At 72.6% G+C, this 57,214-nt stretch carries 49 protein-coding genes and 1 riboswitch (1 of these 50 running past the window's edge); of the genes, 30 read left to right on the forward strand and 19 right to left on the reverse strand.

Going from position 1 to position 57,214, the window contains the following annotated elements; genetic code table 11:
* Positions 1-374 precede the first annotated feature (374 nt).
* Positions 375-1,802 carry an oxygenase MpaB family protein gene (locus ACIRPT_RS19445; protein WP_403828482.1) on the reverse strand — a complete coding sequence of 476 codons (1,428 nt, stop codon included), beginning with the start codon at positions 1,800-1,802 and terminating at the stop codon, positions 375-377.
* Between the two features lie 255 nt (positions 1,803-2,057).
* Between ACIRPT_RS19445 and ACIRPT_RS19450 the strand changes: the two genes are divergently transcribed.
* Both ACIRPT_RS19450 and ACIRPT_RS19455 read left to right on the forward strand, forming a co-directional pair.
* Positions 2,058-3,104, forward strand: a complete 1,047-nt coding sequence (locus tag ACIRPT_RS19450) for an NADP-dependent oxidoreductase (protein WP_403828484.1) — start codon at positions 2,058-2,060, stop codon at positions 3,102-3,104.
* A gap of 38 nt (positions 3,105-3,142) precedes the next feature.
* Positions 3,143-3,544 carry a MerR family transcriptional regulator gene (locus tag ACIRPT_RS19455; protein ID WP_403828486.1) on the forward strand — a complete coding sequence of 134 codons (402 nt, stop codon included), beginning with the start codon at positions 3,143-3,145 and terminating at the stop codon, positions 3,542-3,544.
* An 86-nt stretch (positions 3,545-3,630) separates the two neighbouring features.
* Here the strand turns inward: ACIRPT_RS19455 and ACIRPT_RS19460 are convergent, their stop codons facing one another.
* From ACIRPT_RS19460 to glgX, 3 genes are all read right to left on the reverse strand, one after another.
* The gene (locus tag ACIRPT_RS19460; protein ID WP_403828488.1) at positions 3,631-5,544 is read right to left on the reverse strand and encodes an ABC transporter ATP-binding protein; all 1,914 of its coding nucleotides are present in this window, start codon (positions 5,542-5,544) and stop codon (positions 3,631-3,633) included.
* Positions 5,541-7,472: an ABC transporter ATP-binding protein gene (locus ACIRPT_RS19465; protein WP_403828490.1), complete on the reverse strand. Its 1,932-nt coding sequence runs from the start codon at positions 7,470-7,472 to the stop codon at positions 5,541-5,543. Before ACIRPT_RS19465 ends, ACIRPT_RS19460 begins: the two co-directional genes overlap by 4 nt.
* 146 nt (positions 7,473-7,618) lie before the next feature.
* Entirely contained in the window at positions 7,619-9,889 is a 2,271-nt protein-coding gene (glgX, locus tag ACIRPT_RS19470) for a glycogen debranching protein GlgX (protein WP_403828492.1), read from the reverse strand.
* Positions 9,890-10,316: 427 nt separating this feature from the next.
* Here glgX and ACIRPT_RS19475 point away from each other — a divergent pair, with 427 nt between their 5' ends.
* From ACIRPT_RS19475 to ACIRPT_RS19505, 7 genes are all read left to right on the forward strand, one after another.
* Positions 10,317-11,468, forward strand: coding sequence for an Ig-like domain-containing protein (locus ACIRPT_RS19475; protein ID WP_403828647.1), 1,152 nt, complete (start codon positions 10,317-10,319; stop codon positions 11,466-11,468).
* A gap of 218 nt (positions 11,469-11,686) precedes the next feature.
* Positions 11,687-12,925 (forward strand): Ig-like domain-containing protein, encoded by a 1,239-nt coding sequence (locus ACIRPT_RS19480; protein ID WP_403828494.1) that lies wholly within the window; start codon positions 11,687-11,689, stop codon positions 12,923-12,925.
* Positions 12,926-13,018: 93 nt separating this feature from the next.
* Positions 13,019-13,786 carry an enoyl-CoA hydratase/isomerase family protein gene (locus ACIRPT_RS19485; protein WP_403828496.1) on the forward strand — a complete coding sequence of 256 codons (768 nt, stop codon included), beginning with the start codon at positions 13,019-13,021 and terminating at the stop codon, positions 13,784-13,786.
* Positions 13,787-14,059: 273 nt separating this feature from the next.
* Complete coding sequence (locus ACIRPT_RS19490; protein ID WP_403501828.1) at positions 14,060-14,587, forward strand: ATP-binding protein; 528 nt, start codon at positions 14,060-14,062, stop codon at positions 14,585-14,587.
* A gap of 94 nt (positions 14,588-14,681) precedes the next feature.
* Positions 14,682-15,113: a hypothetical protein gene (locus ACIRPT_RS19495; protein ID WP_403828498.1), complete on the forward strand. Its 432-nt coding sequence runs from the start codon at positions 14,682-14,684 to the stop codon at positions 15,111-15,113.
* 61 nt (positions 15,114-15,174) lie between these two features.
* The gene (locus ACIRPT_RS19500; protein WP_403828500.1) at positions 15,175-15,978 is read left to right on the forward strand and encodes a DsbA family protein; all 804 of its coding nucleotides are present in this window, start codon (positions 15,175-15,177) and stop codon (positions 15,976-15,978) included.
* The gene (locus ACIRPT_RS19505; RefSeq protein WP_403828502.1) at positions 15,975-16,817 is read left to right on the forward strand and encodes a cytochrome c biogenesis CcdA family protein; all 843 of its coding nucleotides are present in this window, start codon (positions 15,975-15,977) and stop codon (positions 16,815-16,817) included. Before ACIRPT_RS19500 ends, ACIRPT_RS19505 begins: the two co-directional genes overlap by 4 nt.
* 133 nt (positions 16,818-16,950) lie before the next feature.
* Here the strand turns inward: ACIRPT_RS19505 and ACIRPT_RS19510 are convergent, their stop codons facing one another.
* The 4 genes from ACIRPT_RS19510 to ACIRPT_RS19525 all read right to left on the reverse strand — a co-directional run bounded on the left by ACIRPT_RS19510 (position 16,951) and on the right by ACIRPT_RS19525 (position 20,518).
* On the reverse strand, positions 16,951-17,313 hold the full coding sequence (locus ACIRPT_RS19510) for a hypothetical protein (protein WP_403501838.1): 363 nt from the start codon (positions 17,311-17,313) through the stop codon (positions 16,951-16,953).
* 154 nt (positions 17,314-17,467) lie between these two features.
* Positions 17,468-18,298, reverse strand: a complete 831-nt coding sequence (gene nadE / locus ACIRPT_RS19515; RefSeq protein ID WP_403828504.1) for an ammonia-dependent NAD(+) synthetase — start codon at positions 18,296-18,298, stop codon at positions 17,468-17,470.
* Between the two features lie 178 nt (positions 18,299-18,476).
* Positions 18,477-19,031, reverse strand: coding sequence for a GH25 family lysozyme (locus ACIRPT_RS19520; RefSeq protein ID WP_403501841.1), 555 nt, complete (start codon positions 19,029-19,031; stop codon positions 18,477-18,479).
* Positions 19,032-19,282: 251 nt separating this feature from the next.
* Positions 19,283-20,518 (reverse strand): glycosyltransferase family 4 protein, encoded by a 1,236-nt coding sequence (locus ACIRPT_RS19525; RefSeq protein ID WP_403828507.1) that lies wholly within the window; start codon positions 20,516-20,518, stop codon positions 19,283-19,285.
* A 205-nt stretch (positions 20,519-20,723) separates the two neighbouring features.
* Between ACIRPT_RS19525 and ACIRPT_RS19530 the strand changes: the two genes are divergently transcribed.
* Positions 20,724-21,467 carry a response regulator transcription factor gene (locus ACIRPT_RS19530; protein WP_403501847.1) on the forward strand — a complete coding sequence of 248 codons (744 nt, stop codon included), beginning with the start codon at positions 20,724-20,726 and terminating at the stop codon, positions 21,465-21,467.
* Between the two features lies 1 nt (position 21,468).
* Positions 21,469-22,983 (forward strand): ATP-binding protein, encoded by a 1,515-nt coding sequence (locus ACIRPT_RS19535; RefSeq protein ID WP_403828509.1) that lies wholly within the window; start codon positions 21,469-21,471, stop codon positions 22,981-22,983.
* 7 nt (positions 22,984-22,990) lie between these two features.
* On the opposite strand, the gene ACIRPT_RS19540 is transcribed toward ACIRPT_RS19535, so the two are convergent.
* Positions 22,991-23,950, reverse strand: coding sequence for a M56 family metallopeptidase (locus tag ACIRPT_RS19540; RefSeq protein WP_403828511.1), 960 nt, complete (start codon positions 23,948-23,950; stop codon positions 22,991-22,993).
* Positions 23,947-24,375, reverse strand: a complete 429-nt coding sequence (locus tag ACIRPT_RS19545) for a BlaI/MecI/CopY family transcriptional regulator (protein WP_403828513.1) — start codon at positions 24,373-24,375, stop codon at positions 23,947-23,949. Before ACIRPT_RS19545 ends, ACIRPT_RS19540 begins: the two co-directional genes overlap by 4 nt.
* A gap of 172 nt (positions 24,376-24,547) precedes the next feature.
* Between ACIRPT_RS19545 and ACIRPT_RS19550 the strand changes: the two genes are divergently transcribed.
* From ACIRPT_RS19550 to ACIRPT_RS19560, 3 genes are all read left to right on the forward strand, one after another.
* Positions 24,548-25,153: a phosphatase PAP2 family protein gene (locus ACIRPT_RS19550; RefSeq protein ID WP_403501856.1), complete on the forward strand. Its 606-nt coding sequence runs from the start codon at positions 24,548-24,550 to the stop codon at positions 25,151-25,153.
* Positions 25,150-25,842 (forward strand): phosphatase PAP2 family protein, encoded by a 693-nt coding sequence (locus ACIRPT_RS19555; protein WP_403501859.1) that lies wholly within the window; start codon positions 25,150-25,152, stop codon positions 25,840-25,842. Before ACIRPT_RS19550 ends, ACIRPT_RS19555 begins: the two co-directional genes overlap by 4 nt.
* Positions 25,843-25,962: 120 nt before the next feature.
* The gene (locus ACIRPT_RS19560) at positions 25,963-26,262 is read left to right on the forward strand and encodes a hypothetical protein (RefSeq protein ID WP_403501861.1); all 300 of its coding nucleotides are present in this window, start codon (positions 25,963-25,965) and stop codon (positions 26,260-26,262) included.
* Positions 26,263-26,316: 54 nt separating this feature from the next.
* On the opposite strand, the gene ACIRPT_RS19565 is transcribed toward ACIRPT_RS19560, so the two are convergent.
* The 4 genes from ACIRPT_RS19565 to gcvT form a co-directional block, all read right to left on the reverse strand.
* Entirely contained in the window at positions 26,317-27,699 is a 1,383-nt protein-coding gene (locus ACIRPT_RS19565; RefSeq protein WP_403828516.1) for an L-serine ammonia-lyase, read from the reverse strand.
* 323 nt (positions 27,700-28,022) lie between these two features.
* A complete protein-coding gene (glyA, locus tag ACIRPT_RS19570; protein ID WP_403501867.1) occupies positions 28,023-29,282 on the reverse strand; it encodes a serine hydroxymethyltransferase in 1,260 nt (419 codons plus the stop codon).
* Positions 29,283-29,377: 95 nt separating this feature from the next.
* A complete protein-coding gene (gene gcvH, locus ACIRPT_RS19575) occupies positions 29,378-29,755 on the reverse strand; it encodes a glycine cleavage system protein GcvH (RefSeq protein ID WP_403501870.1) in 378 nt (125 codons plus the stop codon).
* A gap of 108 nt (positions 29,756-29,863) precedes the next feature.
* Positions 29,864-30,991 carry a glycine cleavage system aminomethyltransferase GcvT gene (gene gcvT / locus ACIRPT_RS19580; protein ID WP_403828518.1) on the reverse strand — a complete coding sequence of 376 codons (1,128 nt, stop codon included), beginning with the start codon at positions 30,989-30,991 and terminating at the stop codon, positions 29,864-29,866.
* A 151-nt stretch (positions 30,992-31,142) separates the two neighbouring features.
* Positions 31,143-31,238: riboswitch (glycine riboswitch) on the reverse strand.
* 227 nt (positions 31,239-31,465) lie between these two features.
* On the opposite strand from gcvT, the gene ACIRPT_RS19585 reads away from it, so the two are divergent.
* From ACIRPT_RS19585 to ACIRPT_RS19625, 9 genes are all read left to right on the forward strand, one after another.
* Positions 31,466-32,197: an AAA family ATPase gene (locus ACIRPT_RS19585; protein WP_403828649.1), complete on the forward strand. Its 732-nt coding sequence runs from the start codon at positions 31,466-31,468 to the stop codon at positions 32,195-32,197.
* Positions 32,198-32,312: 115 nt separating this feature from the next.
* Positions 32,313-33,185 (forward strand): enhanced serine sensitivity protein SseB, encoded by an 873-nt coding sequence (locus ACIRPT_RS19590; protein WP_403502304.1) that lies wholly within the window; start codon positions 32,313-32,315, stop codon positions 33,183-33,185.
* Between the two features lie 62 nt (positions 33,186-33,247).
* The gene (locus tag ACIRPT_RS19595) at positions 33,248-34,039 is read left to right on the forward strand and encodes an enhanced serine sensitivity protein SseB C-terminal domain-containing protein (protein WP_403828520.1); all 792 of its coding nucleotides are present in this window, start codon (positions 33,248-33,250) and stop codon (positions 34,037-34,039) included.
* Positions 34,040-34,457: 418 nt separating this feature from the next.
* Complete coding sequence (locus ACIRPT_RS19600; RefSeq protein ID WP_403828522.1) at positions 34,458-35,456, forward strand: ABC transporter permease; 999 nt, start codon at positions 34,458-34,460, stop codon at positions 35,454-35,456.
* Between the two features lie 82 nt (positions 35,457-35,538).
* The gene (locus ACIRPT_RS19605; protein WP_403501882.1) at positions 35,539-37,293 is read left to right on the forward strand and encodes an ABC transporter substrate-binding protein; all 1,755 of its coding nucleotides are present in this window, start codon (positions 35,539-35,541) and stop codon (positions 37,291-37,293) included.
* Positions 37,294-37,371: 78 nt separating this feature from the next.
* On the forward strand, positions 37,372-38,382 hold the full coding sequence (locus tag ACIRPT_RS19610) for an ABC transporter permease (RefSeq protein ID WP_403501885.1): 1,011 nt from the start codon (positions 37,372-37,374) through the stop codon (positions 38,380-38,382).
* Between the two features lie 275 nt (positions 38,383-38,657).
* A complete protein-coding gene (locus ACIRPT_RS19615) occupies positions 38,658-39,770 on the forward strand; it encodes an ABC transporter ATP-binding protein (protein WP_403828651.1) in 1,113 nt (370 codons plus the stop codon).
* Entirely contained in the window at positions 39,767-40,849 is a 1,083-nt protein-coding gene (locus ACIRPT_RS19620) for an ABC transporter ATP-binding protein (protein WP_403828524.1), read from the forward strand. Before ACIRPT_RS19615 ends, ACIRPT_RS19620 begins: the two co-directional genes overlap by 4 nt.
* Before the next feature lie 124 nt (positions 40,850-40,973).
* A complete protein-coding gene (locus ACIRPT_RS19625) occupies positions 40,974-42,401 on the forward strand; it encodes a M1 family metallopeptidase (RefSeq protein WP_403828526.1) in 1,428 nt (475 codons plus the stop codon).
* A 25-nt stretch (positions 42,402-42,426) separates the two neighbouring features.
* On the opposite strand, the gene ACIRPT_RS19630 is transcribed toward ACIRPT_RS19625, so the two are convergent.
* Positions 42,427-43,056: a trimeric intracellular cation channel family protein gene (locus tag ACIRPT_RS19630; protein ID WP_403828528.1), complete on the reverse strand. Its 630-nt coding sequence runs from the start codon at positions 43,054-43,056 to the stop codon at positions 42,427-42,429.
* Positions 43,057-43,184: 128 nt separating this feature from the next.
* Here ACIRPT_RS19630 and ACIRPT_RS19635 point away from each other — a divergent pair, with 128 nt between their 5' ends.
* From ACIRPT_RS19635 to ACIRPT_RS19655, 5 genes are all read left to right on the forward strand, one after another.
* Entirely contained in the window at positions 43,185-44,033 is an 849-nt protein-coding gene (locus ACIRPT_RS19635; RefSeq protein ID WP_403501894.1) for a thioesterase family protein, read from the forward strand.
* Between the two features lie 107 nt (positions 44,034-44,140).
* Positions 44,141-44,572 (forward strand): CU044_2847 family protein, encoded by a 432-nt coding sequence (locus tag ACIRPT_RS19640; protein WP_403501896.1) that lies wholly within the window; start codon positions 44,141-44,143, stop codon positions 44,570-44,572.
* Positions 44,569-46,746: a trypsin-like peptidase domain-containing protein gene (locus ACIRPT_RS19645; RefSeq protein WP_403828530.1), complete on the forward strand. Its 2,178-nt coding sequence runs from the start codon at positions 44,569-44,571 to the stop codon at positions 46,744-46,746. The genes ACIRPT_RS19640 and ACIRPT_RS19645 overlap by 4 nt, the downstream gene beginning before the upstream one ends.
* Positions 46,747-46,813: 67 nt before the next feature.
* Entirely contained in the window at positions 46,814-47,827 is a 1,014-nt protein-coding gene (locus tag ACIRPT_RS19650; protein WP_403828532.1) for an AAA family ATPase, read from the forward strand.
* On the forward strand, positions 47,824-52,380 hold the full coding sequence (locus ACIRPT_RS19655) for an SAV_2336 N-terminal domain-related protein (RefSeq protein WP_403828534.1): 4,557 nt from the start codon (positions 47,824-47,826) through the stop codon (positions 52,378-52,380). The genes ACIRPT_RS19650 and ACIRPT_RS19655 overlap by 4 nt, the downstream gene beginning before the upstream one ends.
* 5 nt (positions 52,381-52,385) lie before the next feature.
* Here ACIRPT_RS19655 and ACIRPT_RS19660 read toward each other — a convergent pair whose 3' ends face one another.
* Entirely contained in the window at positions 52,386-53,246 is an 861-nt protein-coding gene (locus tag ACIRPT_RS19660; protein WP_403828536.1) for an alpha/beta fold hydrolase, read from the reverse strand.
* A gap of 247 nt (positions 53,247-53,493) precedes the next feature.
* Between ACIRPT_RS19660 and ACIRPT_RS19665 the strand changes: the two genes are divergently transcribed.
* Entirely contained in the window at positions 53,494-54,663 is a 1,170-nt protein-coding gene (locus ACIRPT_RS19665) for a cysteine desulfurase family protein (RefSeq protein ID WP_403828538.1), read from the forward strand.
* 49 nt (positions 54,664-54,712) lie between these two features.
* Here ACIRPT_RS19665 and ACIRPT_RS19670 read toward each other — a convergent pair whose 3' ends face one another.
* Positions 54,713-55,423 carry an N-acetylmuramoyl-L-alanine amidase gene (locus tag ACIRPT_RS19670; RefSeq protein WP_403828540.1) on the reverse strand — a complete coding sequence of 237 codons (711 nt, stop codon included), beginning with the start codon at positions 55,421-55,423 and terminating at the stop codon, positions 54,713-54,715.
* A 45-nt stretch (positions 55,424-55,468) separates the two neighbouring features.
* On the opposite strand from ACIRPT_RS19670, the gene mnmA reads away from it, so the two are divergent.
* Positions 55,469-56,599: a tRNA 2-thiouridine(34) synthase MnmA gene (mnmA, locus tag ACIRPT_RS19675; RefSeq protein ID WP_403828542.1), complete on the forward strand. Its 1,131-nt coding sequence runs from the start codon at positions 55,469-55,471 to the stop codon at positions 56,597-56,599.
* Between the two features lie 22 nt (positions 56,600-56,621).
* On the opposite strand, the gene ACIRPT_RS19680 is transcribed toward mnmA, so the two are convergent.
* The gene (locus ACIRPT_RS19680; RefSeq protein ID WP_403501918.1) at positions 56,622-56,885 is read right to left on the reverse strand and encodes a hypothetical protein; all 264 of its coding nucleotides are present in this window, start codon (positions 56,883-56,885) and stop codon (positions 56,622-56,624) included.
* A protein-coding gene (locus tag ACIRPT_RS19685; RefSeq protein ID WP_403501920.1) for a hypothetical protein crosses the window boundary here: on the reverse strand, positions 56,882-57,214 show its 3' portion. 33 nt of this gene lie beyond the right edge of the window; 333 of the gene's 366 nt are visible here — the last part of the coding sequence; its start codon lies beyond the right edge, outside the window — the gene reads right to left on this strand; it ends in the stop codon at positions 56,882-56,884. The genes ACIRPT_RS19680 and ACIRPT_RS19685 overlap by 4 nt, the downstream gene beginning before the upstream one ends.

The raw sequence follows: 57,214 nt of genomic DNA on the forward strand, positions 1-57,214 counted from the left end.
GTGTGGGGGGCGGGCCCCCGGGGGGTGGGGGGCCCGCCCGGGGGGGGGGGGGGGGGGGGGGCCGGGCGGGGGGGGGGGGGGGGGGCGCCCCCCCCCCCCCCCGCCCCGCCCCCCCCCCCCCCCCGCCGGACCGGCCGTGGCGCTCCGGGGGCGGCGCGATGGCGCCGGGGCCAAGGTCGCGAAGGTCCACGCACGACCCTGAAGGCCGCGACGCGCGATCACCGGCAACTGCCCGGCGCAGGCGGGGCCCGTCGGACCCGGCGCACGTACCTCACCTTCGTGAGCACCGGCTCCTGCGGCGCACTCGCCGGAATCCGGGCGCGGTGCGCAGCGGCGGTGCCTGCGGCCGGCGGGCTATCCGCACCGGCAGCGGGTCAGGGCCGTCCGAGCAGTCGGCTGCCTGCGGCGATGTCGGTTCGGGCGGTGAAGTATTCCGTGAAGCCGCGGACGAATTCCTCCTCGGTGATCCGGCCGTCGCCGTCGGTGTCGAGCTGCCGGAAGCCGTGGTTGAGCTCGGCGGGGTGGACGCGGGAGCCGCCGAAGACGGCGCGGTACTCGTCGGGGCTCAGATGGCCGTCGCCGTCGCTGTCGGCAGCGCGGAAGAGGGCACGCACCGCGATGTGCAGGCCCTTGTCGAGGTAGTCCGGGTCGCGGTCGACGCCCGCCGTCACGGCCTGTACGAACTCGGTGCGGTCGATGTGTCCGTCGTCGTCGGTGTCCATGGTGGCGCGCATGTGCTGCCACCAGGTCTCGAAGGCGTCGTACACCTCGGCCTCCCGCTCGGGCGTGAGTTCCAGCTGCCAGCAGACGTTGTGGGCCATGGCTTGCAGGTCGGCGGCGTCGATGCGCCCGTCACCGGTCTGGTCGAGGACCTGCCGGAAGAACGCGTCCACCCGCGCCGGGCGCGCGTCGGGGCGACGCGGGCGGCGGGGCCGCGGCACCCGCCCAGTGGCCGGGGCGACGCCGCCCCCGGCGGGCGGCGCGGACGCTGCGGTGCCGGTGGGCGGAATGCGGTAGCGCAGCCGCTCCGGCAGACGGGGCATCACCTGGCGCATGCCGTGGTGCAGGACCCAGGACAGCGCGGCGGCATGGCGGGTGCGGGGCAGCGCGAACTTTTCCCGGAAGGCGGGCGGCAGGTCGGCGAGGGTGAGCGCGCGAAGCGTGTGCGCGGCGAGCGTGCGCAGCAGCGGCCAGGCCGGCCGCAACGGCCCGAGCCGACCGGGCGCGGGCGCCTCGTGCAGCATCTCGTACAGCAGGTAGCGCACCGCCGTGCTGTACTCCAGCTCTTCGCGGATGGTGCGCTCGACATACGCGGGAACGTCGGCGGCGGTCGGTGGAAAGAGGGCATCGGGCAGTCCGAAGTCCGCGCACACGGACCGGAACTCGCCGTACAGCCGGTCGAGTTCGTCGGGGGAATAGGGGTCGCCGCACAGCTCACGCATGGCCGTGACCGACTCGTACAACGTCACCAGCACCCAGACGCGCACCTCGGGGTCCTCCGCCGAGAAGGGCCTTCCCTTGTCGTCGGTGCCGCGGATGCGGCGGTGGGTGCGTTCCAGCCGGGCGATCTCGCGGTGAAGGCCGTCGCGGTCGGAGAAGAACAGGCGCCTGCCGCTGTCCATGGTGTGCTCCATGCGGCGCCAGGGGTGGGCCCGGTAGGTGGAGAACCGGTCGGCGCCGGCCGCGACGACGGGGTGCGCGTTCTGCAGCACCAGCAGCCGCCAGGCCACCAGGGCGATGCGCCACTCACCGAGGCCGCGGCGCAGCAGGGAATCCGGGCCGGCGAGGACGGGGCTGGTCATAGGCATCTCCGGGGGTCCGGCGCGGGGTGCGCGGGCGGCGGTACAACGGGCGGATGGCCGGGCAGGCGTGCACGCCCGAACGGCCCAGAAGTAGCCGCACACCGGCTCCTGGAAGGAGCCGTCAACCGCAAACCACCCGTCCGTGTGGTCCGCCGCCGGGTGCCGCCCGTTTCCGTGGTGCGGCGAACGCCGATCAGCGGCGTCCCGTCGGACGGGTTGACCTTCACCCATGGGTCAATCCCTAGCGTCGGCGTCATGAACTCATCCCTGAAGAGCGCGGCGTCGTCCGGAAACTCCAGTCCTCGCGCGGGCCTGGAGGCCCGACTCGTCGCACGGCCCGATGGGCTTCCCGCTCTCGACGACTTCGAGATCGTCGAGGTCACCGTCCCGGATCCGGCGGCGGGCCAGGTGCTGGTGCGCAACCTGTTCATGTCGCTCGACCCCGGCATGCTCCTGCTGATGGGTGGCGACTCCCCGCTGCCGGCGCCGCGCTACGAGATCGGCGCGGCGATGTACGGGGACGCGGTCGGTGAGGTGATCGCCTCGGCTGATCCCTCGCTCAGCGAGGGGGACCTGGTGGTGCACCGGCTGGGCTGGCGGGACTACGCGGTGGCCGCGGCGGCTGCGTTCCGCCGCGTCGACAGGGCGGCCTACCCGTCTCCTTCTCTGCACCTCGGGTTCGGGCTGGTCGCCTACGTCGGGCTCATGGAAGCGGCCCAGCTGCGGCCCGGCGACACCGTCTTCGTGTCCAGCGCGGCAGGGGCGACGGGAGGCATGGCCGGTCAGATCGCCCGGCTCAAGGGAGCGGCCCGGGTGATCGGCAGCGCCGGTTCGCCGGCGAAGGCGGCCCACTTGACCGGGAGGCTCGGCTTCGACGCGGCCTTCGACTACCACGACGGTCCTGTCCTCGACCGGCTGCGCGAAGCGGCCCCGGACGGCATCGACGTCTACTTCGACAATGTGGGCGGCGAGCAGCTGCGGGCGGCCGTGGAGGTGATGAACGTGCACGGGCGCATCGCGGTCTGCGGAGCGCTCAACCGGCAGCGCACGGCCCGCCCGGACGACGGTCCCGGCGATCTGCTGAGCGTCCTCGGCAAGCGTCTGACCATCCGTGGTTTCACCTTGTGGGACCACCTGGACCGGGCTGCGGAGTTCGGCGAGCAGTTCCGCAACTGGCTGCGCGAGGGGTCGATCGTCTATGACGAGACGGTGGTCGACGGGCTGGCGAGCGCGCCGCAGGCGCTGCTCGATCTCGTCCGGGGCAGATACACCGGGAAGACGGTGGTCCGGATGGGGAGTTGACCTTGACGTACGCGTGAAGGTGTACAACGGGTCCGGAGGTGGCTGTATTGCTGATCGGCGAACTGGCCGCGACGGCGGGGACCACGACCCGCGCCCTGCGCTACTACGAGGAACAGGGGCTCCTGGAGTCCGAGCGGAAGACGTCCGGCTATCGCGTGTACCGCCCGGGCGCGGTGACCCGGGTCCGTAACATCCGTGCCCTGCTGGCCTCCGGGTTCACCGTCGAGGACGTGAAGTCCTTCGTGCGCTACCTCGACACCGATCTGCCCGAGGTGTTCGCGTACTCGCCGTCGTGCGCCGAGGGCTACGTCGTCGGCGCACGACGGGTGGCCGAACTGGAGGAGAAGATCGCGGCTCTCACCAGGATGCGCGACGTCCTCGTCCATCGGATGCCCTGGTTGGCCGCGGGAGACGATGCCGCGGAAGGACAGGCCGCCTGATCCGGGCCGGGTGACCCGGTCTCTCCTTCACCGCGCGTCCTCAGGCGGCACCGCGCATCGAGACGTGGACGGTGCATCCGTTGTGCCTACCCCACGCTCTCCCGCCATGCCTGGTGCAGATCCGCGAACCGGCCCCGGTCGGCGATGAGTTCGCCGGGCGGGCCGTCCTCGACCACGCGGCCGTCGGCCATGACCAGGACCCGGTCGGCCGTCTCGACCGTGGACAGGCGGTGGGCGATGACGACGGCCGTGCGGTCGCGCAGGACGGTGTCCATGGCGCGCTGCACCGCGCGCTCGCCGGGGATGTCCAGGGAGCTGGTGGCCTCGTCCAGGATGAGCACCGACGGGTCGGCGAGCAGGGCCCGCGCGAAGCCGACCAGCTGGCGTTGGCCGGCGGATATGCGGCCGCCGCGTTTGCGGACGTCGGTGTCGTAGCCGTCCGGCAGGGCGGCAATGAAGTCATGGGCGCCGATGGCCTTGGCGGCGCGTTCTATCTCCTCGCGGGTGGCCTCGGGGCGGCCGACGGCGATGTTGTCGGCGACCGTGCCGGAGAAGAGGAACGCTTCCTGGGTGACCATGACGACACCGCGGCGCAGCTCGGCGGCGGAGAGGTCGCGCAGGTCGACGCCGTCGAGGAGGATCCGCCCCTCGGTGGGGTCGTAGAAGCGGGCCAGCAGCTTGGCGAGGGTGGACTTGCCCGCTCCGGTGGCGCCGACCACGGCGACGGTCGTGCCGGCCGCGAGGGTCAGATCGAAGCGGGGCAGCACCTCGCCGCCGGTGCGGTAGGCGAAGCGTACGCCGTGGAAGGCGGCCTCCCGGCCGGGACGCTCGGCCGCGACGGCGGGCAGCGGAAGCGGCTGGGCGGGCTCGGGGACGGAGGGCCGCTGGGCGAGCAGCCCGGCGATCTTCTCCAGAGAAGCGGCCGCGGACTGATAGGAGTTGAGGAACATTCCCAGGCGGTCGATGGGGTCGTAGAGGCGGCGGAGATAGAGCGCCGCGGCGGCGAGCACGCCGAGCGCGAGACCGCCGACGGCGACGCGGTAGGCGCCCCACAGGACGATCGCCGCCACCGCGATATTGGCCACCGTCCGGGAGGAGACGACATAGCGGGCCATCTCCAGGATGGCATCGCCGTTGACCCGCTCGTGACGGCGGTTCAGCTGGGTGAACGCGGCGTCGTTGGGGCGCTCGCGGCGGAACGCCTGCACCGGGCGGATGCCGTTCATGGTCTCGGTGAACTTCACGATGAGGGCGGCGGTGGCGGTGGACTTCGTGCTGTAGACGCGCCGGGAGCGGCGCTGGTAGGAGCGCACGAGGAGGTACAGCGGCCCGGCGGAGGCGATGGCCGCGGCGCCGAGGCCGCCGTCCAGGTAGATGAGGGTCGCGGTGATGTAGAAGGTCTGGAGGACGACGGTGATCAGTTCCTGGAGGCCCTCGTCGAGGAGTTCGCGCAGCGATTCGACGTCGGTCGTGGCCCGGGAGATCAGCCGGCCGGACGTGTAGCGCTCGTGGAAATCGAGGCTCAGGGCCTGGCCGTGGCGGAAGATCCGGCCGCGCAGGTCGAGCAGGACGTCCTGGCTGACCCGGGCCGAGAAGAGGATGAAGGCGAACTGGAGGCCGCCGGAGACGGCGGCGCAGAGCCCGGCCGCCACCGCCACCGTGATCAGCGGTCCGTAGTCGTCCGCCCGGAGCGCCGGCACCGCGCGGTCGAGGGCGTAGGCGACGATCAGCGGGCCGGCCTGGACGGCGGCCTGCTGGAGCAGCAGCACGACGGCCGTGAGCAGGACGCGGCGCTTGTGCGGCGCCAGCAGCGAACGCAGGAGGGTGCGCGAGGCGCCCCGGGGGGTGGGGAGTACGTCCCGTTCGAAGGCATCGGCGTCGGCGGCGTCCGCCGCGTCGGGGGAGCCGGGGGCGGGATGCTGTCCCGGTGCGGCCGCGTCCCGGTCCGGGTGCGGGTCTTCCTGGCCGTCGGCGGGTGCGTTGGTCGTGGTGGTCGTCATCGGGCCTCCTCCCTCTCGCGGCGGCCGGCGTCGCCGGACATCAGCGCGGCGTACTCGGCGTTGTCCCGGAGCAGTTCGTGGTGGGTGCCGACGGCGGTTATCCGGCCGCCGGAGAGCAGCGCCACCCGGTCGGCGAGCAGGACCGTGGACGGCCGGTGGGCGACGACCAGGGCGGTGGTGGTGGCCAGCACCTGGCGCAGGGCCGCCTCGACGAGGGCCTCGGTGTGGACGTCGAGCGCGGAGAGCGGGTCGTCGAGGATCAGGAAGCGGGGGCGGCCGACCACGGCGCGGGCCAGCGCGAGTCGTTGCCGCTGTCCGCCGGACAGGCTCAGGCCCTGCTCGCCGACCTGGGTGGCGGTGCCCTCGGGCAGGGCGCGCACGAATCCTTCGGCCTGCGCCACCCCCAACGCCCTGAGAAGCTCGGTCTCTTGGGTGTCGTCGGAGCCGCTGCGGGCCATCAGGACGTTGTCCGCGACCGTCGCCGAGAACAGGGTCGGCTCCTCGAAGGCCATCGCCACCAGCGCGCGCGCCTCGTCCCGGCGGAGCGTCGCCAGATCCCGGCCGTCGAGGGTGATCCGGCCCGCGGTGGGGTCGTAGAGCCGCGGCACCAGCGCCGTCAGGGTCGTCTTCCCGCTGCCGGTGGCGCCGACCAGGGCCATGGTCTCGCCGGAACGGATGTGCAGGTCTATGCCGCGGAGGGTGGGAGGGACGCCGGCCGGGGCGTCGGGGTAGCGGAACTCGACGCCCTCGAAGCGCAGACCGCCCCTCTCGCCGGGGGGCCCGCTCACGGGGGCCGCCGCCGGGGCGCCCTGGGGCCCGGCCTTGGGCCCGGCCTTGGGCTCCGCCTCGGGATCCGCCGCGCGGCCCGTACCTTCCTCCGGCACGGTCTCCTCGTCCATGACCTCGAAGTACCGGTCCGTGGCCGTCGCCGCTTCATTGCTCAGGGCCAGCAGGAAGCCGATGGAATCCACCGGCCAGCGCAGCGCCAGCGCCGTGGAGAGAAAGGCGACGAGGGTGCCGGCGGACAGCGCGCCGTCGGCCACCTGGAGCGTGCCCAGCACCAGGGCCGTGCCGATCGCGATCTCCGGGAGCGTGGTGATGAAGCCCCAGATCCAGGCCAGCAGCCGCGCCTTGTGGAGTTCGGTCGTACGGACCCGGCGCGTCAGGTCCCGGAACGCGCGGGCCTGGCTGCGATGGCGGCCGAAGCCCTTGATGATCCGGATGCCGAGCACCGACTCCTCGACCACCGTCGCCAGATCGCCCAGCTGGTCCTGGGTCCGACGGGCGGCGAGCGCGTACTTGGCCTCGAAGACCGAGCACAGCACCATCAGGGGCAGCACGGGGGCGAGCAGCACCAGCCCCAGCGACCAGCGCTGCACCAGCAGAATCACACAGCCCACCACGATCGTCGTGCCGTTGACCAGCAGGAATATCAGCGGGAAGGCGAGGAAGAGGCGCAGCAGGGACAGGTCCGTCGTGGCGCGCGAGAGCAGCTGGCCGGAGGGCCAGCGGTCATGGAAGGCGACCGGCAGCCGCTGGAGTCGGCGGTAGAGCGCCTCACGCATCGCTGCCTCGACCGAGGCGAGCGGCCGCGCCACCAGCCAGCGCCGCAGCCCGAACAGCCCCGCCTCGGCGAGCCCGAGCACCAGCAGATACCCGCCGCCCAGCCACACGCCGCCCGGATCGCGCGCCGTCACCGGCCCGTCCACCAGCCACTTGAGGACCAGCGGGATCACCAGTCCGATGCAGGACGCGACCACCGCCACGACCGCGGCCATGAAGAACCGCACCCGCACCGGGCGGACGAACGGCCACAGGCGCAACAGCGAGCGCACCGCGGAGCGTTGCGCGTCGGCCGGCGGACGGGTCGGCGTCGTGGCGTCGGCAGGGGTCGGGTGTTCGGGCGTCGTCTGTGCGGTATCGGCCACACTCGCGAGCGTAAGGCGCATCACTGACAATGCTCATGCGGTTTTCGCCACGCGGAAGCCGCGGGGAGCCGAAAGCAGCCGCCGAACGCGGGGCGGAAAGCAGCCGCGGAAAGCGGGGCGCGCAAGGCACCGCACCCCGCCCCGCCTCAGCCCGGCACCGCCCGGAACAGCATCACCGTCCGCCCCGGCACGGTGACCGTGCAGCCCGCCGGATGCCGGGGCCCGGGTGCCCCCGCCACCGGCTGCTCCTCCCGCGCGGTGTCCAGGAGGAGCTCGTACGACGCCGCCCAGGGCGCGCCGGGCAGGGCGACGGGCCGGGGGTGGGGGTCCGCGTGCAATACGGCGAAAAAGCTGTCGTCGACGACGCGGATGCCGCGCGCATCGCGCTGCGCGATGTCGTTGCCGGAGAGGTACATCCCCAGGGTGGCCCCCGGCGCGTACCAGTCCTTTTCGGTCATCTCCGTACCGCCGGCGGTGAACCACGCCAGATCGCGCAGCCCGCCCCGCCGCTGCGGCCGTCCGGAGAAGAAGGCGCGGCGGCGCAGTACGGGATGGGCGCGGCGCAGCGCGATGAGGCGGGCCGCGAGGTCGGCCAGCGGCCGCCAGTGCGGGTCGTCGAGCAGCGACCAGTCGAGCCAACTGGTGGTGTTGTCCTGGCAGTAGGCGTTGTTGTTGCCGTGCTGGGTGCGGCCCATTTCGTCGCCGGCGACCAGCATCGGCACGCCGGTGGACAGGAGGAGGGTGGTCAGGAGGTTGCGGAGCTGGCGGCGGCGCAGGGCGGTGACGGCGGGTTCGTCGGTCTCGCCCTCGGTGCCGCAGTTCCAGGACCGGTTGTCGTGCGTGCCGTCGCGGTTGCTCTCGCCGTTGTCGGCGTTGCGCTTGTGCTCGTAGGTGACCAGGTCGCGCAGGGTGAAGCCGTCGTGCGCGGTGATGAAGTTGACGGAGGCGTAGGGGCGGCGGCCGCCCCAGGCGTAGAGGTCGCTGGAGCCGGAGAGGCGGTAGCCCAGGTCGCGGACGTCGCGCTGGGCGCCGCGCCAGAAGTCGCGGACGGTGTCGCGGTAGCGGTCGTTCCACTCCGTCCACAGGGGCGGGAAGGCGCCGACCTGATAGCCGCCGGAGCCCACGTCCCAGGGCTCGGCGATGAGCTTGACGCGGCGCAGCACCGGATCCTGTGCGATCACGGCGAGGAACGGCGAGAGCATGTCCACGTCGTGCAGGGAGCGGGCCAGCGCCGCGGCGAGGTCGAAGCGGAAGCCGTCCACGCCCATCTCGGTGACCCAGTACCGCAGCGAATCGGTGATCAGGCGCAGGACGTTGGGCTGGACGACATGCAGGGTGTTGCCGCAGCCGGTGTAGTCGGCGTAGCGGCGGGCGTCGCCCGCGAGGCGGTAGTAGCCGCGGTTGTCTATGCCCCGGAGGGAGAGCGTGGGGCCCCTTTCGCCGGCCTCCGCCGTGTGGTTGTAGACGACGTCGAGGATGACCTCGATCCCGGCGTCGTGCAGCGCCCGCACCATGCGCTTGAACTCGCCGACCTGCTGGCCGCGGGTGCCGGTGGCGGCGTATCCGGCGTGCGGCGCGAAGTAGCCGATGGAGTTGTACCCCCAGTAGTTGCGCAGCCCCCGGCGCACCAGGTGGTCCTCGTGCGCGAACTGGTGGACCGGCAGCAGCTCGACGGCGGTGATGCCGAGCCGGACCAGGTGTTCCAGCGCGGCGGGGTGCGCCAGCCCCGCGTAGGTGCCGCGCAGATGCTCCGGGATGCCGGGGTGGCGCATGGTGAAGCCGCGCACATGCAGCTCGTAGAGGACGGAATCCGGCCAGGGCGTCTTGGGCCGGCGGTCGTCCCGCCACTCGTCGTCACCCCCGTCATCCCCTTCCTCGCCCGTGCCATCGGCGACGACCACGCCCTTGGGGACGTACGGCGCCGAATCGCGGTCGTCGCGCACCGTGTCGGCGACCCGCTGCTCCGGCCAGTCGCGGACGTGACCGTAGAGCTGGGCGGGCAGCGCGCGCCCGGCGCCCACCCTCTCCGTACAGGTGCCGAAGTCACCGTCCACGGCCCGGGCGTACGGGTCGAGCAGCAACTTGGCCGGATTCCAGCGGGCACCGGACCAGGGGTCCCAGCGGCCGTGCACCCGGTAGCCGTAGCGCTGCCCGGGGCGCACGCCGGGCAGGAAGCCGTGCCAGATCTCATGGGTCAGTTCGGTGAGCGGATGGCGCGTCTCGCGTTCCTCGTCGTCGAAGAGACAGACCTCCACGGCCTCGGCGCCACCCGCCCACAGGGCGAAGTTGGTGCCCGCGACGCCGTCGGGGGCCGTGCGGTAACGGGCCCCGAGGGGCGTGGGGCTGCCGGGGCGGATGACGGCGGGCGGGGCGAGTGGTCCGTCCTCGACCGTCTCCTGCTCGGGTGCGCTCGACACGTGCCGGCCTCCTGGGGCTCATGGCTCGGTCGGGCGGCGGCCCGTGCAGGCGGGAACCCCCCCAGCGTGGGCTGGGGGAGTCCCGGCCGTGCGTTCGTGTCTCCGCCCTCCCCGTTGTTCTGCCCGCAACCGGGCGTTGCCTCACGTTTCCCGTCGGCGTGGGGCCGTCTTGGCGGGCCGGTGACATCTGGTGACATTCCGCGGGTTAACATTCCGCATCGTTCCGCAATCTTCCGCCACAATGCGGCACATGACCGGCGGTGAGATGCGCTCAGTGAAGGATCCGGCGAAGGGGCCGGCGACGGTCCTGGCCGAAGACCCGGCTCAGGGCCCGCCCCATGGCCCGGCCGGCGCAGGGGCACCGGCGCGGGTACGCACGCGGGTGTGCCGCCGTTCCCGTACCGCCCTCGTCGTCCTGGGCGTTCTGATGGCCGCGGTGCTGCCCGTCGGCTGCGGCTCTTCGGACGGGAGCGGCGGCGACAAGCCGCCCGCCCCGGAGCCGGCGATCCGGGTCGTCCCGCGCGACGGCGCGCACGGCGTACGGGCCGGCGGCCGGCTCGAGGTGCGGGTGCCCGCCGGGCGGCTGGAGCGCGTCGAGGTCCAGCGGACCGGGGACGCGGGCCGGCAGCGGGTCGCCGGCCGGATCTCGCCCGACGGGCTGTTCTGGCGCCCGGCGGGCGGCGCGCTCACCCCCGGCTCCCGGTACACCGTCGACGCGGTGGCCCTGGACACCGCCGGCCACCGCTCCGCCCGCCACACCACCTTCACCACCTCCGTGCCCCGTGGCCGGTTCGCCGGCTTCTTCTCGCCCGAGGACGGCACCACCGTCGGCACCGGCATGATCGTCTCGCTGGAGTTCAACCGGCCGATCGCCGACCGCGCGGCCGTCGCACGCGCCGTCACGGTGACCGCCCGCCCCGCCGTCGAGATCGCCCCCCACTGGTTCGGCGACCGGAGGCTGGACTTCAGGCCCCGTAAACGCTGGAAGCCGGGCACCGACATCTCCGTCGACCTGCGGCTGCGCGGTGTGCGGGCCGGGCCGAACACATACGGCACGCAGCGCAAAACGATCCACTACCGCGTCGGCCGCGACCAGATCACCACCGTCGACGCCGCCCGGCACACCCTGACGGTGCGCACCGGCGGGCGGGTGTCGGCCACCTTCCCGGTCACCGCGGGCGACGTCGAGAACCCCACCTACAACGGGAAGATGGTGATCCTGGAGCGCCGCTCGGTGACCCGGATGAGCGGGCTCACCGTCGGCTTCGGCGGCGAGTACAACATCCCGGACGTACCGCATGCGATGCGCCTCACCAGGTCCGGGACCTTTCTGCACGGCAACTACTGGGCGCGGCCCCGGGTCTTCGGCGGCGCCAACACCAGCCACGGCTGCGTGGGCCTCAGGGACATCAAGGGCGGCGGCCGCGCCACCCCGGCCGGCTGGCTGTTCCGCCACTCGATCGTCGGCGACACCGTCAAAGTGCGCCACTCCCGGGGCGGCACCCTCGCGCCGGACAACGGTCTCGGCGGCTGGAACATGCCGTGGGAGAGGTGGCGGCGCGGCAGCGCGGTGGGCTGAGACGGGGCGCGGGCGGGGACTCGCGCCCGCGGCCGCCGCGGTCGTCCCCGGTACGTGCGACGGATCCCGGGTACGTGCGACATGTGCCGGGTACTTGGGACGGAACGGTGACATCGGCGGGGAGTTCGCCGTCACCGCCGTGTGGTTATCTAACGGCAAGCGCGCGGCGCGTCCGCGCGCGGGGGACCGCGGCCGTGCGAGGGGAAAAGGGGCCAGTCGTGAATGTGCAGCCGAATGCGGGGGAGCCGGCTCGCCGGCGGCGGTGGCCACACAAGGGGGGCGGTGCGCTCGCCCTGGTGCTCGGCTCGATGCTGCTGCTGGTGACCGCGTGCGGCGGCGACGCCGCGGAGAAGAAGCCGGCCGGCAAGGCGGGCGGCGACAAGGCCGCTTCGCGGGCCGCAGTAACGATTGCTCCCAAGGACGGCGCGGACGACGTCGCCACCAGCGGCGCGCTGAAGGTGACCGCCGACAAGGGCCGGCTGAAGTCCGTCGTGGTCAAGGACGGCAAGGGCAATGAGGTCGCCGGGAAGATATCCGGCGGCGGTGCCCGGTGGCAGCCCAGCGGCCATCTGGGCGCCTCGACGGAGTACACCGTCGACGCGGTGGCGGTGGACAGCCGGGGCCGCGAGGCCGCCGAGCACTCCACGTTCACCACCCTCGTCCCCAAGAACACCTTCATCGGCCGGTACAGCCCCGAGAACGGCCAGCAGGTCGGCGTCGGGATGCCGGTCTCCATCCGCTTCACCCGCGGCATCACGGACCCCAAGGCCGTCGAGGACGCCATCAAGGTCACGGCGAAGCCGTCCGTACCGGTCGAGGGCCACTGGTTCGGCAACGACCGCCTCGACTTCCGCCCCGAGAAGTACTGGGCGGCCGGCACCAAGGTCACCCTCAAGCTCGACCTCAACGGCGTCGAGGGCCGCCCCGGCGTCTACGGCACCCAGGCCAAGGAGGTCTCGTTCACCATCGGCCGCAGCCAGGTGAGCACCGTCGACGCCAGGTCGAAGATGATGACCGTGGTCCGCGACGGCAAGAAGATCAAGACCATCCCGATCACCTCCGGCGCGCCGGGCACCGAGACCTACAACGGCCAGATGGTGATCAGCGAGAAGCATCCGGTGACGCGGATGAACGGCGACACCGTCGGCTTCGGCGGCGAGTACGACATCAAGGACGTGCCGCACGCCATGCGGCTGAGCACGTCCGGCACGTTCATCCACGGCAACTACTGGTCCGGCAGGCCGACGTTCGGCACCCGTAACGCCAGCCACGGCTGTGTGGGCCTGTTCGACCAGCGCGGCGGCGGCGACAGTTCGACCCCGGCGGCGTGGTTCTTCAACAACTCCCGCATCGGCGATGTGGTCATCGTCAAGAACTCGCACGACGAGACGATTCAGCCGGACAACGGCTTCAGCGACTGGAACCTCTCCTGGGAGAAGTGGAAGGCCGGGCAGTAGCGGCCCCCGAGCGCTTCCTGACGGCGGCGGGCCCGGTGCACTGTGACGCAGCGCACCGGGCCCACCGCCGTTAACGGGGACTAACCTTTCCTCATGACTGTGAACCTCGAGGTCGCCGACGGCGTCGGCACCATCCGCCTGGACCGCCCGCCGATGAACGCACTGGACATCGCCACCCAGGACCGGCTGCGCGAGCTGGCCGAGGAGGCCACCCGCCGCGACGATGTGCGCGCCGTGGTGATCTGGGGTGGCGAGAAGGTGTTCGCGGCCGGTGCGGACATCAAGGAAATGCAGGCCATGGACCACGCGGCCATGGTCGTCCGCTCGAAGGCCCTGCAGGACTCGTTCACCGCCGTGGCCCGGATCCCCAAGCCGGTGGTCGCCGCGATCACCGGCTATGCGCTGGGCGGCGGCTGCGAGTTGGCGCTCTGCGCCGATGTCCGGATCGCGGCCGACAATGCCAAGCTCGGCCAGCCCGAGATCCTGCTCGGCCTCATCCCGGGCGCCGGCGGCACCCAGCGGCTGGCCCGGCTGGTGGGCCCGTCCAAGGCCAAGGACCTGATCTTCACCGGACGGCACGTCAAGGCCGACGAGGCGCTGACCATCGGCCTCGTCGACCAGGTGGTGCCCGCCGCCGAGGTCTACGAGCGGGCACACGCCTGGGCGTCCCGGCTGGCGGCCGGCCCGGCGCTCGCGCTGCGGGCCGCCAAGGAATCCGTCGATGCGGGTCTGGAGACGGACATCGACACCGGCCTGACGATCGAACGGAACTGGTTCGCGGGGCTCTTCGCGACCGAGGACCGGGAGACCGGAATGCGCAGCTTCGTCGAGGAGGGCCCGGGCAAGGCCAAGTTCCGCTGAAACGCCTGGTGTTGACGAGGCGCATGGTGTTTGGCCGGGACGTGATGCCTCGTGTGGGCGAATTGCGGAAAACTTAATCCAGACTTAAGGGCACCTTGTCGACGTCGGCGGATGACCTTCCGTCCGCTGCGCGTTCGCGCAGGTCAGTTGGGTGCGCCGGAGCCTTGACTGCCGTTGGCATATGTCTCGCGGGAGGTAGGAATCGACGATTCCGGACAACGGATTCCGTCGGTTCCTCCACCGTGACCGCCCAGTAGCAGCCATGATGGGGGCATGGCGGGCCTCGAAGGTATGGAGCAGCCGCGGCCGCGGAGCGGCACGGCCGCCGCACGCTGGGACACCCCCGGTGCGGACGGAGCGCCGGCGACGCCGGTGCCGAACGGCCCGCTCTCCGGACTCGAACTGATCGGCGATCCGACGCTCGACGAGGTACGACTGCCCTCGCGCCCCCAGTCCGCGCGCATCGCCCGGCGGCTGACCGGCTGCGTCCTCCTCAAGCAGTGGTCCCTGAGCCCGCAGCTCGCCGAGCACGGCATTCTCCTCGTCTCCGAGCTGGTCGGAAACGCCGTACGGCACACCGGCGCCCGCTGCTTCGCGCTGCGCATGCTGCGCCGCCGCGGCTGGATCCGCATCGAGGTGCGCGACCCCTCCCGCGGACTGCCGTGCCTGATGCCGGTGCAGGAGATGGACACCAGCGGCCGCGGCCTCTTCCTCGTCGACAAGCTCTCCGACCGCTGGGGCGTGGATCTGCTGCCGCGCGGCAAGACGACCTGGTTCGAGATGCGGGTCGGCGACCGCTGATACGGCGCCGGGGCCCCGGGCGCCCCGGTGCGCGGCCGGCGGTCCGTAGGATGGGCAGTTCCTACTCGCGCGCCAGGCATCCGGAGGGGAGGACATGTCCGGGCATCCGCAGCTGCACCGTGTACGCCGCTCACCGGCGATGACGCTGCTGCTTCTCCTCGCGGTCACCTTCGGGCCGATGCTGTGCCGGACCGGCGGCGACCAGGACCGGCCGGCGGGCCCGTTGGCCATGGCGGCCGCCTCGGCGGCACGCACGGCCGCCTCCGCACCCGGCCGGCCGGACGCCGCCGACGCGCCCCTCGCCGTCGCCGACGCCCCCAAGCGCTGCTCGAACCAGCACGCCCCGGCGCCCAACGAGTCCGCGCCGCTGCCCACCCCGCACCGCGCCGAGCCCCTGGCGCCCGCCGCCACCGGCCCCGCGCCGCTCGCCGTCGACGCCGCCGCGCAGTTCGCGCTGGCCCGGCCGCCCACCGGCAGCGCGCCCGCCACCGACCACACCGCGCTCCTTCCCGTACTGCGGATCTAGGCCGTCGCACCCGACGACCGGCCTCACCTTTCCTCTCCGTACGTACCTCTGGAGCTTTCGCATGCCCAAGTCCCACCCGCCCGCTCCCACCGCCTCTCCCACCGCCTCTCCCACCCGCAAACTGGCCGCCATCGGCGCGATCGTGGCCCTCGTGGTGGCCGTGCTCGCCGTGGCCGTCGCCGTCGGCAAGGCCGTCGAGGGCGGTCGTGACGGCGGCGGCGCCGGCGCGCCGCGGGCCGCCGCCTCGGGGCCTCCCCAGGAGGACCCCGCACAGCAGAAGATGTTCGATGACCTCGCCCGGCGGACCAGCAGGCGCGAGGGCGGCGATCCGCTCGCCGTCGGCAAGAAGGACGCCCCGGTCGTCCTCGTCGAATACGCCGACTACCAGTGCTCGTTCTGCGGCCGCTTCACCCGCGAGACCCAGCCCGAGCTGATCAAGAAGTACGTCGACGCGGGCACCCTGCGCATCGAGTTCCGTAACTTCACCATCTACGGCGCCGACTCCGAGCGCGCCGCCCGCGCCTCCTGGGCCGCCGGGCAGCAGGGCAGGTTCTGGCAGCTGCACGACGAGCTGTACGCCACGACCCGCAAGGGCGATGCGCTGGCCGAGGACAAGCTCGTCGACATGGCGCGCGCGAGCGGGGTGCCGGACCTCGGCAAGTTCCGTACGGACATGAAGAGCGCGGCCGCCGAGCGGGCACTGAAGCGGGACCAGGACGAGGGCTACGGCCTCGGGGTGCAGTCCACGCCGTCGTTCCTGATCAACGGCCGGCCGGTCTCCGGGGCCCAGCCCACCGAGGTCTTCGCACAGGCCGTCCGGGACGCGGCGGCGCGGGCGGCGAAGAAGGAGGCGGCCGGGAAGTGACGGACATCGGTTACCTCGCGGCGTTCCTGGGCGGCGTACTCGCCCTGCTCAGCCCGTGCAGCGCGCTGCTGCTGCCGGCCTTCTTCGCCTACTCGCTCGCCAACCCCGGGCGGCTGCTGGCCCGTACCGGCGTCTTCTATCTGGGGCTCGCCACCACGCTGGTCCCGCTCGGCGCGGCGAGCACGGCGGCCAGCCGGCTGTTCAACGGCCACCGCGATCTGCTGACCACCATCGGCGGCTGGGTCGTCATCGCGATGGGCCTCGCCCAGATCCTGGGCCTGGGCTTCGCCTCCCGGCGCGCCCAGGCCGCCGCGGCCAGGATCACCCCGCGCTCGGCCTTCTCCACCTTCCTCCTCGGCTGCGTCTACGGCCTGACGGGCTTCTGCGCGGGCCCGATCCTGGGCGCCGTGCTGACGGTGACGGCGGTCAGCGGCTCGCCGGTCTACGGCGCCTCGATGCTCGCCGTCTACGCGCTCGGCATGGCGCTGCCGCTGTTCGTGCTCGCGCTGCTGTGGGACCGCTTCCGGCTCGGCAGCCGGGGCTGGCTGCGCGGCCGGGCCTTCACCGTCGGCAGGCTGCAGCTGCACACCACGTCCGTTGTGTCCGGCGCCTTCTTCATCGGCATCGGCGTGCTCTTCCTGCTCTTCGGCGGGGCCGGCGCGCTGCCCGGTGTGCTCGACGCGGACGCCGAATTCGGGCTGGAGGAATGGGCGACGCGGATCGGGAACGGCGTACCGGACGCCGTTCTGCTCGCCGTCGTCGCGCTGGCCGTGGCCGCGGTACTGGGGCGGATCGCGCTGCGCCGGCCGGAGCGGCGGACCGAGAGCGCGGAGGAGTAGGGCGGAAAGCCGCGCGGCGGGGCGCCGCGCGGCTCGCGGCCGCCGGGCCCGGATGCCGCGGCCTCAGCGCTGGGCATCGAGCGCACGGCATCGAGCGCCCTGCCTCAATAGGCCCCGTCTCAGGCGCCCGGCCTCAAGCGCTCTGCCGTGGCCGGCCGTGCAGCTGCAGATGGGGGCGGCGCCGGCGCAGATGCGGATGCGGATGCTGGGCGTCCGCCCGGCGTCGCCGGTCGTTGCACAGCAGGCATTTGCCGTAGCCCGGCGGAAGCGGATCCTCTGGGTCGCCGTACAAGGGGTCGACCGCGCCATTGGGGTGGTCGGCGCAGCCCGTCGGGCTGGTCTCGGCGCCCAGCGCGCCCGCGACGGTCAGCGCCCGGCGCAGGACGTCGACGAGCTGGTCTGCGTCGCGCCGGGTCGGCGCGTGCTGGAGGGCGGAGGCAATGTCGGAGGCGGTGGTCAGCGCGGTCTGGAGTTCGCGCAGGTCTGCGTAACCCATGCCTCGGAGAGTAGGCGCCCCCACTGACAATTGATCTTGAGATCGCACTTCGCGGCTTCCCATGGCCGCATGCATTCCCGCCCGGGCCCACGGTTTACCACCGCTGCGGTGACCGGCGCCTGGACGGGCGATGACAGATGGGGGCGCGGAGCCCTCAGGGAGCGATGGGCAGGACCCGCTTGTGCTCGGTGAGGCGGTAGCGGCGCACGATCGCCTGGAAGGCGGCGGCGTCGACCGTCCCGCCCTCCAGGAAGTCGTCGATCTGGTCGTAGCTCACCCCGAGCGCGTCCTCGTCGGGCTTGCCCGGGTCCAGCGTCTCCAGGTCGGCCGTCGGGACCTTCCACACCAGCTCGCCCGGTGCGCCGAGGACCTCCGCCACGGCGCGCACCCGGCGCTTGGTCAGCCCGGTGAGCGGGACGACATCGGCCGCGCCGTCGCCGAACTTCGTGAAGAAGCCGGAGACCGCCTCGGCCGCGTGGTCGGTGCCCACGACCAGGCCGTCATGGGCGCCGGCGACCGCATACTGCGCGATCATGCGCTGCCGGGCCTTGATGTTGCCCTGGACGAAGTCCTGGTGGTGCGCGTCACGGAAGGCGATGCCGCCGTCCACCGCCGCCGCCAGCGCCGCATCGCTCGCGGGGCGGATGTCGACGGTCAGCTCCTTGTCGGCGCGGATGAACTCCAGCGCCAGCTGCGCGTCCTTCTCGTCCGCCTGGACGCCGTACGGCAGCCGCATCGCGAAGAACGTGGCGTCGTGCCCGGCGGCGCGGGCCCGCTCCACGGCGAGCTGGCACAGCCGGCCCGCGGTCGTGGAGTCGACGCCCCCGCTGATGCCCAGCACCAGCGACCGCAGACCGGTGGACGTCAGCCGCTCCGTGAGGAACGTCACCCGGCGCTCGATCTCCCGCTCGGCGTCGAAGGACGCGCTCACCTGGAGATCCCGGGCGATCTCCTCCTGCAGGGCCTTGTCCGCCGGGTCGGTCACGGCTGCTCCTCTGGTCTGTGTCTGCCGTGCGCTGATCGTGCGCGTGGTGCTGGTGGTACGTGTGGTGCGGGTCGTGCGTGGGGCTGGTCGTACGTGGTGCGGTACGGGTCGTGCGGGTACCGGCACCGCTCGTCGTGCCGGTCGCCCGATCGTACGAATAATGCCAATGGAGGAAACCTTATGCCGGGTGCGCCCATTTCTTGAGCGCGGCCTTGCTCTCGAAGTCCGCGACGTCCTTGTCCAGCGGCCGGTCGGTGTACTGGTGGATGCGCCACTTCGCCTTGATCCGGGGGTGCCCGGCGGAGACGTAATCGGCGATCCACAGTCCGTCCGCGGCATACGACGTGGTGTCGTGATTGAGCCAGAAATCGCGGTTGCAGTAGAGCATCACGCGGTGCGTGGGCCGCAGCTTCTTGACCTCCAGCAGGAACTGGTCCTTCTGCGCGTTGCTCGCGTAGGTCCCCTCCCCGGTGCGCTCCCAGTCGGCGGCGAGGATGTCGCCCTGCACCGAGGCGCACTTCTCGACGAAGTATCTGGCCTGCGCCGCGATGTTCCCCGGCCACAGGAAGTGGTAGAAGCCGACCACGCAGCCCGCCTTACGGGCCTTCGCCGCCTGCGACGACTGATGCGGGTTGATGTAGGAGCGGCCCTCGGTGGCCTTGACGAATACGAAGTCCAACCCCGCGGTGGAATACGAGGTGTTGTACGAGCTGACATCGACACCATGCAGCATGCGCGGCCTCCTGCCGATCGGACCTGCGCTCCGGATCCCCGATGCGAAGCGTCATCTGAGTCAACTGCTCGAAGCATCCTGAGAGTTCCAGCAGTTCAGCATGTTCATGGTCCGAGACGCCAGATTGCGGCGGCGAAGTTCCCTACGGAAACGATGTGTTGGCGGGGTCCGGGGGCAAGCGGGAGGGACCGGGGGCAGGGGGCGGGGCCGGTCCCGCCGACCGGACCGGCCCCGCCCGCTCGGGTTGCGGCTCAGCCCGCCGCGCCGCCCGGCCGCCGGATCCGCCGCAGCAGCGCCCGTACGCGCCGGCGGGCCAGGCCCAGGGCGCGCCGCGCCGCCCGGCTGCGCCGCGTGGCCCGCAGCTCCTCGAAGAGCAGCCGATAGCGCTCGGCGATCGGTTCCGGGTCGTAGCGGCGGGCGCTCGCCAGCGCCGCACCGGCCATCCGGCGGCGCCGCGCCGGATCCTCGACCAGCTCCAGCAGTCCGGCGGCCAGCGCCTCCCCGTCGCCGAGCGGCACCAGCAGCCCGTTCCCGCCGTTGTCGATGATCTCGGCAGGGCCGAGCGGACAGTCGGTGCTGACGACCGGTACACCGCAGCGCATCGCCTCGACGAGGGTCATGCCGAACGATTCGGCGTCCGAGGCCGACGCGACGATCGACGCCTTGGCGAACTCCGCCTCGATCGGCGAGCGCGGCCCGGTCAGCTCCGCCCGCCCGCCGAGACCCAGCCCGTCGATCAGTTCCTGGAGCTGCGCCCGCTCGGCGCCGCCGCCGTGGATCCGCAGCCGCCACTGGGGGTGCTTGGCGGCGACCGCGGAGAACGCCTCTATCAGCAGGTCGAAGCGTTTGCCGCGGACCAGCCGGCCGGCCGCGGCGATCACCGTCGAGGTGCCGTCGGAGGGCGCGGCGTCCGGCGCCGGCACGATGTTGGGCACGGCCAGTACCCGCACGCCCGGCAGCGGCATCCGCGCGCGGTAGACCGCCGCATCGGCCTCGGTGGTGGTGACCACGGCGTCCAGCGTCCGGTAGTGGCGGGCGAGTTCGGCCCGTAGCCGCTTGCCGTGCGCATCGTGCCGCAGATGCTCCTGGGCGATCCGCAGGGCCCGGCGCGGGCCGAAGCGGGCGAGGTAGACATTGATGCCGGGGCGGGTGCCGATCAGCACGTCCGCGTCCGTCGTGCGCAGGAATCGCGCCGCCCGGACATCGGTCAGCCGGCTGTACTGGTGGTGCCGCTTCTCGGTGGCGGGGAAGTCCCGGGCGGGCTCGCCGAAGAGCGGATCCGCCATGTCGTCGCTGCCGACCCTGGTGTCCACCAGGGGCACCAGCCGCACCCGTGGGTCCAGGGTGAACCGCGGGACCTCGCGGTGCCGCATCATCGAGACGATCTCGACGTCGTGCCGGCCGGCGAGGGCCGCGGCCAGGTTGAAGGTGGTGCGGATGGTGCCGCCGATGGCGTAGGCGTTGTGCAGCAGGAGGGTGATCTTCATTCGGTGTCTTCCCGGGGCCCTTTGGGCGGGGCCCGTCGCCGTGGCCGGCCGGTCCGGCATCGGGCCACGGTTGCGGTAAGGGGTAAGCCCCCGGCGTGGTCCTGGTGAGAGGCCGGTAAGAGCTGGGGGTGAGAGCCCGGTAAGAAAGCCCCCGGCCGGGCGGCCCGGCCCGGTCGCACCGCCGCGGCCTTGGCAGACTTGCCGGGTGACCCATCTGGTACTGCTCGCCGAGGACGACCGCCCGATCCGCACCGCACTGGAGCGGGCCCTCACCCTGGAGGGATACCGGGTGATCGCCGTCGCCGACGGCATCCAGGCGCTCGCCGCGGCGCACCGCGAGCGGCCGGATGTGATCCTGCTCGATGTGATGATGCCGGGCATCGACGGGCTCCAGGTGTGCCAGGTGCTGCGCGCCGAGGCGGACCGCACCCCGGTCCTGATGCTCACCGCCCGGGTCGAGACCGCCGACCGGATCGCCGGGCTGGACGCCGGTGCCGACGACTATGTCGTCAAGCCCTTCGAGGTCGAGGAGGTCTTCGCCCGGCTGAGGGCGCTGCTGCGGCGGACGGCCCCGGCGGGCGACGGCGGCCAGGCCGAGCACTCCCAGGACGGCAACGAGCCCCAGGACGAGAGCCGGGCGGCGGACTCCGGCCTCGTCGAGGCGGCCGATCTGCGCATCGACGGCCCCTCCCGCCGGGCCTGGCGCGGTGAGCGCGAGCTGGAGCTGACCCGCACCGAGTTCGAACTGCTGGAACTGCTCGCCCGTAATGCCGGGATCGTCCTCGATCACTCGACGATCTACGACCGGATCTGGGGCTACGACTTCGGCCCCGGCTCGAAGAACCTCGCGGTCTACGTGGGATATCTGCGCCGCAAGGTCGATGTGCCCGGCACCCGGCCGCTGATCCACACCGTGCGGGGCGTCGGCTACGTCCTCCGGGAGGACTGAGGTGCCCCGGCCCGCAGGTCCCCTCGGACCCCGCGGCGGACGGCCCCGCGGGGGATGGCTCCGCGCCCGCCTCCGCCCGCTGCGGGACCGCCTGCGCGCCTGGCTGCGCACCCGAAAACCGGCCAGCCTGCGCACCGCCTTCGCGCTGACCTTCGCCGCCGGTGCCGCGGCGGTGACCGTACTCGTCGGCTTCCTCAGCTATGACGCGGCGGCCCGGCTGGTGCGGGTGGACGAGAAGTCGGTGTTCTCCGAGGTCGTGCGGGATCTGCGGACCCAGGTCCAGGAGAAGCCGTTCCGGCCCGCCGACTATGTGACCGCCGACCCCGACCACGACGGGCCGCGCGACGACCTCACCCGCCCCACCCGCACCGACGTCCAGATCCTGGGCGCCGGCGGCCGGATCGTGGACCTGGGCCGCCCGCCCCTCCCGGCCGGCCCCGGGGAGCGCCGGATCGCCACGGAAGGGGACGCCGGCCGGTACACGCAGCGGGAGGCGGATGTGGGCGACGACAAGTACCACGTCGCGACCGTCGCGCTGGGCGGCGGGCGCGGGGCGGTACAGGTCGCCCAGAAGTTCAGCGAGACCGAGGACCTGCTCGCCGCGCTCCAGCAGCGCACCGCCCTCCTCGCGGCCGCGGTCATCGCGCTGGCCGGGGCGGCCGGCTGGTGGCTGGCGCGCCGGATCACCGGCCGCCTCATCCGGCTCACCTCCGTCGCCGAGAGCGTGGCCGAACACGGGCGGCTGGACGTCCCGGTGCCGGTGGCGGGCCGCGACGAGGTCGCCCGGCTGGGGCGGGCCTTCGACGACATGCTCGGCCGGCTGGCCAATTCCGTCGAGGACCAGCAGCGGCTCGTCCAGGACGCGGGGCATGAACTGCGTACCCCGCTCACCTCGCTCCGTACGAACATCTCCCTGCTCAAGCGCTTCGACGAGCTGCCGCCGGACGCCCGCGACGAACTCCTCGCCGACCTGGCGGGCGAGGCCCGCGAGCTGACCGATCTGGTCAACGAACTGGTCGGCCTGGCCGCCGGACAACGGGACGACGACCCGCTCTGCGAGGTGCGCCTCGCGGACGTCGCAGAAAAGGCCGCGGCCTCCGCCCGCCGTCGTACGGGCCGCGAGATCACCGTACGGACCGTCCGCCCGGCCGAGGTCGAGGGCCGCCCGGCCGCCCTGCACCGCGCGCTCACCAATCTCCTGGAGAACGCCGCCAAATTCGACGCGGGCGGCACCGGCCCCATCGAGGTCAGGGTCACCGGCACCCGCATCGAGGTCCTCGACCGCGGCCCCGGCATCGCCGAATCCGACCTCACCCGGGTCTTCGACCGCTTCTACCGCGCACCGGCCGCCCGCGGGCTCCCCGGCTCGGGCCTGGGCCTGGCCATCGTGCGCGACATCGCCACGGCCCATGGGGGGCATGCGTTCGTGAGCCGCCGGCCCGGCGGCGGGGCCGTTCTGGGCTTCACGGTGGGGCGGGGGCGCAGCGGCCCGAGCGGCACGGAGACGGGGGACTGAGCCCCGCTCACCGCCCCGTTTCGCCCTGCGCCGTCTCCACGCTGCGGTGCAGATCGGCCGCGGCGTCCAGCGCGCCCGCCGCCGAGAACGCCACACAGGCGAGCAGCGCCGCGGCGACCAGCCGGCGGCCCGCCGGCCGACGGCGCGCCGCCGGGCGGCCGGGGGAGAGCAGGGCGGCCACGCGGCGGGGGACCGGCCCCGCCGTCGCGGCGAGCGCGGCGCCCGGCCGGCGCGGGGAGGGTGGTCCGGCCGCCGGGGTCCCGGGACCGGCCAGGGCGGCGCGGCCGATGGCGCGGGCCGTCAGGCGGCGGTCGCCCACCTGGGACGCGGCCGATTCGTCGGCCCAGCGCTCCAGGGCGTACGCCAGGGGCGCGCGCAGGCCGCGGAGCAGCGGATGACAGGCCGAGGCCAGCGCGACGGTGAGCAGGAAGAGGTGATGGCGGCCGGCGAGGTGGGCCCGCTCGTGGGCGAAGAGGGCCTCCCGTTCGGCCGGTGCCAGCGCCCGCAGCATCCCGGCGGTGACCACGACCCGGTGCGGCTTCCCGGGCAGGGCGTACGCGTCGGGCACCGGGTCCGGGAGGATGCACAGGTCACCGGCCACGGTGTGGGCGTCGGTGGCCCGCCGGGCGGTGCGCAGCTCGGCGCGGTGGCGCAGCCCGCGCCGGGCGGCCGCGACCGCGCAGGCCGTCAGCAGGGCGCCCGCCGCGTACGCCACCGGGACGGTGAGGGACGGATCGCCGCCGAGCAGCGGCAGCGAGAGATTGCCGAGGGCGGCGACCACGGGCAGCCACAGCGCCCCGGCGGCGACCAGCAGGCCGAGCGCCGCGCCCGCGCACAGCGCCAGCGCGGCGGCGCAGCCGGTCAGCAGCCAGGCCGCGGCGCGCGGCGGCAGCGACTCGGCGAGCCGCCGGGCGGCCGGCACGGCGAGCAGCGGCATCAGCAGCGGAACCCACACCGCGAAGATCACGGGGCGGCTCCGGGGCCGGCCTCGCCGCGGACACCCGGCGCGTCCTCCCGGCCGCCGTCCGCCTCGTCCAGGAGCGAGCGCAGCAGCCGCTCGTCCTCGCTCGTCAGCTGCGAGACGAAACGGGCCAGCGCGGTGCCCCGGTCGCCCTGTTTGTCGAGCTCGCTGCGCATCCGGCGGGCGGTCAGCCCCGCGGAGTCCTGTATCGGCGAATACGCGTAACCGCGCCCGGCCCGGGAGCGGGAGACGGCCCCCTTGTCGTGCAGCCGGGTGAGGATCGTCGTGACGGTCGTACGGGCGAGCCGGCCGCCCAGCGCGCTCTGCACCTCGGCGGGGCTCAGCGGCCCCGCGGCCGCCCAGAGCGCCGTCAGCACGCTCGCCTCCAGCTCACCGGCCGGGCGCCGCGGTGCGGGGGGTGTCTCCGACATGGAACGCCCTTCACCCTCTCGTCGTCTACAGTTCCGTAGACCGATACCGTCTACGTGACTGTAGTCGGTCGGGCGGTCGCACGGCAGGCCGCTCCAGTAAACCCGCCCGGGGGCGGAAGCCGAACCCACCCGTCCCGCACGGGATCCGCCCTCCGCCGCCAAGGAGAACCCCATGCTCGACCTCGCCCTCGGCGGAGCCTCGATAGACGGCGGGCTGTACACCTGGATCACCCATCTGGCGCAGCGCGCCCCGGGGACCCTCAACACCGTCGTCGCGTACTGGACCGACTACGGCCTGGGCCTCTTCGCCGTGCTGATGCTGATCGCCTGGTGGCGGGCCCGGCGCGCCGGGTCCCGGCAGATGGCGCTGGTGCTGGCCACCCCGGTGGTGGTCCTCGTCGCCTATCTTGCCAACGACATGATCAAGAGCCTCTTCGACGAACAGCGGCCCTGCCAAACGCTCCATGTGGTCACCGTCGAGGCGTGCCCCGGTGCCGGCGACTGGTCCTTCCCCAGCAACCACTCCGCCATCGCCGCGGCCGCCGCGGTCGGCCTCGTGCTGTGCGGCGGCGGGCTCGGCCGGATCGCGGTCCCGGCCGCGGCCCTGATGGCGGCCTCGCGCGTCTGGGTCGGCGCCCACTACCCCCATGACGTCGCCGCCGGGCTGATGACCGGCGCGCTTCTCGCCGGGGCGCTGATGCCCCTGGCCCGCCGCGCGGCGCCCGCCGTCGACCGGGTACGCGCCACCAAGCTGCGCCCCCTGGTGGCCGCGCGGTGACCGCGACGGGGCCGCGCCCGCACCGCCGCGGCCCGCTCCTCGCCCTGGCCGCGCTCTGCGCCGCCCTGTTCGCCGCCGCGGCCGTCCTCGACGCCGTACGCCACGGAGCCCCGCTCGCCCCCGAACGGGCCGCCCACCACTGGGCGAGGGCGCACAGCGGAGAGCCGACGCGCTCCCTGGCCCGCGCCCTCACCGCGAGCGGCACCGGCGTCATCCCCTACTTCATGGCGGTGCTCGGCGGCCTGCTGGCCGGGCGCGACCCACTCGGCCGGCTGCGCGCGGCCGTCTGTGCCCTCGCCGTACTCGCCATCGGCCAGTCGATCCGCTACGGCCTGATGGAGCTCCTCGCCCGCCCCCGCCCACCCGCCGCCGACTGGACCGCACGCGCCTCCGAGTACGCCTTCCCCTCGGGCCACGCCACCACCTCCGCCCTGGCGGCCGGCCTCCTGGCCTGGGGCATCGCCCACCGCGCCCGCCCCGGCACGGCCCGCACCTGGCGCGCGGTACTCGCCCTGTGGGCCCTTGCCGTCGGCGCCACCCGCGTCGTGCTGGGCGTCCACTGGCCGGGCGACGTCCTGGCCGGCTGGCTCCTGGCGGCCACCTTCCTGAGCCTGGCCCTCCTCGCGGAACCCTTCGCCCTCCCGGGCGGCCCCGGCCCGGCGCACGACGCCCGCGCGCACCATGAATAGCTGACGATAGGACCAGGTCTTCCCCAAGCGCGCATGGACCCGCTCCGCGCGGAGCAGCACTGTCCTGGGCCGCGGCAGGCGGCCCACGAAAGCGATCACTGCACCGCCAGGGGGACGCCGATGGAACGCCGGACCGAGCACGCCACAAACCCCCCAGCCGCCCCATCCGCGGAGCCCCGCCGGGACCGCTGTCCCGCGGCCGCCCTCAAGGACCCCACCCCGTGCGAGGGGCCGCACGACGCCGCCACCATCGTCGACCGGCACGGCAGGGAGGTGGCCGGCTGCGTCCAGCACTGCGCCCGCCTGCTCGCCGGCCTCGAAGGCGCCCGCGTCCACCCCTTCGTCCCCGCGGCGTACGCCCTGGACATCTACACCAGGGCCCGCGAGCTCCCGCCCTTCGCCTGGGAGATCGGCAGATAGCCGCGGCCCGCACCGCTCACCGGCGAGGGCGCCGCTGGCGGACGCGGTGACGCGTCAGCACTCGATGATGTTGACCGCGAGCCCGCCGCGCGCCGTTTCCTTGTACTTGACGCTCATGTCGGCGCCGGTCTCCTTCATGGTCTTGATGACCTTGTCGAGGGAGACGTGGTGGCGGCCGTCGCCGCGCAGCGCCATCCGGGCGGCGGTGACGGCCTTGACGGCGGCCATGCCGTTGCGCTCGATGCAGGGGATCTGGACGAGGCCGCCGACCGGGTCGCAGGTCAGGCCCAGGTTGTGTTCCATACCGATCTCGGCGGCGTTCTCGACCTGCTCGGTGGAGCCGCCCAGGACCTCGGCGAGGCCGCCGGCGGCCATGGAGCAGGCGGAGCCGACCTCGCCCTGGCAGCCGACCTCGGCGCCGGAGATGGAGGCGTTCTCCTTGAAGAGCATGCCGATGGCGCCGGCCGCGAGCAGGAAGCGGACCACGCCCTCCTCGTTGGCTCCGGGGACGAAGTTGACGTAGTAGTGCAGTACGGCGGGGATGATGCCGGCCGCGCCGTTGGTGGGAGCGGTCACCACCCGGCCGCCGGCCGCGTTCTCCTCGTTGACGGCCATGGCGTAGAGGGTGGTCCACTCCATGGCGTGCGCGTCGGCGTTGCCCTCGGCGCGCAGGGCGCGGGCGGCGTTGGCGGCGCGGCGGCGGACCTTGAGGCCGCCGGGCAGGATCCCCTCGCGGGACATGCCCCGGGTCACGCAGCCCTGCATGACCCGCCAGATCTCCAGCAGGCCCTCGTGGATCTCTTCCTCGGTGCGCCAGGCCTTCTCGTTCTCCAGCATCAGGGAGGCGATGGACAGGCCGGTATCGCGGGAGAGGCGCAGCAGCTCGTCGCCCGTGCGGAAGGGGTGCTTGAGCACGGTGTCGTCGAGCTTGATGCGGTCCTCGCCCACCGCGTCCTCGTCGACGACGAAGCCGCCGCCGACCGAGTAGTAGGTCTTCTCCAGCAGCGGCGCGCCGCTCGCGTCGTACGCGAAGAGCGTCATGCCGTTGGCGTGGTACGGCAGGGAGCGGCGGCGGTGCAGGATCAGCTCGCGGCTCTCGTCGAAGCCGATCTCGTGGGTGGCGCCGATCTCGGCGCCGAGCAGGCGCAGCCGGCCGGTGGTGCGGATGCGCGCCACCTCGTCGTCGGCGGTCTCCACGTCGACGGTGCGGGGGGAGTGGCCCTCCAGGCCCAGCAGGACCGCCTTGGGGGTGCCGTGGCCGTGGCCGGTGGCGCCGAGGGACCCGAAGAGCTCGGCGCGTACCGAGGCCGTCTGGGCGAGCAGACCGTCCTTCTTGAGCCGGCCCACGAACATGCGGGCGGCGCGCATCGGGCCGACCGTGTGGGAGCTGGAGGGGCCGATGCCGATGGAGAAGAGGTCGAAGACGGAGATGGCCACGGTGGCGGACTCCCTTGTCTGCTCGTGGTGGACGTGGAGCGGTGGGGCGGGGGTGGAGCCCTGACGGCAGCAGGTACGTTTCTGCGCCGAATTTCGAGCGTAACCCGGACGGCGGCATCGGCCCATGGACCGGCATCGTCGGGTGACCGTCGTCACGGACAACGGCAGATGGCCGCGGGGAAGCGGCGGGTGCGCGGCCGTGCGGGCGCGCGGACCGGCCGTGAGCCCGGGGCGGGGTGCCCGGCCCCGGGCTCACGGACGGTTTTTACGTCGAGATGCGCGTCACATCGCCGACGGGACGCGGTCCGACGCGGTGAATCGCGTCACAGGGACGGGTACAGCGGGTGCTTGTCCGCCAGCGCGGTGACCCGGGCCTTGAGCGCCTCGGTGTCGTACGACGGCTTGAGCGCCTCGGCGATGATGTCGGCGACCTCGCGGAAGTCCTCGGCCTGGAAGCCGCGGGTGGCCAGCGCCGGCGTGCCGATGCGCAGGCCGGAGGTGACCATCGGGGGGCGGGGGTCGTTCGGGATGGCGTTGCGGTTGACCGTGATGCCGACCTCGTGGAGACGGTCCTCGGCCTGCTGGCCGTCCAGCTCGCTGTTGCGCAGGTCGACCAGGACCAGGTGGACGTCGGTGCCGCCGGACAGGACGGAGACGCCGACCTCGGTGACGTCCGGCTGGATCAGCCGCTCGGCGAGGATGCGGGCGCCGTCGAGGGTGCGCTGCTGGCGCTCCTTGAACTCCTCGGACGCCGCGACCTTGAAGGAGACCGCCTTGGCCGCGATGACGTGCTCCAGCGGGCCGCCCTGCTGACCCGGGAAGACCGCCGAGTTGATCTTCTTGGCCAGCTCCTGGGTGGAGAGGATGACGCCGCCGCGGGGGCCGCCCAGGGTCTTGTGGGTGGTGGTCGTCACGACATGGGCGTGCGGCACCGGGGAGGGGTGCAGGCCCGCGGCCACCAGGCCGGCGAAGTGCGCCATGTCCACCATCAGGTACGCACCGACCTCGTCGGCGATCCGGCGGAAGGCGGCGAAGTCCAGCTGGCGCGGGTAGGCGGACCAGCCGGCGACGATCAGCTTCGGGCGGTGCTCCTTGGCGAGGCGCTCGACCTCTTCCATGTCGACCAGGTTGGTCTTCTCGTCGACGTGGTAGGGCACCACGTTGTAGAGCTTGCCGGAGAAGTTGATCTTCATGCCGTGGGTGAGGTGCCCGCCGTGCGCGAGGTTCAGACCCAGGATGGTGTCGCCCGGCTTGATCAGCGCGAACATCGCGGCGGCGTTGGCCTGCGCACCGGAGTGCGGCTGGACGTTGGCGGCCTCGGCGCCGAAGAGGGCCTTGATGCGGTCGATGGCGATCTGCTCGACGACATCGACGTGCTCGCAGCCGCCGTAGTAGCGGCGGCCCGGGTAGCCCTCGGCGTACTTGTTGGTGAGGACGGAGCCCTGGGCCTCCATGACGGCGACGGGGGCGAAGTTCTCCGACGCGATCATCTCGAGGGTGGACTGCTGGCGGTGGAGTTCGGCGTCGACGGCGGCGGCGACGTCGGGGTCGAGCTCATGGAGGGAGCTGTTGAGAAGCGTCATGAGTCTTTCCTGGAGGGGTCAGGGGGCGCGACGGCGGTCCCCCGGACGGAGTCCGGGGAGCCGGCACTCGGGCGGTGGCGAGAGGCCCGGAAGGCTCAGCTCTGGATGAAGGCGGCGTACTCGTCGGCCGACAGCAGCTTGCCCGGCTCGCCGCTGATCTTCACCTTGAACAGCCAACCGCCCTCGAACGGAGCGGAGTTCACCAGCGAGGGGTCGGCGACGACGTCCTCGTTGATCTCGACGATCTCGCCGTTGACGGGTGCGTAGAGATCGCTGACCGACTTGGTCGACTCCAGCTCGCCGCAGGACTCGCCCGCCTCGATCGTGTCACCGACGGCCGGAAGCTGGACGAAGACGACATCGCCGAGCGCATTGGCGGCGTGCTCGGTGATACCGACCGTCGACACGTCGTCCGCGGCGGCCGTCAGCCACTCGTGCTCTTCGGTGTAGCGCAGCTGCTGGGGGTTGCTCATGGCTCGATTCTCCTGTACGCGAGGATGTGATCGTGAAAGGGGTGGTGCGCGTCTTGCACAGTGAGACGGCTACGGGTGCCGCTCCCGCGTGACTTCCGCGGTGGACCGTTACTTCTGCCGCTTGTAGAAGGGCAGCGCGACGACCTCGTACGGCTCATGGGTTCCACGGATGTCCACGGCGACACCCTCGGTACCGGGCGTGGCGTACGCCGCGTCCACGTAGGCGATGGCGAGCGGCTTGCCCAGGGTGGGGGAGGGGGCCCCGGAGGTGACCTCGCCGATGACCGTGCCGTCGGCCGCGACGACCTGGTAGCCGGCGCGCGGCACCCGGCGGCCCGTGGCGATCAGCCCGACGAGCTTGCGCGGCGGAGTGGTCTCGGCGCGCTCGGCGGCCGCGGCCAGCGCGGCCCGGCCCACGAAGTCGCCGTCGTTGGTGGTCTTCTCGAACTTCACGACCCGGCCCAGGCCCGCGTCGAACGGCGTGGTGGCGGTGGTCAGCTCGTGCCCGTACAGCGGCATGCCCGCCTCCAGGCGCAGCGTGTCGCGGCAGGACAGCCCGCACGGGACCAGCCCGGCGTCCTTGCCGGCCTCGCTGAGCGCCTCCCAGAGGGTGACCGCGTCCGCCGGGCGGACGAACAGCTCGAAGCCGTCCTCGCCGGTGTAGCCGGTACGGGCGATCAGCGCCTGCACACCGGCGACCGTGCCGGGCAGGCCCGCGTAGTACTTGAGGCCGTCCAGATCGGCGTCCGTCAGCCGCTTGAGGATGCCGGGGGACTCCGGCCCCTGCACCGCGAGCAGGGCGTACGCGTCCCGGTCGTCGCGCACCGCGGCGTCGAACCCCGCCTGCCGCTCGGTCAGCGCGTCCAGCACCACCTGGGCGTTGGAGGCATTGGCGACGACCATGTACTCCTGGTCGGCCAGGCGGTAGACGATCAGGTCGTCGAGGATGCCGCCCTCGGCCTCGCAGATCATGGTGTAGCGGGCGCGGCCGGTCTTGACGCCGCCGATGTTGCCCACCAGCGCATAGTCGAGAAGATCGGCGGCCTGCGGGCCGGTGACGGTGATCTCGCCCATGTGGGAGAGGTCGAAGAGGCCGGCGCGGGTGCGGACGGCGACATGTTCGTCGCGCTCGCTGCCGTAGCGCAGCGGCATGTCCCAGCCGGCGAAGTCGGTCATGGTCGCGCCGAGCGCGCGATGGGTGGCATCCAGCGCGGTGCGGCGGGGGGCATCAGTCATGGTTCTGGGCTCCCAGGCATGGGTGACAAGACGGTCTCCCCATCTGTCATCGGAACCTGAGAGGTTCACCGGGATCCCGCGAACGGACCCGGTTTGCACCTTGGGTGGAGCCGTCCCGTAGGCCGGGCAGCGGCTCGCTTTTCAGATCTGCCTCGCCCGCGCGGTATAGGGGCCTGAGAGATTCAAGGGAGGACTTGCTCCTTCGGCGCCCCGCCGTGGCGGCCGGGGACTCTCCCGCGCGGATTCAAGCGGCCGGTATGCAGTTGGCTGTGCGTTGGCTGTGCCCGAGTGAGCAGAGATGCGCACGTGGCGCCGACATCATTGCACGGGATCGCCCGATCGAGGAGGGGCGGCCGTCACCCGGCTCACGAGCAGGACAGATCCGGCATTCGCCTTGATGGGCATTACCGTTTCTTGACACTCTGCGGGGTGGGAACGGGGCCGAACCGGCACCGAACCGGACCGGGAGGGGCGATCACGGTGCACAGTGAAGCCGCATTCGCGACAACGTCAGGGGTCGCTCCCCAGGAGGCGGGGGGCGCCCCCCAAGGACCGCCGACGGCCGGGCGCCGCCCCCGGCGCGCACCCCACGGTGTCGTACGGCCCGGCCGCGGCGCCGACGTCCTGGACCTGCGGGGTCCGGGCCGCCGCCCCGAAGAGCTGAGCTTTCCGGCGGGTGACCTGGTGGTGGTCTCCGGGCTGCCGGGCAGCGGCAAGAGCACCCTGATGCACCGCATCGTGCCGGCGCGGGACGCGCGCGGCACCGCGGTGCACCGCATCGATTCGCAGGACGCCCGCGAACGCTGGGAGCGCGGCCGGCTGCGCGGGCTGCCGTACGGGATCTACCGCCCGCTGGTCCGGGCCGCGCACTACCTCGGGCTGCGCCGCGCGCTCCGCTCCGGCGCCAGCGTGGTGGTGCACGACTGCGGCACGCTCGCCTGGGTACGCCGCTGGGTCGCGCGGTCGGCGCGGCGCCGGGGCGGCGGGGCGCATCTGGTGCTTCTGGACGTGCCGCCCCAGGTGGCGCTGTCCGGGCAGGAGTCGCGCGGGCGCGGGGTGTCGGGGTACGCCTTCGCGCGGCACCGGGGCGCGGTGGGCCGGCTGGTCGGTGCGGCCGAATCGGGTGGGCCGCCCAAGGGGTTCGGCTCCGTGGTGCTGCTGGACCGGCGGGCGGCGAGCGCGCTGGAGACGGTCGGCTTCGGCTGAGCGGCCGGTGACCTCCGGCCGTCCGGCCGGGGTGCCCGCCCCGCACGCTCCGCCGCCCGCTTCCTCGTTTAGGGTCGTTGGCCAGAAGGCGCGGTTGCGGAACGGGTGGATGCAGATGACATTTCCGGAGCAGGGGAACTTTCCGGCGCAGGGGAACTTCCCGGATCAGGGCGGCATTCCCGCGTACGGGGACTTCCCGGACCAGGGGATACCGCAGCTGTCCTGGCCCGCGAACGAACTCGAGGAGGTCCTCGGGGCCGCGGCCGGGCACCCCGGCGCGGGCGGCCGGATCGTGGAGGTCCTGGGCCGCAGCCGGGTGTGGGTGCCGCTGCCCAACGGCGGCGGCCCGGACAGCGCGGGGCCCGGTGCCCGCGGGCTGGACCTGCCCACGGTCGAGATCGACGGCGCGGCCTACGTCCCCGTCTTCAGCTCCGAGCAGGAGTTCATGAAGGTCGTCGGGTCCCATATGCCCTTCACCGTCGCCCCCGCCCGGGAGTTCGCCCGCGGGCTGCCGCCGAAGCTGGGGATCGCGGTCAACCCGGACGGCACCATAGGCGTCCCGCTGCCGCCGCCGGCGGTGGCCGAACTGTGCCGGGCGGTACGCGGCGAGGCGGACGCCGGCCTGCCGGGCGGCGGCCGGGTGCGGCTCTTCGAACCGGACTGGCAGGACGAGCCGGTGGACTTCCTGGCCGCGGCCGGACTGGAATTCTCCGGCGCCGGAATTGTCCTGACTGCCCGGCGTGCCCTGGCCAGCGTCGAGGGCGACACGCCCGCGCTGTTCGTCGGAGTGCAGGTCGAGGCCACCGCCGCCGCGCTGCACGACGGCACCGCCCGCGACGCGGTGCTCAACGCCCTGGGACGTGCGCTCGGGGCCGTGCCGGTGCCCTGGCCCGTGCAGCTGGTGATGCTCGACATCGCGCAGGGCGACCCGGTCGCCGACTGGCTGCTGGGGCGCGTGCGGCCCTTCTTCGCCCGGGACCACTCGTAAGCTGGTTGGATGACGGGCGGGCGCAACCCCACGTGCCCCGCCAATGCGAAGGGACGGACCACGTGAGCGCGGGTGCGCATCAGGGAGCGGCGTCGGCCGGACAGGTCGAGCAGATGCTGCAGCAGGTCTCGCCCGGTCGCTACGACGCCTATGAAGCGCTGCTGCAGGCGCTCGCCGCGGGTCAGGTCTGGATGCTCCTGTGGCAGGGCCGCGCCGGAATGCCCGATGCGCAGTACGGAAACATGGAGGTCGAGGGCCTGGGCTATGCGCCCTGTGTGACCTCCGCCGCCGAACTCGCCGCCTCCGGCTGGAACCGCGACCACGAACTCGTCACCGGCGTGGAGATCGCCGCCTCGCTCTTCCCCGACCGCTGGGGTCTGTGGCTGAATCCGCACGCCCCCGGCGGCGGCGTCGGCATCCCCTGGCTGGATCTGCGCCGTATCGCGGGCGGCCTCGACCGGCTGCCCGCCGGGCCGCTGCGGATCTCCGAACCGGTCATCGACATCCCGCAGTTCTATGCCCTGCTCGCCCAGAATGCCCACCGGACGCCCGCCGTGCGGTCGTTGCGCCGGGCCTGGGTGCAACCGGCCCTGGGTGCCCCTTATCTGGCGATCGGGCTGGATCTGTACGACGCCGGGCAGCCGGCGGTGGACTCCGTGCGGCTGATGATCCAGCAGTCGATCGGTGCCGTTCCGGACGGTTTGCCCGTCTCGACGGTCGCGATGAACGACGAATACGACCCCGTCGGGATGTGGATGCGCGCCTCCACCCGGCCCTTCTTCGACCGCGACGGCTACGGCCAGGCGCCCGCTCCCGCGCCCACCTACGGTTACGGATACCCGCGCGCTTACTGACGTTTCCGTCAGCACCGGACGTCGTTATTCGACGTCGATCTTGGCGTGAATTCGCCCTATGTGTCCTACGGTTGAGCCCCTCTGACCCGGGCATTCGCTCCGCTCAGCCGCTACTTCCGTCCGTATAACGGAACGTTACGGGCCACATCACAGTTACGCATCCATTCACCTTCAGGTCTGGTGAGTGATCGCGAATCGGATGAAGACTCCGGCAACAGAGAGCTTCGGCTCTTTGTACGACCGACCATCCCAGCCGGCGTCGCGCGCATCCTCCGCACTTCCCACGGACGCACTTCCGCGATGCCGATCGACCTGCTCGGCCGCCCCCATCGCGGCCGTTGCACCAGTGATGTGAACCAGGCCGCTACCGCGGCGGGCGTGGGCCGACCACCGTCGGCCGAGAGGGGTCAAAGGCACCGTGACCGCACCGATCGAGACCACCGGGGCAGCTGCTGAGGCGCAGCCGGAAGCGGTGCTGCAAGGCGTGGAGCGCAAGCGCATCGAGGGGCGCTCGCTCGGCCAGATCGCACTGTTGCGCTTCAGGCGCGACAAGGTCGCGGTGGCGGGCGCCATCGTTGTCATCCTGCTCGTCCTCCTCGCCGCGTTCTCCCGGCCCCTTCAGGCCCTGCTCGGCCTCGACCCGGACAGCCCGCACCAGAACCTGATCGACCCCAACACCACGCTGCCCAAGGGAGACTTCGGCGGCATGAGCGGGGACCACCCGCTGGGCGTCGACCCCAAGTTCGGCCGGGACCTGCTGGCACGCATCATCGAAGGCTCCTGGGTCTCGCTGATCGTGGCCTTCGGCGCGACACTGCTGTCGGTCGCCATCGGCACCGTCCTCGGCGTGGTCGCCGGCTTCTACCGCGGCCGGGTGGACGCCTTCATCAGCCGCATGATGGACGTCTTCCTCGCCTTCCCGCTGCTGCTGTTCGCCATCGCGATCTCCGCCTCCCTCCAGGGCGGCGCGTTCGGTCTCGAGGGCCTGCCGCTGCACATCTCCGTACTGATCTTCGTGATCGGCTTCTTCAACTGGCCGTACATGGGACGGATCGTGCGGGCGCAGACGCTGTCGCTGCGGGAGCGGGAATTCGTGGACGCCGCCCGCGGCATGGGCGCCCGCGGGCCGTTCATCCTCTTCCGCGAACTGCTGCCCAACCTGGTGGGACCGATCACCGTCTACTCGACGCTGCTGATCCCCTCCAACATCCTCTTCGAGGCGGCGCTGAGCTTCCTGGGCGTCGGCATCCAGCCGCCCCAGGCGTCCTGGGGCGGCATGCTCAACCAGGCCGTCAAGTACTACGAGGTCGACCCCCAGTACATGCTCATCCCGGGCCTCGCGATCTTCGTCACCGTGCTGGCGTTCAACCTGCTCGGTGACGGCCTGAGGGACGCACTGGACCCGCGCAGCCGCTGACTTCTGCCGGCCTCCGCCCAGACGCCTCAACCGCATTTCGAAGTGCTGATGTTTTCGACGAACGAAGGGGAAACCGACCACGATGCGAAGGTCAGTTCCGGTCGCGGCTATCGCGGCCATCACCAGTGCCGGCCTGCTGCTGGCCGGCTGCAGCGGGGGCAAGGGCTCCGACAGCGGCGACAGCAAGGCGAACGCCGCCACCACGGGGATCGTCAACGTCTCGGACGAGAAGGGCGGCACGGTCAACTACGCGATCAGTGACGCCCCCGAGTCGTTCGACCCGGGCAACACGTACTACGCCTTCATCTACAACTTCAGCCGGCTCTACGCGCGCCCGCTCACCACCTTCAAGCCGGGCCCCGGCAAGAAGGGCAACGAGCTGGTCCCGGACCTCGCCGAGTCGATGGGCAAGCCCACCGACGGCGGCAAGACCTGGACGTACAAGATCCGCAAGGGTCTGAAGTACGACGATGGTGTCAAGATCACCTCGCAGGACGTCAAGTACGCGGTGGAGCGCAGCAACTTCGCGCGCGACACCCTCTCGCTGGGCCCGAACTACTTCCAGCAGTTCCTCAAGGACAACGACGGCGGCGGCTACAAGGGTCCCTTCAAGGACAAGTCCAAGGCCGGTCTGAAGTCCATCGAGACGCCCGACGAGAACACGATCGTCTTCCACCTCAAGAAGCCGTTCGCCGAGTTCGACTACCTGGTCAGCGCGCCGCAGACCGCCCCGGTCCCCGAGGCCAAGGACAAGGGCGCGGACTACACCAAGTCCGTGGTCTCCTCCGGTTCGTACAAGTTCCAGAGCTACGAGGAGGGCAAGCAGCTCACCCTCGTGCGCAACCCGAACTGGTCCGCCAAGACCGACCCGCTGCGCAAGCAGCTGCCGGAGAAGATCGTCCTGAAGCTGAAGGTCGCCCAGTCGACCATCGACAAGGACCTCCAGTCCGGCAACACCCACGTCGACCTGGCAGGACGCGGCGTCGACGGCCAGACGCAGGCCCAGCTTCTGACGGACCCCAAGCAGAAGGCCAACACCGACAACGCGCTCGGTCAGCGGCTCGTCTACACGGCGATCAACACCAAGGTGAAGCCGTTCGACAACATCGAGTGCCGTAAGGCCGTCGAGTACGCCATCGACAAGAAGGCCGTACAGACCTCGATCGGCGGTCCGATACGCGGCGAGCTCGCCTCGACCGTCCTGCCGACCGACATCGACGGCTACCAGAAGTTCGACCTGTACCCGCAGAAGTACAGCGGCGACAAGCTGGATCTCGCCGAGGCCAAGAAGCACTGGGACAAGTGCGGCGCCGGCAAGATCGACACCACCATCCTGGCGCGCAACGACCGCCAGGACGAGGTGGACGGTGCGACCTCGGTCATCGAGTCTCTGAAGAAGATCGGCATCAACGCCAAGATCCAGAGCTACCCGACGAGCAAGTACTTCTCGGACTACGCGGGTGTGCCGAAGTTCAACAAGAAGAACAACGTCGGCCTGATCATGATGCAGTGGGGCTCGGACTTCCCGACCGGCTACGGCTACCTCCAGCAGATCCTGAACGGCAAGGCGATCAGCCAGTCGGGTAACACCAACCTCTCCGAGCTGGACGACCCGGCCATCAACAAGCTGCTGGAAACCGCCATCGCGAACACGGACAAGGCCGCTCGCGAGAAGGCGTACGCCGCGATCGACAAGAAGGCGATGGAGCAGGCAGTGATCGTTCCGATCACCTACTTCAAGGTCCTGATGTACCGCTCGCCCAAGGCCACCAACCTTGTGTCCACCTCGGCCTACAGCGGCGAGTACGACTACCTCAACATCGGCGTCAAGAAGTAGCAGCCCTGGAAGGCAGGTGAAGGCATTGGTGTCCGCGGGCCGGTTCCGGCCGGCCCGCGGCGCCGACGCCGCATCCCCGTGTTCTCGTACATCATCCGCAGGTTGATCAGCGCAGTGATCCTGCTGCTGATCGTCAGCGCGGTCACCTTCGGCATTTTCTTCCTGCTGCCGAAATTGGCCGGGCAGACCACCGACCAGCTTGCCCAGCAGTACATCGGAAAGGCCCCCACGGCCGCGGACATCGCCGCGGTGAAGAAGAATCTCGGCCTGGACAAGCCCGTGTACGAGCAGTACTGGGAGTTCATCAAGGGCATCTTCGTCGGCGTTGACTACAAATTCGGTCCGGACGCGGCCAAGTGCCATGTTCCGTGCTTCGGTTATTCCTTCAAAACGCATATCGAGGTGTGGCCGGAGATCCAGTCCCGGCTTCCGGTGACGCTGTCGCTGGCCGCCGGCGCGGCCGTGCTGTGGGTCGTCTCCGGTGTCGCCACCGGTGTGCTCTCCGCGCTGCGTCCCGGCTCACTCTTCGACCGGCTGGCCATGACCGTCGCGCTGGCCGGCGTCTCGCTCCCCATGTTCTTCACCGGCGCCCTGTCGCTGGCCCTGTTCACCTACCAGTGGCCGATCTTCGAACGCAGCGACTACGTACCGCTGATGGAAGATCCCTTCCTGTGGGCGCGCACCCTTGTGCTCCCCTGGGTGACGCTGGCGTTCCTCTACTCCGCGCTCTACGCCCGGCTCACCAGAGCGGGCATGCTCGAGACGCTGAGCGAGGACTACATCCGTACGGCCCGCGCCAAGGGCCTGCGCGAGCGCAAGGTCGTCATACGGCACGGCCTGCGGGCCGCGCTCACCCCGATCATCACCGTCTTCGGCATGGACCTGGGCCTGCTGCTCGGCGGCGCGCTGATCACCGAACAGGTCTTCTCGCTCAAGGGAGTCGGCGCCTTCGCGGTGGAGGCGATCAACGCCAACGACCTCCCGAACATTCTCGGCGTCACCCTGCTCGCCGCGTTCTTCATCGTCATATGCAACCTGGTGGTGGACGTTCTGTACGCCGCCGTCGACCCGCGGGTGAGGCTCTCGTGACCGACTCCTCCGAGGACAAGAACGCGACGGCGGAAGCCGCCGGGACGGCTGAGACCGAGCCGGAGACCAATCCGGAGGTCCGGCCGGACGCCGAGGCCGAGCAGTCTGCGGCCGAGCCCGAGAAGGCCGAGAAGGCCGAGAAGGCCGAGAAGGTCGAGGCGGTCGAGAAGGTCGAGGCGGTCGAGAAGGTCGAGGCGGTCGAGAAGGTCGAGGCGGTCGAGAAGGCCGAGGCGGTCGAGAAGGCCGAGGCGGTCGAGAAGGCCGACGCCAAGACCGTGACCAAGCCCAAGCCCAAGCCCAAGGCCGAGCCCGTCGCCAAGACGGAGCCCGCCGCCGGCGCGCCGCAGAAGGCCTCCGCCTTCCTCGAAGTGCGCGACCTCAAGGTGCACTTCCCCACGGACGACGGCCTGGTGAAGTCCGTCGACGGGCTGACCTTCAGCCTGGAGAAGGGCAAGACGCTCGGCATCGTCGGCGAGTCCGGCTCCGGCAAGTCGGTGACCTCGCTCGCCGTCATGGGCCTGCACCGGGCCTCGCGCCGGCAGCGCAGCAAGGTGACCATGTCCGGCGAGATCTGGCTGGACGGCAAGGAGCTGGTCGGCGCCGACCCGGACGAGGTGCGCCGGCTGCGCGGCCGCCAGATGGCGATGATCTTCCAGGATCCGCTATCCGCGCTGCACCCCTTCTACTCGGTCGGCAAGCAGATCGTGGAGGCCTACCGCGTCCACCACGACGTCGACAAGAAGACCGCGCGCAAGCGGGCCATCGAGATGCTCGACCGGGTCGGCATCCCGCAGCCGGACAAGCGGGTGGACGACCACCCGCACCAGTTCTCCGGCGGGATGCGCCAGCGCGCCATGATCGCGATGGCGCTGGTCAACAACCCCGAGCTGCTGATCGCCGACGAGCCGACCACCGCCCTGGACGTCACCGTCCAGGCGCAGATCCTGGACCTGATCCGCGATCTGCAGAAGGAGTTCGGCTCGGCGGTCATCATCATCACCCACGACCTGGGCGTGGTGGCCGAGCTGGCCGACGACCTGCTGGTGATGTACGGCGGCCGGTCCGTGGAGCGGGGCCCCGCGGACAAGGTGTTCTCCGCGCCCCAGCACCCCTACACCTGGGGCCTGCTGGGTTCCATGCCGCGCATCGACCGTGACCAGACCGACCGGTTGATCCCGGTCAAGGGCTCGCCGCCCAGCCTGATCAATGTGCCGTCCGGCTGTGCCTTCAACCCCCGTTGCCCGTACGCGGATGTCCCCAAGGACAACCTCACCCGCACGGTGCGCCCCGAACTGCGCCAGGTCGACGGCGGGCACTTCTCCGCCTGCCACATGGCGCCGGAGGAGCGGGAGCGTATCTGGACCGAAGAGATTGCGCCGAAGCTGTGACCGAGACGACTGACGAGCAGAACAAGAAGATCCCGCTCCAGAAGGACACGGAGCCGCCGGCGCAGACGTCCCCGGAGGCCGAGCCCCTGCTGCGCGTCCGCGGCCTGGTCCGTCACTTCCCGATCACCAAGGGCCTGCTCAAGCGCCAGGTCGGGGCCGTACAGGCGGTCGACGGCATCGACTTCGACGTGCGGCCGGGGGAGACGCTCGGCGTCGTCGGCGAGTCCGGCTGCGGCAAGTCGACGATGGGCCGGCTGATCACCCGGCTCGACGAGCCGACCGGTGGCTCCATCGAGTTCGAGGGCACGGACATCACCCATCTGTCCCCGGGCAAGCTGCGTCCGATGCGCCGCGACGTCCAGATGATCTTCCAGGACCCGTACGGTTCGCTGAACCCGCGGCACACCATCGGCGGCATCGTCTCCACCCCCTTCCGCCTCCAGGGCATCGAGCCCGAGGGCGGCGTGAAGAAGGAGGTGCAGCGGCTGCTGGAGCTGGTGGGCCTGAGCCCGGAGCACTACAACCGCTATCCGCACGAGTTCTCCGGCGGCCAGCGCCAGCGCATCGGCATCGCCCGCGCGCTGGCGCTCAAGCCGAAGCTGGTGGTCGCCGACGAGCCGGTCTCGGCCCTCGACGTCTCCATCCAGGCGCAGGTCGTCAACCTCATGGACGACCTCCAGGAGGAACTGGGCCTGACGTACGTCATCATCGCCCACGACCTCTCGGTCATCCGCCATGTCTCGGACCGGATCGCGGTCATGTACCTCGGCAAGATCGTGGAGCTCGGCGACCGCAAGTCGCTCTACGAGTCGCCGATGCACCCGTACACCAAGGCCCTGATGTCCGCCGTGCCGGTGCCCGACCCCAAGCGGCGCACCCAGCGCGACCGGATCCTGCTCAAGGGCGATGTGCCCTCGCCGATCAACCCGCCCTCCGGCTGCCGGTTCCGTACCCGCTGCTGGAAGGCGACCGAGGAGTGCGCCACCACCGAGCCGCCGCTGGTCGCGCTGCGGACCGGGCATCAGGTGGCCTGCCACCACCCGGAGAACGCGCCGGCGGAGCAGGCAACCGCCAAATAGGCACCAACTGACCAGAACTGCTGAGGAATTGGCAAAGTCCTGGGCAAACCGGGGCGGGAGAGTGCAGAGTCGGCACGGTTGTTCATCATCATCCGTGTGTTCGATGGTCCTGAAGGGACGGCTCATGGCACTCTCCCGCTCCGCCCGTCGCACCTCCCGCTGGCTCGCCCTCGCCACGGCGGTGGCCTCCGCCGCCACCCTCGCCGCCGCACCCGCCACCGCGGCCGCACCCCCGGCCAAGCCCGGCGCCCCCGGCGTCGGCGACCCGTACTTCCCCGAGCTGGGCAACGGCGGCTTCGACGCCCTGCACTACGACCTCGGCGTCAGCTACGACCCCGACAGCGGCCTCCTGGAGGGCCGTACGACCATCAAGGCCAAGGCCACCGGGAACCTCAGCTCGTTCGACCTCGACCTGCAGAAGCTCCGGGTGGAATCGGTCAGGGTGGACGGCAAGAAGGCGGCCTTCACCAGAACCGGCGACGAGATCACCGTCACCCCCGCCTCCCGTCTGCGCAAGGGGCAGCGGTTCTCCGTCCAGGTCGCCTACGCCGGGATACCCCAGCCGCTGAGCGGCCCCATCGTCTTCGGCTCCGACTACGGCTGGATGAAGACCAAGGACGGCGTCTTCGTCGCCTGTGAGCCGAACGCCGGCTCGACGTGGTTCCCCTCCAGCGACCACCCCAGTGACAAGGCCACCTACGACATCCGCATCGACGCCCCCAAGGGCCTGACCGGCGTCTCCAACGGCCGGCTGGTCAGCTCCGGTGAGGCGCACGGCCGCTCGTACGCCCACTGGCGCGAGAGCCGCCCGATGGCGACGTACCTGGCCACCGCCACCATCGGGAAGTTCGACGTCCGTACGGGCACCACCCCCGGCGGTACGCCCATCTACGTCGCCACCGACCCGACGCTGCCCACCGGCAAGGTCGATGTCTACGGCATCACCGCCGAGGCCACCGACTACTGGTCGAAGGTCTTCGGCCCGTACCCCTTCGAGGAGACCGGCGCGGTCGTCGACGACATGCCGCAGGCGGGCTTCTCGCTCGAGGTGCAGTCCAAGCCGGTGTACTCGGCCGTGCGCAACGAGACCACCATCGTCCATGAGCTGGCGCACCAGTGGTTCGGCGACTCGGTGTCCGTCAAGCAGTGGAAGAACATCTGGCTCAACGAGGGCTTCGCCAGCTACGCGCAGTGGCTGTGGGACGAGCACCGGGGCACCCAGAGCGCCCATGACGCCTTCCGCAAGCAGTACGCCGCCATCCCCGCGGACAACGCCTTCTGGAAGATCAAGGTCGGCGATCCCCAGCGGGACACCATGTTCGCCAACGCGGTCTACAAGCGGGGCGCGATGACGCTCCAGGCGCTGCGCGAGCGGATCGGCGACGAGGCGTTCTTCAAGCTGCTCCCGGCCTGGACCTCCGCGCACCGCTACGGCAACGCGGAGACGTCCCAGTTCATCGCGCTCGCCGAGAAGATCTCCGGGCAGCAGCTGGACGATCTGTTCCACACCTGGCTGGACACGGACAGCCGGCCGGACCTGCCCGGGAACTAGCCGAGCGGGGTCCCGGGGGCGTCGGTCAGCCGTCGCCGGGGCTCTTGCGGCCGCCGAGCTGCTGCGGCCGTGGCAGATGGACGCCGAGGTACACCGCACCCATCCGCAGTGCGAACACCACCCCCGCCGAGACCGCGGCGGCGGGGGTGGCCCCCACGCCGAGGTGGTCCAGCGCCAGATAGCAGCAGGCGCCCGCCAGGGCCGCGATCGCGTACACGTCCTCCCGCAGCAGCAGCGGCGGGAACTCCCCGCACAGCACATCGCGGATGACCTCGCCGGCGACCCCGGTCAGCACGGCCAGGATGATCACGGCCAACGGCGTGACGTGCGCCTCGATGGCCGCGCGGGCCGCGATGACGGTGACCACGGACAGCCCGACCGCGTCCACGACCAGCAGCGACTTGTGCGGCAGCTGCCAGAACCGCAGATAGATCATGGTGCCGACGCCGACGCAGATGATCAGCGTGAGCAGCACCCAGTCGTGCGTCCACACCGGCTGCCGGTTGAGGATGGTGTCCCGCAGCGTGCCGCCGGAGATCGACGCGGCGAAGGCGAGCACCAGGCCGCCGAAGGGGTCCATATTGGCCCGGTAGGCGGCCAGCACCCCGCTCGCGGCGAAGGCGGCGACGCCGATCAGATAGAGCACATGCAGCATGGCCGCATCATCGCAGGCGCGGATCGACCGCTTCCGCTTAGGTGTTCCCTTTGTGCTCCCGTCGTGCTCGTTCCGACGCTTGAAATTGACACTACCGGTCGGTAACTTTTCCGTGTAGCGTGCCCGGCATGGCAACGGTGACCATTGGTAACAGCGAGTTCGACCGCGATACGGCGGTCACCCGCCGCGCGCCCGGCGTCTACGACGCGCACCTCTCCGCAGGCTGGACGATCATCCAGGCGGTCAACGGCGGCTATCTGCTCGCCCTCATGGGCCGCGCGCTGGGCGACGCCCTCCCGCACCCCGACCCCTTCTCGGTCACCGCCCACTACCTCACGGCCTCCGTCCCCGGCCCCGCCGTCATCCGCACCGAGGTGGTCCGCACCGGCCGCACGATGTCGACCGGCACCGCCACCCTCGTCCAGTTCGCCGAGGACGGCACCGAGGTCGAGCGGCTGCGCGTGCTCGCCGCGTACGGAGACCTGGACGCCCTCCCCGACGACGTCCGCACGACCGCCAAGCCGCCGGCGATCCCCCCGTACGAACACTGCCTGGGCGCCGACAGCGCCCCCGACGGCCGCCCCGCCATCTCCGGCAGTACGGCCATCACCGACCGCCTCGCCCTCCGCCTCGACCCGACCACCGCGGGCTGGGCCGTCGGCGCGCCCTCCGGCAAGGGGGAGATGCGCGCCTGGTTCGGCCTCGCCGACGGCCGCGACCCCGACCCGCTCTCCCTCCTGCTGACCGTCGACGCCCTCCCGCCCACCGCCTTCGAAATCGGCCTGTCCGGCTGGGTGCCCACCGTCGAACTCACCACCCACATCCGCCACCGCCCGGCCCCCGGTCCGCTGCGCGTCGCCATCACCACCCGCAACCTCGCGGGCGGCTTCCTGGAGGAGGACGCCGAGGTCTGGGACTCCGCGGACCGACTGGTGGCCCAGTCACGGCAGTTGGCGCGCACCGTGCTGCATGCGTGAGCCGGCGTGGGGGGCGTCCTTTTCCCAGGTGGCTCCGGGTGCGGAAGCGGAAAGTGTGACGCGAAAGAGCGCGCGGTGACGCTGCGGCTCATGTCAGACTGAACGTCATGGGGGACGTGGCGCTCAAGATGGAGGACGGGACCGTCGTATGGCTGCGGGCCGAAGAGCCTCCCGCCGACGGGCGCTCCGGCGCGGTCCCGGACCAAGCCCCCGCTCCCGAAGGTGAATTGGAGCTGCCCGATGCCTTCGGCTCCGCCGCTCCGGTCAGCGTGGACAGTCGGGCGAGCCGCGCGCTGACCCGCGGCGGCGAGGTACTGGAAGAGGCCCTGCGCCCGCTCGGCGGCGTCCTCGCCCAGATCCACCGCTCGATTTCCGGCGGCAGTCACCGCCCCGACGAGGTCACCGTCGAGTTCGGCGTCACGCTCGGCTCCGATCTGCGCCTGGGCGTCTTCTCCGGCAAGGGCGACGCGAGCTTCAAGGTCTCCGCCAAATGGAACCTCGGCGGCGGCGCGGGTGAGCCCGGCGGGACCACGCCGTGATCCCGGGCGCCGGTCCCGACACCCCGCTCCAGCTGTCCTTCGTCTCCGTACGGCACGGCGCCGGCGCCGTCGGAGCGGGCGTGCTGGTCGCCGAGCGACTGGTCCTGACCTGCGCCCATGTGGTCAACAGCGCGCTGGGCAGAGACCGGTTCACCCAGGACACGCCCGGCCACGGCGACACGGTCACGCTCCGGCTGCCACATGTCGCGGCCGCCCGGGACCTGTCCGCCCGGGTCGTACGGGAGATGTGGGTGCCGCCGCGGGCCAGGGCGGCCGGGCGCGATCCGGTCGAGCCGGGACGGGTGCCGTACCACGGCGATCTCGCCGTACTGGAGCTGACGGACGCCCCGCCCGAGGGCGCCGAGCCCGCGCCGTTCCTCCAGCACAACTACGCGGGCGAGGTCATCGCCTTATGGGCCAGCGGCAATCCGCTGCCCACGCTGCGCGCCGTGCCCCGCGTCTCCGCGCCGCCCTGGATCGCGCTGGATGTGCTCGGCGGCGCCCAGGTCACCGAGGGCTTCAGCGGCGGGCCGCTGTGGGACCGCGAACGCCAGGCCGTGGTCGGACTGGTCGCCGCCGTGCACCGCCCGCCCGAGACCGCCGCCCCCGGGTCGCAGCCGCCGACGATGTACGCCATCAGCGTCCCGGCCATCGAGGCCGAACTCCCCGCGCTGCCGCCCTCGGCGGTGCCCACCGCCCGGCGCGGGGTGCAGCAGCTGCTCACCGCGCTGGAACGGGTACTCAGGGGCCGCGAGGCGGTCCTGGCCTGCGAGGAACGCCTCGCCGCCCGGCTCGGCAGACCCTCGGCGGGCCCGGCCGCCGACCTCGACCGGCTCGTCGGCCTGGCGGCGAGCGTCCGCCGCGGTCTGCCCGAACTCCTCGATCTCGTACGGGACTACGAGCCGCCGGCGGCCGCCGCCCCCTATGACCTCCACCCCCGACCGTCCCCCTACGGCACCCGTGACGACTGGGAACGGCTGCGCCGCGCCGCCCGTACGGTCCGCCCCGGCGAATACCTGACCACCCGTCAGCGCCGTGACCTCTCCGGCCTGCTGGCCCACTGCACCCGCACGGACCCCCGCACCCTCCTGGAACGTGTCCTGCCGCACGCCCCGGAGCTGCCCGCCGTCACGGGCCTCGCCGATGCCATGGACGCACTCGAAGGCTTCGGCGCCGCCACCGGCGCGCCCGTACCGCCGCTGCTGCAAGGGGTGGTACGGATCAGCGTCGAGGAGCGGGCGGCCGGTCCCTATCCCGCCGAGGACCTGGACGCCTGGGTCGAGCGGGTGGCCGCCCGGTCGGGGGTGGACGAGGCGGCGGTCAGCCAGTTCCGCGCCGATGTCGAGGCCGCCGCCGCTCCCGTCCGCGCCGCCGCACCCGGCCGCCCGGCCGCCGCGCCCGCCGCCCTCGCCCCGCGCGTCCAGGTGGAGCTGCTGCCCACCCCCACCGGCCGCCGCTTCACGTACCAGATCTGGACGTTCGCCGACGGGCAGTCGCACCGGCTCGCGCTGGTCCGGGACACGGAGGCGGGCAGCGAGCAGGTGGTCGACGACATCCGCCGGGTGCTGCGCACCGAGGTCCGGGAGGACCCGGAGACCGCCCTGGTCGAGTACTTCCTGCCGTCCGCCTGGCTCGGCCTCGACGTCGACTCCTGGGAATCGCCCGACAGCGACGAGGACGGCCCGTTCGCGCCCGGCATCACCCGCCGCGTGGTGGTCCGTACGGCCGAACGCTCACGGGAGAGCTACGCGGGCTGGAAACAGCGCACCGCCGCCCTCCCGCACGCCAAACGCCTCGTCCTCGACGACCGGCACACCGACCGCAAGGTCGCCCGCGCCCAGCTGGAGGTCCACCGCGACGCCGGGACGGTGATCGTGTGCTGTGCACCGAACCACCACGGCACGCTGCTGCGGCAGTGCGTCCAGGCGGGCGTGCACACCGTGCTGTGGCACCGCGCCGAACACGGCGAGCACATCGCCCAGGACCTGCTGGCCCTGGTAGAGGGCGCGGACCACACCGAGGTCCCCGAGGTGGTGCGCCTGGAGCGGGCCAAGGCGATGGCCGAGCCCGAGAGCGCCGGCCACCACGGCCGTAGGCTGTCCCTGCTCTATGACGCACCCGACCACCGTCCCCCGCAACTCGCCCCCGACGCCTGGGTGCTCACCCAGCCCTGACCGTCGGCCTGGCGGCCCCCGAGCCAACAACGCCTGTGTGTGCAGCAATCGACGAGGAGAACGTGCGGTGACCGGACAGAGCGAAGCCGGCGCATACGACGACCCGGCGGCGGAGCCCGAGGACTGGTGGGTCTTCCGCGGCCCGTCGGACCTGCCCGCCCCGCCGCCCTGGCGGCGCTTTCCGGCCACCGGCACAGTGGCGCCCCGCGCCCCGTACCTCCTGGAGCGCAACGAGATCTCCGTCGTCAACGCCGCCCTGCATCTGCACCGCCCCCTGCTGGTCACCGGCCGCCCCGGCGCCGGCAAGAGCTCGCTGGCCCGCGCCGTGGCCGAGGAGCTGGGCCTCGGGGACGTCCTGCGCTGGTCGGTCAACAGCCGCTCCACGCTCCAGGACGCCCTCTACCGCTACGACGCCGTGGGCCGGCTCCGCGAGGCCTCGCTGCGCCGCGAGCGGGAGGCGCCGCGCGGCTCCGGCCGCCGCCCCAGGGCCCGGCGCGCCGCCGCGTCCGGCGACATCGGCCAGTATCTGCGGCTCGGCCCGCTGGGCACCGCCCTGGCGGCCGACCGCCCTCGCGTGCTGCTCGTCGACGAGCTCGACAAGGCCGACATCGATCTGCCCAACGACCTCCTGGTCGTCCTGGAGGAGGGCGAGTTCGAGATCCCCGAGCTGGCCCGGCTGCCCGAACACCAGCAGGAGGTACCGGTCCTGCTGAGCGGAAGCCGCGAGCGGGTCACGGTCCACCGCGGCGTGGTCCGCTGCGGCCACTTCCCGGTCGTCATCATGACCAGCAACGGCGAACGGGACTTCCCGCCCGCCTTCATGCGCCGCTGCGTACGGCTGGACCTGCCGGAACCGACCGGCGACCGGCTGCGCAAGATCATCGAACACAACCTGGGAGAGCGGGCGGTGGCCGCCGCCGAGGACCTCATCGAGGTCTTCCACCAGCGCTCCAAGACCCAGACCCTGGCCACCGACCAGCTCCTGGCCGCCGTCCATCTGCGCATCAGCGGCGCCGACCTCACCAAGGAAGAGCTGCTCGCCGCCGTTCTGCACCGCCTCGACGAGCCCCTGTCGCCATGATCGACCGACTACGGCAGGCGATGTCGGCCACCGGCTACGACCTCGGGGCCACCGAACTCCTCGATGTGCTGTGGCTGGCACGGGTGATGGAGGGCCGCACGGCGCCGCAGGCGGCGGAGCCCGGCGAGGACGCCGCCGGGGCGGACCTCGCGGGCACGGGCCGGAACGGCGAGGCGGCGCCCCGAGCCGACGCCGCGGGGGGATCCCCGGAACCGGCCACGGAGCCGCCGGACGCGGCCGGCGACGGGCCCGAGCCCGCCGGACCCGGTGAGTCCACCCAGCCGTCCTCCATCGAGCCGTCCTCCGTCGCTCCCTCGTCCACCGGTGCCGTGGACCCCGCCGCACCCGATGACGTCGCCGAGCCGGCCACCCCCGACGGTCCGTCCCGCCGCGCCCTGTACGCCATGGGCAGCCAGGGCGGCGAGCCGGGCGCGGACCGGGCCCGCCCCGCCCGCGTCCCCGGCGGGCGCGCGCTGCCCGACGCCCAGCAACTGGGCCGCGCGCTGCGCCCGCTGCGCCGCTCCCGGGACCACCCGCACCGCACCGTCACCGACGTCGAGGCCACCGTCCGGCTCGCCGCCGAGACCGGCTTCCTCGATGTCGTCTCCCGCCCGGACCAGGAACGCCGCTGGTCGGCCGTGCTGCTGGTGGACTGTTCCCCGTCCCTCCAGGTGTGGGGCCCGCTCGCCGCCGAACTGCGCGCACTCCTCACCCGCAGCACGGTCTTCCGCTCCGTCGAGGTCCATGTCATCGACCCCCGGGACCCGGCCGCCTCGCTCGCGAGCCGGCGGGCCGCCGCGCGGGCGTCGGTGACCTTCGTCCTCACCGACGGTACGAGCCCGGGCTGGCGCAGCCCGCAGGCCGTGCGGGCGCTGACCGCATGGGGCCGCGGCGGCCCGGTGGCCGTACTGAACCCGCTGCCCCGGCGGCTGTGGCGCGGCACGGCCCTCGACGCCCGGCCCCGGCTCCTGGCCGCACCGGGCGAGTTCGACCCCGTGGGACGCCTCATCGTCTGCGACGCCCTCAGCGGTGAGCGCGACCCGGACGCGGACGGCCTTCTCGCCCTGCCCGTCCTCCACCCCACCGCCTCCGCCCTGGAGCAGTGGGCCGGGCTGGTCACCCGCCCCGGCGTCCCGCATCTCATCGAAACGGCGCTGCTGGACGAGGCGCCGTTGCCCGCCCCGCCGCCCCGGCCGCACGCCACCGCCGAGGAGTTGCTCACGCACTTCCGGGGCGCCTTCTCGCCCGAGGCGTACCGTCTCGCCGTCCGGCTCTCCGCGATCCGTCCCCTGACCACACCCCTGATGCAGCTGGTGCGCGCCGCCACGATGCGCGACGCCGGCCCCACCCATGTCGCGGAGATCCTGCTCGGCGGCCTCCTGGAACGCACCGACCGGGCCCGGGACGCGGCCGCCGCCCGGACCCTGGACCGCGCCCTGGGCCCGACGCCACCGGGCCAAGTGGCCCAGCCCGTCTACGACTTCCGCCCCGGCGTGCGCGAGCTGCTGTTCAGCGGCCTCGGCACGGAAGCGGCCGTGGAGGTCGTCGAGGCGGTCGGCCGCTCCCTGGAGCCGTACATGGGGCGGCTGCCGGACTTCCCCGTTCTGATGGGGGACGACGAGGGGGAGCTGCGGCTGCATGCGTCGGCCCGGGCGTTCGCGGTACTGGCCAGCCCGGTGCTGGAGCGGATGGGGGGCGCGGTACCGGAGGACCGGAACGGCGTGGTGCCACAGCAGCGCCGTCCGGTGGCCTCGCCGCCCCTGCGCTTCGGGGTGCTGGGGCCGGTACGTGCCTGGCGGGGGGAGACGCCGGTCCCCCTGGGCGGGCCGGAGGAGCAGGCGCTGCTGGCGTCGCTGCTGCTGCGGCCGGGGCATTCGGCCACCGCGAGCGAACTGGCCGCCGGCATCTGGCGCGACCGGTCGCCGCGGGACGCCGCCGGGGCGCTGGGCGCCTGCGCCGCGCGGCTGCGTACGGCGCTCGGCGAGGACGTCCTGGTCAGGGAGCGGCCCGACGGGTACGGACTGCGCCGGCCCGGCGGCGGCGCGTCCGATGGCGATCTCGATCTCGATCTCGACCGGGCCGCGCGGCTGATCGCCCGCGCCCGTAACGCCGAAGACCCGGCCGAGGCCCGCCAACTCCGCGACAGCGCCCTGGCGTTGTGGGCCGGCGAACCGCTCGCCGGCCTTCCGGGACCGTTCGCCGAGACGCACCGCACGCGCCTGGAGCGGTGGCGCGGCGACCTCCTGGACGGGTTCTACCGCCCGCCGCCCCAGGACGGCTCCGCGTCGCCCGCCGCCCCCGCACACTTCTTCGGCCGCACGGAGGAGATCGCCGAGCTGGTGGCGGGGCTGACGCGCCCGGACGGCCCGACGCCGTGCTGGGCCCTTCACGGCCCCGCGGGCGCCGGCAAGACGGCGCTCGCGGGGCGGGTCGCACAGGAGGTGGCGGACCGCTTCCCGGACGGACGGCTGTGGGTGGACCCGCGCGAGGCCGGGCCGGACGGCATCGCGCACTACCGCGCCCTGCTGGCCGAGCGCCGGGTGCTCCTCGTCCTGGACGACGTCGTACCGGACGACGATGCCGACGGGGCTGCCGACGACGTTCCCGGTGGCGCTTCCGGCGACGCATCCGCCGCCGACGAGACGCTGGCCGCCCTCCTCCCGGACCCGACGGCCGTACGGGGCGGGGCCGTGCTGATCACCGGCCGCCGTCGCCCCCGCCTCGCCGCCTTGACCGGGACCGTGCGGCTGACCAGGCCGACGGCCGCCGAGGCCCACCGCGCGCTGCCCGAGCACCTGCTGCTCCAGTGGTTCGACGCGCAGCTCACGCCGCTCGCGCAGCGCGCCTTCTGTCTCCTGGCCGTCCCGGAGAGCGCCGCGCTCTCGCTCCCGGCCGCGGCCGCGCTGCTCGGGACGACGGCGGACCGGGCCCGCGCCCCGCTGGCCGAGCTGCAGGCGATCGGCGCGCTGGAGCGCACCGCGACCCGCCACTACCGCTACGCCGGCGAACTCCGTTCCGTCGCCCGGGGAATCGCCGACAGCGAGCTGCCCACGGCGCGGCGCGACGAAGTGCTGTCCGGCCTGCTCACCTGCTACCTGGCGATGGGCCGGCGGCTGCACCAGAACCGGTACCCGGGGGAGCGGTGGCTCGGCGACCTGACCCGCGTCCCCTCGTCCGCGGGCGCCTGGGCGAAGGGCCCCGGCCCGTCCCTCGCCGCCTGGGCCGGCGAAACACCCCACGTCCTCGCGCTCGTCCGCCAGGTGGCGGTACGGGCCCCGCGGCACCTGCGGCCCGCCGCCGACCTCCTCCTGCTCACCCAGGTGACGGCGGACTGCGGGGCGCCCTCCGCCGCGTTCGAGACGGCCGCGCGGACGGTGGCGGAGCGGGCCGCGACGGAGGGCGACAGCCGGGCCGAAGGCCGGGCACGGGTCGCACTCGCCGAGGCGGGCATCGCGCGGGGCAGGTTCGACGACGCGGAGCGCGCGGCGCGGCGGGCGGAAGACCTGGCCCGGCGCTCCGGCGATCCCGTGACGTCCTTCCGCGCACCGTACGCACGCGGCATCATCGCCCTCCACCAGCGGCGGCCCGACACGGCGGAGAGATGTCTGACCGCGGCCTGGGAGCACAGCCGCGACCGCAACGACCAGGTGGGCGAGGCCACCGCGCTCGCCGCGCTGGCCCGGCTGTGGGCGGCGGTCGGCAACGGCACCGACGCCGTGCTGTTCGCCGAGCGGAGCGTGGGCATCCTCCGCCGGGCCGGCGACACCGCACCGCGCCTCGCGCTCGGCCTGTACGCCCTGGCCGAGGCGCTGTCGGCGGCCGGCCGGCACGCCGATGCGCTCCGCGCGCTGTTCGAGGCGCTGCCCCTCTTCGAGGAGGACCGGCAGCACCTCTGGGCCGGCCGCACCCGCTGCCGTACGGCGGCGGCGACGGCCGGCCTGATCCGGCCCGGCGAGGCCGTGTCCGCCGCCCAGGACGCGGCGAAGCGGCTGCTGGTGCCGGGCGGTGAGCGGTGGCGGGCCGATGCGCTGGCCGTGCTGGGGCACGCCGAGACGGCCCTGGGCCGCACCCAGGGCGCCCAGGCGCACTGGCGCGAGGCGCTCGCCGTCTACGAGGAGTTCGGCGCCCCTGAGGCCGAGGACATGCGGGCCCTGCTCCCGGACGGAGCGGGGCTGCCGACGGCCGGTGCGGGCGGGCCGAGCGTGTCGCGTACGGCGTACACGGCGGCCACCGGCACGTTCCTGCGCGACCTGGCGGCGGCCGTCGGCGCCCTCCGCGACCGGCTGCGGCTCGAGGCCGCCGGCCACGGCGCCGGCGCCGCCTCAAGCCTTCGGACCGTTGCCTCTCTTGAGGACCTGGAGACCGAACTCATCGCCCAGGTGGATGACTTCGCGCCCAGCCGCCGCCCCTCCGCCGAGGACCGGAAACGGCTGAGCGCCTCCGTGGAGACGGTGGCCTCGCACCCGGACTTCGAGGCGCTGGCGGGGGCGACGCCCGACGTGCGCGACCGGGCCGACGCGGTCCGCCGCCTCGGCCGCCGCCTCGCCCCGTAACGGGCTCACGCACCCGCCCCCAGGAAGACCGCCAGCGCCGCCGTGAGCTCCGCGGGCGCGTCCTCCTGCACCAGATGCCCCGCGCCCTCGATCACCCGCAGCCGCGCGCCCGGAATGCGGGAGACCAGCTCGCGCCCCTTCGCGAGCGGAATCCAGTCGTCCTGCGCACCCCAGCACACCAGCACCGGCAGCTCGATCTCCCCGTACCGCCCCGCCACCTCATCCGTGAACCGCTGGTCGTTCTGCGCGATCTGCCGGTAGAACGCGGGCTGCCCCTCCCCAGTGCACCAGGGCTCGACCAGCCGCTCCAGCACCGCCGGGTGCAGCCCCTGGTGGGCGGCGGACGCGACATACTCCCTGACCAGCGCCCGGTGGAGCGCCGGCGGCAGCTGCCCGAAGACCTCCGGGTGCGCACCCAGCAGCCGGTACGTGGGCGAGCCCCACGGCCCCAGCGCCACCGGGTCGACCAGCGCGAGGCGCTCGTAGCGCGCCCCGTGCAGCAGATGTGCCCGCAGCGCGACACAGCCGCCGAAGTCATGCGCGACGACGGCCGGCCGGGAGAGCCCCCAGTGGGCCAGCAACTCCCCGAACACCCGGGCCTGCGCACCGAGCGAGACATCCTGCCCGTCCCGTTTCTCCGAGGCGCCGTAGCCCGGCATGTCCCAGACGAACACCCGGCACCGCGCGGCCAGGGCGCGCGCGACGCCCCGCCAGACGTACGAGGAGAACGGCGTCCCGTGCAGCAGCACCACCGCCGGTGCCGCCGCCCGCTCCTCGCCGCGGTCCCCGATGTCCCCGAGGACGGCCCATCGCACCTCGTCGCCCGACGCGGTGCGGAACGTGCGATCCAGAAGCCACTGTGTCATGAGTGTCAGGCTAGACACTCCTTACGGACGCGTCCATGGTGTCGGCGCGTTCGGGTGTCGGCGCGTCCACGGGACCGGCGCGTCGACCGGGCCGCCGCGGCTGTGCCGAAGCGTCACTCGGGGCGGCGACCCCACAGGAAAAAGGGCGACCCGAACGTCTCCCCCCGGCGCGCGGCCCGCGGCGCATCCGCGCGCCCGACATGCGCCCCCGGCTCCCGTCGGGCCTGCTCGTAGAATCGTGCGCACCATGGTTTACCTCGACCACGCCGCCACCACTCCGATGCTCCCGGAAGCGGTGCAGGCGATGACCGCCCAGCTGACCGTCACCGGCAATGCGTCGTCCCTGCATGCCGCCGGCCGACGGGCCCGGCGCGCCGTCGAGGAGGCGCGGGAATCCCTCGCCGCCTCGCTCGGCGCGCGCCCGAGCGAAGTCGTCTTCACGGGGGGCGGCACCGAGGCCGACAACCTCGCGGTCAAGGGCCTGTACTGGTCCCGCCGGGCCGCCGATCCGGTGCGCACCCGCGTCCTGGCCAGTCCCGTCGAGCACCACGCCGTCCTGGACGCGGTGGACTGGCTCGCCGAGCACGAGGGCGCCACCGTCGAATGGCTGCCGGTCGACACCTACGGCCGGGTGCACGCCGACGCGCTGCGCGAGGCCATCGCCCGCAACCCCGCCGATGTCGCGCTCGCGACCGTCATGTGGGCCAACAACGAGATCGGCACCATTCAGCCCGTCCGTGAACTGGCCGCCGCGGCAAGGGAGTTCGATGTCCCGCTGCATGCCGACGCGGTGCAGGCGTTCGGCCAGCTGGACGTCGACTTCGCCGCCTCCGGGCTCGCCGCGATGACCGTCTCCGGTCACAAGATCGGCGGCCCGTACGGCATCGGCGCGCTGCTCCTGGGCCGCGAATACACGCCGGTGCCCGTGCTGCACGGCGGTGGCCAGGAGCGCCAGGTGCGCTCCGGCACCCTCGACACCCCCGCCATCGCCGCCTTCGCCGCGGCGGGCCGGTACGCCGTCGGGCACCGCGAGGAGTTCGCCCGCGACATCGGCGCCCTCCGCGACGACCTGATCAAGGCCGTGCGCGCCGCCGCCCCCGATGCCGTCCTCGGCGGCGACCCCGACCCCGCGGGCCGGCTCCCCGCCAACGCCCATTTCTCCTTCCCCGGCTGCGAGGGCGACTCCCTCCTCCTGCTCCTGGACGCCCAGGGCATCGAATGCTCCACGGGCTCCGCCTGCACCGCCGGCGTCGCCCAGCCCAGCCACGTCCTGCTGGCCACCGGCATGTCGTCGGACCTCGCCCGCGGCACCCTGCGTTTCTCGCTCGGCCACACCTCCACCGCGGAGGATGTGGCGGCGGTGGCGGAGGCCATCGGACCGGTGGTGGAACGGGCCCGCAGCGCCGGCCTGAGCTGAGGCGTGTCGGCGCCGGGTCCCGGGGCGGAGCCGCCCCGGCCCGCCCCGCTCAGGCCTGGTCCGCCGCCTCCCGTTTCCGTAGCTCGGTCACCACGAGCCCGATGTACCGGTCCCAGTCCCAGTGCGGCCCCGGATCGGTGTGATCCGTCCCCGGCACCTCCACATGCCCCACGATGTGCTCCCGGTCGGCCGGAAACCCGTAGCGATGGCATATCCGGGCCGTCAGCCGCGCCGACGACGCGTACATGGCGGCCGTGAACGACTCCGGCCGGTCCACGAACCCCTCGTGCTCGATCCCGACGCTCCGCTCGTTGTAGCCGCGGTTGCCCGCATGGAACGCCACATCCAGCTCGCGCACCGCCTGCGCGACATGCCCGTCCTTACGTATGACGTAGTGGGCCGCGGCCTCGTGCCCCGGGTCCTGGAACACCCTCAGGGCGGTCGCGAAGCTCCCCTGGACGACATGCACCACCACCCGGTCTATCCCGTAATCCGCCGGCCTGTCCGCCCGCCGGTAATTCTCCGGGGACGCCGCGGCCCACTGCGCGCCCCGATAGTCGACGGCGCCCGGCTTCCGCGGCCGGTCGTTCCCCGGCAGCCGCCACCACCAGTGAGACAGCTCACCCGTGGCCGCCAACGCCGCCGCCCCCGCAGTCACCACCCCCGCGCCCCCGATCCACAACGCCCGCCGCCGCGTCACACCCGACGGATCCCCGTCCTCGCGCTCCCCGCGCTCCCCGCTCTCGACCACACCCCGCATAACGCTTTCCCGGCCGCCGACAGTTCCGCTTACCCTGGACGGGCTATGACTGATGACGCCCCCCGCCGCCTCCGCGTACTCGCCGCCATGTCCGGCGGTGTCGACTCCGCCGTCGCCGCCGCCCGCGCCGCCGAGGCCGGCCATGACGTGACCGGCGTGCATCTCGCGCTCTCCGAGAATCCGAAGTCGTTCCGCACGGGCGCCCGCGGCTGCTGCACCATCGAGGACTCCCACGATGCCCGCCGCGCCGCCGACGTCATCGGCATCCCCTTCTACGTCTGGGATCTCGCCGAGCGCTTCCGTGAGGACGTCGTCGACGACTTCATCGCCGAGTACGAGGCCGGGCGCACGCCCAACCCCTGCCTGCGCTGCAACGAAAAGATCAAGTTCGCCGCCCTCCTGGACAAGGCCCTCGCCCTCGGCTTCGACGCGGTCTGCACCGGCCACTACGCCACGGTGGTCCTCCGCGAGGACGGCAGCCGCGAACTCCACCGCGCCTCCGACATGGCCAAGGACCAGTCCTACGTCCTCGGCGTCCTCGACGACCGCCAGCTGGCGCACGCCATGTTCCCGCTCGGCGACACCCTCACCACCAAGCCCGAGATCCGCGAAGAGGCCGCCCGCCGCGGCCTGTTCGTCGCCAAGAAGCCGGACAGCCACGACATCTGCTTCATCGCCGACGGCGACACCCAGGGCTTCCTCGCCAAGCGCCTGGGCACGGCCCCGGGCGACATCGTCGACGAGTCAGGCAACCGCCTCGGCAGCCACGAGGGCGCCTACGGCTTCACCATCGGCCAGCGCAAGGGCCTGCGTATCGGCCACCCCGCCCCCGACGGCAAGCCGCGCTACGTCCTGGACATCTCCCCGGTCACCAACACCGTGACCGTCGGCCCCGCGGCCTCCCTCGACGTCACGGCCCTGACCGCCATCCGCCCCCGCTGGTGCGGCCTTCCCCCCACGGCCGGCCCCGCCACGTACACCGCCCAGCTCCGCGCCCACGGCGGCGAAACCGAGGTCACCGCGGACCTGGTGGACGGCACCGAGCTCCGCGTCACCTTCACCGAACCGGTACGGGGCGTGGCCCCCGGCCAGGCGATCGTCCTCTACGACGGCACCCGGGTCGTCGGCTCCGCGACGATCGCCACCACGGAGCGAGGGGTGCGGGCGGGGGCGTAGCCGAGTCCGGCCGCCCCGGCCCTCACAGGCAGGTGACGCTGACCACGACGATGCGTTCCCCGCGCACGTCGGTCACATAGCTGAGCATGAGATACCGGCCTCCGGGTGTCCTCCCGTGCTCGACCCGAAGCCCCGGCGAAGGACCCTGGTAGGCAGCGCCCTCCAGGTAGACCATCGAATTGACGGCGGCGAGTTCGGCGCAGATGCGCTCGACCTCCGTTCTGACCGGCGTCGGCAGGCTGTCGCCGTAGTCGTCGGGGTCGTACTCCCAGGTCCACTCGCTCACCCGGCCTCCAGGGCCTCGACCTGGCGTTGCGCGGTGCGCACGATGGTCCCGATCTCTCGAACGGCGGCCTGTCTCTCCTCTGCGACATCGCTGGATTGCAGCGTGTGCTCGGCGCCGTGGAATCGCGCCGCTGTGGCCGGGTCGCGCTCGATGGCGACGAAGGTGGCCCAGCGCCGGTAGAACATGCGGATCGGTGCCGTGCTGCCGTCCTTGCCCGCCCGGTCGAACGCCTGCTGCATCTCGTCGACCAGCTCCGGGAGCTTTACCGGTGCCAGAGCGGCGACCGCCGAGCGCAGAGCGGGGAGGGTCAGATCGGGCATCGGCATGAG

Source organism: Streptomyces sp. NPDC101227 (genome assembly GCF_044767545.1).
GTDB lineage: Bacteria > Actinomycetota > Actinomycetes > Streptomycetales > Streptomycetaceae > Streptomyces.

Bases quoted from the DNA above. Each gene is read 5' to 3' on its own strand.
- ACIRPT_RS19445 (WP_403828482.1), bottom strand. From the start codon at position 1,802: ATGACCAGCCCCGTCCTCGCCGGCCCGGATTCCCTGCTGCGCCGCGGC.
- ACIRPT_RS19450 (WP_403828484.1), top strand. From the start codon at position 2,058: ATGAACTCATCCCTGAAGAGCGCGGCGTCGTCCGGAAACTCCAGTCCT.
- ACIRPT_RS19460 (WP_403828488.1), bottom strand. From the start codon at position 5,544: ATGACGACCACCACGACCAACGCACCCGCCGACGGCCAGGAAGACCCG.
- ACIRPT_RS19475 (WP_403828647.1), top strand. From the start codon at position 10,317: ATGGCCGCGGTGCTGCCCGTCGGCTGCGGCTCTTCGGACGGGAGCGGC.
- ACIRPT_RS19485 (WP_403828496.1), top strand. From the start codon at position 13,019: ATGACTGTGAACCTCGAGGTCGCCGACGGCGTCGGCACCATCCGCCTG.
- ACIRPT_RS19490 (WP_403501828.1), top strand. From the start codon at position 14,060: ATGGCGGGCCTCGAAGGTATGGAGCAGCCGCGGCCGCGGAGCGGCACG.
- ACIRPT_RS19495 (WP_403828498.1), top strand. From the start codon at position 14,682: ATGTCCGGGCATCCGCAGCTGCACCGTGTACGCCGCTCACCGGCGATG.
- ACIRPT_RS19500 (WP_403828500.1), top strand. From the start codon at position 15,175: ATGCCCAAGTCCCACCCGCCCGCTCCCACCGCCTCTCCCACCGCCTCT.
- ACIRPT_RS19510 (WP_403501838.1), bottom strand. From the start codon at position 17,313: ATGGGTTACGCAGACCTGCGCGAACTCCAGACCGCGCTGACCACCGCC.
- ACIRPT_RS19520 (WP_403501841.1), bottom strand. From the start codon at position 19,031: ATGCTGCATGGTGTCGATGTCAGCTCGTACAACACCTCGTATTCCACC.
- ACIRPT_RS19525 (WP_403828507.1), bottom strand. From the start codon at position 20,518: ATGAAGATCACCCTCCTGCTGCACAACGCCTACGCCATCGGCGGCACC.
- ACIRPT_RS19545 (WP_403828513.1), bottom strand. From the start codon at position 24,375: ATGTCGGAGACACCCCCCGCACCGCGGCGCCCGGCCGGTGAGCTGGAG.
- ACIRPT_RS19550 (WP_403501856.1), top strand. From the start codon at position 24,548: ATGCTCGACCTCGCCCTCGGCGGAGCCTCGATAGACGGCGGGCTGTAC.
- ACIRPT_RS19560 (WP_403501861.1), top strand. From the start codon at position 25,963: ATGGAACGCCGGACCGAGCACGCCACAAACCCCCCAGCCGCCCCATCC.
- glyA (WP_403501867.1), bottom strand. From the start codon at position 29,282: ATGACGCTTCTCAACAGCTCCCTCCATGAGCTCGACCCCGACGTCGCC.
- gcvH (WP_403501870.1), bottom strand. From the start codon at position 29,755: ATGAGCAACCCCCAGCAGCTGCGCTACACCGAAGAGCACGAGTGGCTG.
- gcvT (WP_403828518.1), bottom strand. From the start codon at position 30,991: ATGACTGATGCCCCCCGCCGCACCGCGCTGGATGCCACCCATCGCGCG.
- ACIRPT_RS19590 (WP_403502304.1), top strand. From the start codon at position 32,313: ATGACATTTCCGGAGCAGGGGAACTTTCCGGCGCAGGGGAACTTCCCG.
- ACIRPT_RS19605 (WP_403501882.1), top strand. From the start codon at position 35,539: ATGCGAAGGTCAGTTCCGGTCGCGGCTATCGCGGCCATCACCAGTGCC.
- ACIRPT_RS19625 (WP_403828526.1), top strand. From the start codon at position 40,974: ATGGCACTCTCCCGCTCCGCCCGTCGCACCTCCCGCTGGCTCGCCCTC.
- ACIRPT_RS19630 (WP_403828528.1), bottom strand. From the start codon at position 43,056: ATGCTGCATGTGCTCTATCTGATCGGCGTCGCCGCCTTCGCCGCGAGC.
- ACIRPT_RS19635 (WP_403501894.1), top strand. From the start codon at position 43,185: ATGGCAACGGTGACCATTGGTAACAGCGAGTTCGACCGCGATACGGCG.
- ACIRPT_RS19640 (WP_403501896.1), top strand. From the start codon at position 44,141: ATGGGGGACGTGGCGCTCAAGATGGAGGACGGGACCGTCGTATGGCTG.
- ACIRPT_RS19655 (WP_403828534.1), top strand. From the start codon at position 47,824: ATGATCGACCGACTACGGCAGGCGATGTCGGCCACCGGCTACGACCTC.
- ACIRPT_RS19660 (WP_403828536.1), bottom strand. From the start codon at position 53,246: ATGACACAGTGGCTTCTGGATCGCACGTTCCGCACCGCGTCGGGCGAC.
- ACIRPT_RS19665 (WP_403828538.1), top strand. From the start codon at position 53,494: ATGGTTTACCTCGACCACGCCGCCACCACTCCGATGCTCCCGGAAGCG.
- ACIRPT_RS19670 (WP_403828540.1), bottom strand. From the start codon at position 55,423: ATGCGGGGTGTGGTCGAGAGCGGGGAGCGCGGGGAGCGCGAGGACGGG.
- mnmA (WP_403828542.1), top strand. From the start codon at position 55,469: ATGACTGATGACGCCCCCCGCCGCCTCCGCGTACTCGCCGCCATGTCC.